48 protein-coding genes and 2 pseudogenes (1 of these 50 running past the window's edge) are annotated in these 57,671 nt (G+C 31.1%); 14 read left to right on the top strand and 36 right to left on the bottom strand.

Annotated elements, in window-relative coordinates:
* From X924_RS00245 to X924_RS00225, 5 genes are all read right to left on the bottom strand, one after another.
* Window positions 1-695, bottom strand: the 5' portion of a protein-coding gene (locus tag X924_RS00245; RefSeq protein ID WP_121956939.1) for a carbohydrate ABC transporter permease. Its footprint begins 181 nt before the window's first position; only the first 695 of its 876 coding nucleotides appear in the window; it begins with the start codon at window positions 693-695; its stop codon lies off the left edge, out of view.
* A gap of 70 nt (window positions 696-765) precedes the next feature.
* Window positions 766-1,965 carry a sugar ABC transporter substrate-binding protein gene (locus X924_RS00240; protein WP_158245260.1) on the bottom strand — a complete coding sequence of 400 codons (1,200 nt, stop codon included), beginning with the start codon at window positions 1,963-1,965 and terminating at the stop codon, window positions 766-768.
* A 117-nt stretch (window positions 1,966-2,082) separates the two neighbouring features.
* Window positions 2,083-5,106, bottom strand: a complete 3,024-nt coding sequence (locus X924_RS00235) for a glucoamylase family protein (RefSeq protein WP_121956937.1) — start codon at window positions 5,104-5,106, stop codon at window positions 2,083-2,085.
* A 307-nt stretch (window positions 5,107-5,413) separates the two neighbouring features.
* A complete protein-coding gene (locus tag X924_RS00230) occupies window positions 5,414-7,774 on the bottom strand; it encodes a GH36-type glycosyl hydrolase domain-containing protein (protein WP_121956936.1) in 2,361 nt (786 codons plus the stop codon).
* A 74-nt stretch (window positions 7,775-7,848) separates the two neighbouring features.
* Window positions 7,849-8,874: a LacI family DNA-binding transcriptional regulator gene (locus X924_RS00225; protein ID WP_121956935.1), complete on the bottom strand. Its 1,026-nt coding sequence runs from the start codon at window positions 8,872-8,874 to the stop codon at window positions 7,849-7,851.
* 327 nt (window positions 8,875-9,201) lie between these two features.
* Here X924_RS00225 and X924_RS00220 point away from each other — a divergent pair, with 327 nt between their 5' ends.
* The 5 genes from X924_RS00220 to X924_RS00200 all read left to right on the top strand — a co-directional run bounded on the left by X924_RS00220 (window position 9,202) and on the right by X924_RS00200 (window position 12,429).
* Window positions 9,202-9,399, top strand: a complete 198-nt coding sequence (locus tag X924_RS00220) for a LacI family DNA-binding transcriptional regulator (RefSeq protein WP_199172594.1) — start codon at window positions 9,202-9,204, stop codon at window positions 9,397-9,399.
* Window positions 9,400-9,563: 164 nt separating this feature from the next.
* Window positions 9,564-9,803 (top strand): hypothetical protein, encoded by a 240-nt coding sequence (locus X924_RS00215; protein WP_121956934.1) that lies wholly within the window; start codon window positions 9,564-9,566, stop codon window positions 9,801-9,803.
* 174 nt (window positions 9,804-9,977) lie between these two features.
* A complete protein-coding gene (locus tag X924_RS00210; protein ID WP_121956933.1) occupies window positions 9,978-10,799 on the top strand; it encodes a fumarate hydratase in 822 nt (273 codons plus the stop codon).
* A complete protein-coding gene (locus tag X924_RS00205; protein ID WP_121957159.1) occupies window positions 10,786-11,283 on the top strand; it encodes a FumA C-terminus/TtdB family hydratase beta subunit in 498 nt (165 codons plus the stop codon). Before X924_RS00210 ends, X924_RS00205 begins: the two co-directional genes overlap by 14 nt.
* Window positions 11,284-11,298: 15 nt before the next feature.
* Window positions 11,299-12,429 (top strand): NADP-dependent malic enzyme, encoded by a 1,131-nt coding sequence (locus X924_RS00200; protein WP_121956932.1) that lies wholly within the window; start codon window positions 11,299-11,301, stop codon window positions 12,427-12,429.
* Between the two features lie 3 nt (window positions 12,430-12,432).
* Here the strand turns inward: X924_RS00200 and X924_RS00195 are convergent, their stop codons facing one another.
* Window positions 12,433-14,058 (bottom strand): DEAD/DEAH box helicase, encoded by a 1,626-nt coding sequence (locus X924_RS00195; RefSeq protein WP_121956931.1) that lies wholly within the window; start codon window positions 14,056-14,058, stop codon window positions 12,433-12,435.
* A 485-nt stretch (window positions 14,059-14,543) separates the two neighbouring features.
* Between X924_RS00195 and X924_RS00190 the strand changes: the two genes are divergently transcribed.
* The 5 genes from X924_RS00190 (at window position 14,544) to X924_RS00170 (ending at window position 21,926) form a co-directional block, all read left to right on the top strand.
* Window positions 14,544-14,990 carry a hypothetical protein gene (locus X924_RS00190; RefSeq protein WP_121956930.1) on the top strand — a complete coding sequence of 149 codons (447 nt, stop codon included), beginning with the start codon at window positions 14,544-14,546 and terminating at the stop codon, window positions 14,988-14,990.
* Between the two features lie 16 nt (window positions 14,991-15,006).
* Window positions 15,007-18,252, top strand: coding sequence for a PD-(D/E)XK nuclease family protein (locus X924_RS00185; protein ID WP_121956929.1), 3,246 nt, complete (start codon window positions 15,007-15,009; stop codon window positions 18,250-18,252).
* Window positions 18,253-18,410: 158 nt separating this feature from the next.
* Entirely contained in the window at window positions 18,411-20,594 is a 2,184-nt protein-coding gene (locus X924_RS00180; protein WP_121956928.1) for a polysaccharide biosynthesis tyrosine autokinase, read from the top strand.
* 94 nt (window positions 20,595-20,688) lie between these two features.
* On the top strand, window positions 20,689-21,330 hold the full coding sequence (locus X924_RS00175) for a CpsB/CapC family capsule biosynthesis tyrosine phosphatase (protein ID WP_121956927.1): 642 nt from the start codon (window positions 20,689-20,691) through the stop codon (window positions 21,328-21,330).
* A gap of 32 nt (window positions 21,331-21,362) precedes the next feature.
* Window positions 21,363-21,926 (top strand): N-acetyltransferase, encoded by a 564-nt coding sequence (locus X924_RS00170; RefSeq protein WP_146255650.1) that lies wholly within the window; start codon window positions 21,363-21,365, stop codon window positions 21,924-21,926.
* A 44-nt stretch (window positions 21,927-21,970) separates the two neighbouring features.
* Here the strand turns inward: X924_RS00170 and X924_RS00165 are convergent, their stop codons facing one another.
* On the bottom strand, window positions 21,971-22,522 hold the full coding sequence (locus X924_RS00165) for a hypothetical protein (protein ID WP_121956925.1): 552 nt from the start codon (window positions 22,520-22,522) through the stop codon (window positions 21,971-21,973).
* A gap of 99 nt (window positions 22,523-22,621) precedes the next feature.
* Window positions 22,622-23,155, bottom strand: coding sequence for a hypothetical protein (locus X924_RS00160; RefSeq protein ID WP_121956924.1), 534 nt, complete (start codon window positions 23,153-23,155; stop codon window positions 22,622-22,624).
* A gap of 156 nt (window positions 23,156-23,311) precedes the next feature.
* On the opposite strand from X924_RS00160, the gene ggt reads away from it, so the two are divergent.
* Together ggt and X924_RS00150 are read left to right on the top strand one after the other, a co-directional pair.
* Window positions 23,312-24,916, top strand: a complete 1,605-nt coding sequence (gene ggt / locus X924_RS00155; protein ID WP_121956923.1) for a gamma-glutamyltransferase — start codon at window positions 23,312-23,314, stop codon at window positions 24,914-24,916.
* A gap of 77 nt (window positions 24,917-24,993) precedes the next feature.
* Window positions 24,994-26,196 (top strand): MFS transporter, encoded by a 1,203-nt coding sequence (locus tag X924_RS00150; RefSeq protein WP_158245259.1) that lies wholly within the window; start codon window positions 24,994-24,996, stop codon window positions 26,194-26,196.
* Window positions 26,197-26,198: 2 nt separating this feature from the next.
* On the opposite strand, the gene rbsK is transcribed toward X924_RS00150, so the two are convergent.
* From rbsK to X924_RS00020, 27 genes are all read right to left on the bottom strand, one after another.
* The gene (gene rbsK, locus X924_RS00145) at window positions 26,199-27,116 is read right to left on the bottom strand and encodes a ribokinase (RefSeq protein WP_121956921.1); all 918 of its coding nucleotides are present in this window, start codon (window positions 27,114-27,116) and stop codon (window positions 26,199-26,201) included.
* Window positions 27,117-27,175: 59 nt separating this feature from the next.
* On the bottom strand, window positions 27,176-28,042 hold the full coding sequence (gene rbsB / locus X924_RS00140; RefSeq protein ID WP_121956920.1) for a ribose ABC transporter substrate-binding protein RbsB: 867 nt from the start codon (window positions 28,040-28,042) through the stop codon (window positions 27,176-27,178).
* A 65-nt stretch (window positions 28,043-28,107) separates the two neighbouring features.
* Complete coding sequence (locus X924_RS00135; RefSeq protein WP_121956919.1) at window positions 28,108-29,031, bottom strand: ABC transporter permease; 924 nt, start codon at window positions 29,029-29,031, stop codon at window positions 28,108-28,110.
* Entirely contained in the window at window positions 29,024-30,514 is a 1,491-nt protein-coding gene (locus X924_RS00130) for a sugar ABC transporter ATP-binding protein (RefSeq protein ID WP_121956918.1), read from the bottom strand. Before X924_RS00130 ends, X924_RS00135 begins: the two co-directional genes overlap by 8 nt.
* On the bottom strand, window positions 30,514-30,909 hold the full coding sequence (gene rbsD, locus X924_RS00125; protein WP_121956917.1) for a D-ribose pyranase: 396 nt from the start codon (window positions 30,907-30,909) through the stop codon (window positions 30,514-30,516). Before rbsD ends, X924_RS00130 begins: the two co-directional genes overlap by 1 nt.
* Window positions 30,887-31,900: a LacI family DNA-binding transcriptional regulator gene (locus X924_RS00120; protein WP_121956916.1), complete on the bottom strand. Its 1,014-nt coding sequence runs from the start codon at window positions 31,898-31,900 to the stop codon at window positions 30,887-30,889. Before X924_RS00120 ends, rbsD begins: the two co-directional genes overlap by 23 nt.
* Before the next feature lie 13 nt (window positions 31,901-31,913).
* Window positions 31,914-32,036, bottom strand: a complete 123-nt coding sequence (locus X924_RS10360; RefSeq protein WP_255397983.1) for a hypothetical protein — start codon at window positions 32,034-32,036, stop codon at window positions 31,914-31,916.
* Window positions 32,037-32,113: 77 nt separating this feature from the next.
* Complete coding sequence (locus X924_RS00115; RefSeq protein ID WP_121956915.1) at window positions 32,114-32,863, bottom strand: ABC transporter ATP-binding protein; 750 nt, start codon at window positions 32,861-32,863, stop codon at window positions 32,114-32,116.
* A 628-nt stretch (window positions 32,864-33,491) separates the two neighbouring features.
* On the bottom strand, window positions 33,492-34,745 hold the full coding sequence (locus tag X924_RS00110) for an ABC transporter permease (RefSeq protein ID WP_121956914.1): 1,254 nt from the start codon (window positions 34,743-34,745) through the stop codon (window positions 33,492-33,494).
* Window positions 34,742-35,461 carry an ABC transporter ATP-binding protein gene (locus tag X924_RS00105; protein ID WP_121956913.1) on the bottom strand — a complete coding sequence of 240 codons (720 nt, stop codon included), beginning with the start codon at window positions 35,459-35,461 and terminating at the stop codon, window positions 34,742-34,744. The genes X924_RS00110 and X924_RS00105 overlap by 4 nt, the downstream gene beginning before the upstream one ends.
* Window positions 35,462-35,593: 132 nt before the next feature.
* Complete coding sequence (gene glyA, locus X924_RS00100; protein WP_121956912.1) at window positions 35,594-36,862, bottom strand: serine hydroxymethyltransferase; 1,269 nt, start codon at window positions 36,860-36,862, stop codon at window positions 35,594-35,596.
* A 444-nt stretch (window positions 36,863-37,306) separates the two neighbouring features.
* Window positions 37,307-38,683 carry an N-acetylmuramoyl-L-alanine amidase gene (locus X924_RS00095; protein ID WP_121956911.1) on the bottom strand — a complete coding sequence of 459 codons (1,377 nt, stop codon included), beginning with the start codon at window positions 38,681-38,683 and terminating at the stop codon, window positions 37,307-37,309.
* Window positions 38,664-39,704 carry a chemotaxis response regulator protein-glutamate methylesterase gene (locus X924_RS00090; RefSeq protein WP_369825997.1) on the bottom strand — a complete coding sequence of 347 codons (1,041 nt, stop codon included), beginning with the start codon at window positions 39,702-39,704 and terminating at the stop codon, window positions 38,664-38,666. Before X924_RS00090 ends, X924_RS00095 begins: the two co-directional genes overlap by 20 nt.
* A 284-nt stretch (window positions 39,705-39,988) precedes the next feature.
* Window positions 39,989-40,471 carry a diacylglycerol kinase family protein gene (locus X924_RS00085; protein WP_121956909.1) on the bottom strand — a complete coding sequence of 161 codons (483 nt, stop codon included), beginning with the start codon at window positions 40,469-40,471 and terminating at the stop codon, window positions 39,989-39,991.
* A complete protein-coding gene (locus tag X924_RS00080) occupies window positions 40,464-41,075 on the bottom strand; it encodes a 2-oxoacid:acceptor oxidoreductase family protein (RefSeq protein ID WP_121956908.1) in 612 nt (203 codons plus the stop codon). Before X924_RS00080 ends, X924_RS00085 begins: the two co-directional genes overlap by 8 nt.
* Entirely contained in the window at window positions 41,072-41,902 is an 831-nt protein-coding gene (locus X924_RS00075; RefSeq protein WP_121956907.1) for a 2-oxoacid:ferredoxin oxidoreductase subunit beta, read from the bottom strand. The genes X924_RS00080 and X924_RS00075 overlap by 4 nt, the downstream gene beginning before the upstream one ends.
* A gap of 27 nt (window positions 41,903-41,929) precedes the next feature.
* The gene (locus tag X924_RS00070; RefSeq protein ID WP_121956906.1) at window positions 41,930-42,439 is read right to left on the bottom strand and encodes a dCMP deaminase family protein; all 510 of its coding nucleotides are present in this window, start codon (window positions 42,437-42,439) and stop codon (window positions 41,930-41,932) included.
* A 238-nt stretch (window positions 42,440-42,677) separates the two neighbouring features.
* On the bottom strand, window positions 42,678-43,817 hold the full coding sequence (gene hemW / locus X924_RS00065; protein ID WP_158245258.1) for a radical SAM family heme chaperone HemW: 1,140 nt from the start codon (window positions 43,815-43,817) through the stop codon (window positions 42,678-42,680).
* A complete protein-coding gene (locus tag X924_RS00060; protein WP_121956904.1) occupies window positions 43,807-44,595 on the bottom strand; it encodes a hypothetical protein in 789 nt (262 codons plus the stop codon). The genes hemW and X924_RS00060 overlap by 11 nt, the downstream gene beginning before the upstream one ends.
* 324 nt (window positions 44,596-44,919) lie before the next feature.
* Window positions 44,920-46,347 (bottom strand): Asp-tRNA(Asn)/Glu-tRNA(Gln) amidotransferase subunit GatB, encoded by a 1,428-nt coding sequence (gene gatB, locus X924_RS00055; RefSeq protein WP_121956903.1) that lies wholly within the window; start codon window positions 46,345-46,347, stop codon window positions 44,920-44,922.
* A complete protein-coding gene (gatA, locus tag X924_RS00050) occupies window positions 46,340-47,716 on the bottom strand; it encodes an Asp-tRNA(Asn)/Glu-tRNA(Gln) amidotransferase subunit GatA (RefSeq protein ID WP_369825991.1) in 1,377 nt (458 codons plus the stop codon). Before gatA ends, gatB begins: the two co-directional genes overlap by 8 nt.
* Before the next feature lie 33 nt (window positions 47,717-47,749).
* A complete protein-coding gene (locus X924_RS00045; protein ID WP_121956902.1) occupies window positions 47,750-48,430 on the bottom strand; it encodes a rhomboid family intramembrane serine protease in 681 nt (226 codons plus the stop codon).
* A 38-nt stretch (window positions 48,431-48,468) separates the two neighbouring features.
* A complete protein-coding gene (pheT, locus tag X924_RS00040) occupies window positions 48,469-50,832 on the bottom strand; it encodes a phenylalanine--tRNA ligase subunit beta (protein WP_121956901.1) in 2,364 nt (787 codons plus the stop codon).
* 248 nt (window positions 50,833-51,080) lie between these two features.
* Window positions 51,081-52,112, bottom strand: coding sequence for a phenylalanine--tRNA ligase subunit alpha (gene pheS, locus X924_RS00035; RefSeq protein WP_121956900.1), 1,032 nt, complete (start codon window positions 52,110-52,112; stop codon window positions 51,081-51,083).
* A gap of 58 nt (window positions 52,113-52,170) precedes the next feature.
* Entirely contained in the window at window positions 52,171-52,941 is a 771-nt protein-coding gene (locus X924_RS00030; protein WP_121956899.1) for a hypothetical protein, read from the bottom strand.
* Between the two features lie 30 nt (window positions 52,942-52,971).
* Complete coding sequence (locus tag X924_RS00025) at window positions 52,972-53,580, bottom strand: hypothetical protein (RefSeq protein WP_121956898.1); 609 nt, start codon at window positions 53,578-53,580, stop codon at window positions 52,972-52,974.
* Complete coding sequence (locus X924_RS00020; RefSeq protein WP_121956897.1) at window positions 53,573-54,142, bottom strand: flavin reductase family protein; 570 nt, start codon at window positions 54,140-54,142, stop codon at window positions 53,573-53,575. Before X924_RS00020 ends, X924_RS00025 begins: the two co-directional genes overlap by 8 nt.
* 537 nt (window positions 54,143-54,679) lie before the next feature.
* Here X924_RS00020 and X924_RS10435 point away from each other — a divergent pair.
* Window positions 54,680-55,036 (top strand): annotated as a pseudogene (locus X924_RS10435) (flagellin); the annotation flags it as partial.
* A 1,965-nt stretch (window positions 55,037-57,001) separates the two neighbouring features.
* Window positions 57,002-57,310, top strand: a pseudogene (locus X924_RS10430) (flagellin); the annotation flags it as partial.
* Window positions 57,311-57,379: 69 nt separating this feature from the next.
* Here the strand turns inward: X924_RS10430 and X924_RS00005 are convergent.
* Window positions 57,380-57,671: Kiwa anti-phage protein KwaB-like domain-containing protein (locus tag X924_RS00005; RefSeq protein WP_121956896.1), on the bottom strand; the 292-nt coding region annotated here is incomplete at its 5' end.

Here is a 57,671-nt window from a genome sequence, read left to right as displayed (position 1 = left end):
TCTTCAAATAATTGTAAATATCCTATAACCGTCATTACTGTTACAAAAAATATTGTAGGTCTTAAAGATGGAATGGTAACGTATAAAAATTGTTGAAATCTTGTAGCCCCATCTAATTCTGCAGCTTCATATAAATAATCTGGGATATTTTGTAAGCCTGCTGTAAAAAGAATTATGTTATATCCCACTGCTTTCCAAACTACCAGCATTATCACAGATGGCATAGCCCATACAGGATCACCTAACCAATTTGGACCTTGTATGCCAAATAAGCCTAAAAACCAATTAATTAATCCGTAATCTGGGTTCAGCATCCATGCCCATACTATAGCAATTGCAACAGTGTTTGTTATTGAGGGAAGATAAAAACTAACTTTAAAAAAGTTTTTTAAATAAGTTCCTTCTCTATTTATTAATGCAGCAAAACTTAATGAAAGAATAACTGTTAAAGGCATGGCTACTACCAACGCATATAATGTATTTAACAAGGCTCTCCAAAAAAGGGGATCTTTCATTAAATTTATATAATTTTCAAAACCGATAAAACTTGCATTACTCCAATCATACATTGCATAAACATCGAAATCAGTAAAACTGATAAAAAGAGAAACAAAAATTGGAATTACCATAAAAATTAATAAAAGGATTATAGGAGGTCCTATAAATGTTATTATAGCTCTTAATGGAGTTTTCATTTTATCACTCCTTCAAGGATTAGTTTATAAAAGCCCCTCCCCCTTGTTAGCAAGAGGGGCATGATAATTATTACTTCAATATCTTTTCAATATCTTTCTTTAAGTCTTTTGCCGCTTGTTCAGCTGTTTTTCTTGCATATATAGCTTCTTCGACTCTTCTATCCATCGATACTGAAATTTCTTGGAATTGAGGTATATTTACTGGAGCTTTAGCATCGTTTAATTGTTCGCCAAAAATCGCTATCATCGGATCTTGCTGTAATATTGGATCATCCCATGCTGCTTGGACGGATGGTAATGCGCTAACAATTTGATACCATTTTACTTGTATATCAGGTCTTGATAAAAACTCTATGAATTTCCAAGCTCCTTCTTTATTTTTTGAATCTCTGAATATTACTAGATCACTTCCACCCATGAAGGACGTTCTTGTTTTCTTTTGAGGCATCAAGGCAACATTCCATTTACCTTCGATCTGGGGAACTTGATCTCTTATCATAGTAACCATCCATGGACCGGAGAAAAACATTGGTGTATTGCCAGAAGCAAAATCTTGGAATAAGTTTCCTCCGCCACCTATTGGAGCAAGTTTTTCTGTAAAGAATCTTGTATAATATTCAAAAGCTTCAACGAATTCAGGTTGATCTACGATTACTTTTCCATTGCTATCAATAATATCTCCACCGTTTTGCCAAACAAAAGGCATTAATACTTGATAATTGTCTTGAGGTTGATAAAGAGTTATGCCATATTTGCCTTTTTCAGCCAATTTTTTTGCAGCATCGTATAATTCATCCCAATTTTGAGGAGCGTGATCGTATCCAACTTCGGCTAATAAGTCAGTTCGATAATAAAGTGCCCGTGTATCCACATACCAGGGAATACCAAGTTGTTTCCCACTTACTGTACCAGTTTGCCAAGCACCTTCAAAGAAGTTTTCGGGTTTTACTATTTCAGATTTTTGAATATACGGGGTTAAATCTTCGAAGGCCCCCATACTCCCAAAAGGCGCCATCCATGTAGTTCCCATTTGAGCTACATCTGGAACTTGCCTACCGGCAATACCTGTTAAAATCTTATCATATGCATTCGCCCAGGGAATAGCTTGAATATTGACTTCATATTCAGGATACTCTTCCATAAACAATTTTGCTAACTGATCAAGACTCTTTGCTTCTTCACCCATTGCCCATACAGTGATTTTCGTTGCACCAAAAGTTGATGCTACTAAAATCAAAAAAATGCTTAAAACACCTACCACTCTTTTCATAATATTACACCTCCTATTTTTCCTCATTTAATCACTTTAGAAATTTCAAGGCCGCCCTTGGACCTGTTATAAATTCAATCATTTATTTTAAAAAAATTTCATTTCTAAAGTTCATATTTACTCAGTTAATTCCAAAGTACCCCAGTTTTGTGGATTTGCCCAAATATCTGGCAATGGATTCCATGAAATTATATTTTGTCTTACATATGCTCCAATTTGTGCATCTTGTTTATTGGAATTATGGACTGTGTGACTGAAACCTATTTGTATACCTTCTCTTGGAGACAGTCCAAGATATTCAAATGGTATTTTTATCTCTATACTGTATCCGTGATCTGTTCTCAAAGAAGCCACTTGAACTTTTGGAGCGGTTTTAGATAAAGGACCTGGATTTGCGTCTTCGTGTCTCACTGCTTGTACATTTCCTTCTGTATCAAATGGAAGTACCGCTAATTTGAACAATCCTGCATTAGATCCAGCTACATTTGGATTAATATAGAATTCTATAGAATCGGTTCTATAATAGCCTCCGACATCTTGGGGAGCGATATTTACAACAACGTATTCATCGTATACATCGGCCGCTAAATACAAATTTTCATTGTCCCAAGCTGCTTGAAAGTAGCTATGTAGAACTTGTGATCTTTTATCCACAGGGACAATTCCTCCGGCTGGTACATTCATATCTTCAGTTACTACATATCTCGGTATATCTTTCCATTCAGATAAATCGCCGTCTATTTTAATAGGCTGTTTTAACCTTGGAGCCTGCGCTAATTTTACTTCAGAACTTGTTAAAAGTCTCTTATATTCTTCAACATACCAAGGAGTTACCGCATAGTCGGAAACCTTTTCAACGAATCCGATTTTATTTAAAGCATTTTGAATATGTTCATTACTCATAAACAAATCCCAAATTAAGCCTGTTTTATAGTTTTCGATCATTAAGATAATATCTCCTTGATCTATTCCTATATATTGATCTGAGAACCAAACTTCGTCAACATTGAAGGCACTATAGAATCCATATTTACCCCATACTAAGGGGCCATATTTGCTTAACATGCCTCTTATTGCGTTTATTGAAAGATCAAAGGTGAATGGTATAGAAGATATAGATGCATATGGGGCAACAGTTCCATCATGATTACCATCGACCGCTCCATAAGCCTTGTATCCAGCTGGGCCATCGCTTGCACTAAGACCCCAAATATCCATATCATATGTTTCATATTTGAATCTATTTTGTACTGCAAACAGCCAATTATATCTGGTAGCAGCTTCTGCATTATTGAAATAATTTGCGTATTTATCTTCTTTATCTCTAAAGTCTATCCAAATATTTGGATATTGGTACACAAATAGTGTTTCTTGAGGTAAATATATGTATGTATCATTTTTAACAGGTCTAAATATCTTATCCCATGATTCTGAAGGGATCGGATATGTTGGAGATCCTATAGCTAATACATAAGCTAATAATCCTTCGTTAAATGAATCCCATCTCGCTCCTAAAAAGCCCGCTTCGGGTTTGAATCCCATTGATAAAGTATCTCCACCATCTAACATCCATTGCCAATTAACGTTTTCGTATAAAATATTAGCGAGTTCTTCGATTTCTGTATCTTTAAAATACGATCCGGCTGTTAATGCCCCAGCTACTAAAATTGCGGTATCAATTGAAGAAATCTCACTATTGCCGGCTCTTTTACCTGTGTTCATATCAACAAAATGATAGAAGAAGCCATTCATTCCTTCAACTTTTCCTTCTACAAAAGTTTTTAAAGTTGTTAAAACTCTTTCGTATCCTTCTTCATAGCTTATCCAACCATTTTCGATCCCTACAGGAATAGCAGAAAGTCCCATACCAACCGCTGCTATACTTGAAGGAGAATCTTTTGTGCTTCTATCTTTAATCAAACCATTCACTGGATTTGCTTCATTCCAGAAATATAAGAAAGCTCTTTTTTGAATTTCTTCGAGTAAAGCTTCGTCATCTAATTCTAAAAGGGTTTGTACTTCTTCTTTGATGTTTGATGGGGCCATAGATAATAGTTCTTCGACCGTAGGCTTGCTTGATTTTTCAACAAATATTCCGTCTACATAGAATGGTTCGTATAGAGGAGTTTTTACGTTGTTTTCATCAAATCCACCAAATGCAAGATAAATCATGTATTTATTGCCTTCCACCAAATTGCTCATGTTACCTGCAATTTCAAATTTAACTTTGTTCCATCCTGAACTTACCTGAGTATCAGAAAATACTCCTCCGACCCATTTCCAACCGTCTGTAACATCTGCCATACCTAAGAAATACATAGTAGGTTTAATTTTATTTTCTTTTGGAATATAAACGTTCATAATTACTTCGTTTCTTCCTGCCCATGCTAAAACTTTTTCTCCAGAAAGTTCTATTGCAATTTTTGCTTCGATTGCTTTACCATCAGGAATTACTTTCATTGCGTATAAACCTTCGGCTGCTAAATCTTTTGCTAATTCAAATTTTGCTCCTGTATTATCATTACCAAAAGTTCCTATCTCTTCTTCACTATCCATAGACCAAATATATATTCTTTCGATTTCAGGTTCTTCTGAGTTTAAAGCTATTAAATTGTCTACGTAAAAAGGGTCTTTCAAAGGAATGTTCGTAACTCCTTGAGTATGCATAAAAGAGAAATAAAGCATGTATTTTCCGTCTATAAGCAAATCTTGCATCTTTTCTGTTAACTTGTACTCTATAATATTCCAACCATCTTTTGGTTCTGTTTCAGAAAATATTCCGTCTACCCATTTCCATCCTTCCGTAACATCTGCCATACCCAAAAAGAATTTATTAGGTTTTAGAGATGCGTCTGGTCTTGTATAAATTGCTAATTTTAGAGTGTCATTTCCCAACCAATTGTTCAATCTTTCTCCAGATAATTCAAAAGCCATCTTTGTTTCGGCAGATTCTCCAGAGGGAACTATAATGGTTGAGTACTTTCCTTCATATACGAATCTTCCGCTTAATTCAAAGCGTGCTCCAGAGTTATCGTTGTTTAAATCGTTGGTATATTCAAAACTATGAATGAAAGACTGTGAAAAAATAGATAAACTAAAAAACAGTACTAAAGCTATCAATAAATAAGTTGCTTTTTTCATGCTTACTTACCTCCTTTTTGATATTTTTTACTTACTTTAGAAATTCCAAAATGCTTATTATATATATGTTTTAGCGTTAATTTTTTTACAAATTACCTCCTCAGTTTTAATCTTCACTAATTCTTAATTTCTTTAACTTTTTCACTACGTGTAGCGAAAGAGGGGGGAGAGCTGTGCCCTGGACCCATTTTAAATTTAAAAACTTATTTTCTGAAAATCACCATTTCTAAAGTTACTATAATATTTATTTTTTACTCACTTTAGAAATTCCAAAATTCGTAAACATATTGATAAAAGATGAGTTTGACTAACAATAAACTTCTACGTTTAAAATATTTTCTTTAAAATCCTCTGGATTTAAAACGTTACCTTCTAACTTTTTTCCATTTACAAGTATCTTTTTTTCGTCGCTTTTTTTGTAACTAATATTTAAAACTTTTCCTCTAAAATACCTTTTTACTTTAACTTCTTGCCATTCTTCTGGAAAAAGTGGATCTATTATTAAACCGTTCCAATCTGCTTTTAATCCTAAGATACCTTCAATTCCTACAATAAAATACCATGCAGCAGATCCTGAATACCAAGTCCAACCACCTCTTCCAAAGTAGGGAGAATCAGGCCCATCTACGTTTCCTGGGGTTACATAAGGTTCAACAAGATACTTATCAGGTTCTAATCCTCTGTAAATCGGCATAAAACTTTTATAGATTTTGTAAGCATCAGGGTCTTTCATCTTTGAGGCAGCTAAGATAGCCCATGTACCTGCATGCGTGTATAATCCGCCATTCTCCCTTATTCCTGGTGCATATCGACTTAAATAACCTATTTCGGAATCAGGGGTTCTGTAAGCTGGTTGGAAAAGAAGTGGGCCATAATCTTTAAAAAGATATTTTTTAGCAGATTGATAAGCAAGCTTTTTTCTTTCTTCTGTAGCTGTTTCGTTTATAATAGCCCAAGTTTGAGCATTTAAGAATATTTTGCCATCTTCACAAATTTTACTTCCAATAGGCTCACTATTGTCTTTAAAAGCTCTTATATACCATTCTCCATCCCATCCATATTTATTTATATTTTCTTTTAAACGTTTTGCTTCAGTCAAAAATTTATTCTTATTTACCTCATCTTTCATTTTTTCACACACTTTTGAAAAATCAATTAAAATACCATATAAAAAGTGTCCAAGCCAAATACTCTCTCCTTTCCCCTGTGTACCAACTGCGTTCATACCATCGTTCCAATCTCCATCACCAATTAGGGGCAATCCTCTTTCGCTTAATTTGTTTAGATTATAGTTAATAGCTTTGACACAATGTTCGTATAAGATACCTTCTCCTCCATCTAAATAGGGTATCTTTTCATTCAAAAATTCATAGTCGTTAGTTTCTTTCAAATACCTTGAGGTTACAAAGGCTAGCCAAAGTCTGTTATCTGATATATTATTTTTGTGCCCTATTTCAGATATTGGATGCCACCAGTGTAACACGCTTCCATCATTAAATTGATGTCGTGCGTGGAGTTTTATTTGATTTTTTGTTTTTTCAGGATCAATGTATAAAAATATTTGGCTGTCTTGTAGTTGGTCTCTGAACCCAAACGCTCCACCAGTTTGATAATAAGCGGTTCTCCCCCACAATCTTCCTGATATTGCTTGGTATTTAAGCCATTTGTTTATTAAAAAATCAAAACCTTTATCGGGAGATTCAACTTGAAAAGTAGAAAGCATTTCTTCCCACATTTGATTAACTCTATTTAATTCTTCGTCAACATTCTTCAAATCTTTATATTTTTCAATGATTTTTTCAAGATGTTTATCTTCACATCCTTTTTTCAAAGCTCCTAATAAATATACCAAAGTTTTTTCTTCCATTGGTTCTAAAGAAATATCGTTTTTTAAGCTAGCAATAGAATCTTCCCATTTTCCAAAGACTCCAGACATATTACCCGTTATTACAGCTTTTGGATTTGTTATATTATTGTACATGCCTAAAAATTTTTCTTTAGATCCTTCTGCACCGCTAATTTTTTCATTGACAGAATGAAAAGCAACGTACTCCCATTCTTTATTCCAGTTTTGACCTTTTTCATTTGGAATTTCCCACATTCTTTTTTCCGCTAAAATACAATTTAACTTTTCATTTAAAGAAGTTTCTATAAAAGTCTTATGAAATTCTCTATGCCAATCGGGTGCGGCTCCTAAACACCATTCTAAATATGTGAATAATGAAAGTTTTCTTTTTCTATTCGAAAGGTTTTTTATTTTTAATTTCCAAATTTCTATAGGTTCATCTTTTGCTACAAACATTGTTAATTCAGTTTTAATATCAAAATTTTTAGTTTCAAATATTGAATACCCTTGTCCATGCCTAACTTTAAATTCTTGAGGTTTTTTACATATTGGTTTCCAGGAAGGCGACCAAAATTCATCATTTTCATTATCTTTTATGTAAATATATTTTCCCCATTCGTCTTTAATTAAATCCTGTTCCCATCTGGTTATTCTGTTTAGGCTTGCATGGGTTCTCCAGCTATAACCAGAGCCACTCTGAGATACCACTATTCCATAGTCTCCGTTGGAAATAACATTTATCCATGGTCTCGGAGTTTCAGGAGTTTTTATTATGTATTCTTTTCCGTCTTGTGAAAAATATCCATACTTTGTCTCAAACATTTTTATGACCTCCCTCTTCTTTGTTTGTTTATCAACCCTTAATCGGTTAAGTTAATTGCCACAAAAACATCTTTTTAAATTTTTTTGCACGAATGTCTTTCGATTAATCGTGTTTTGAGCATTATCTTTTTTTCTTTCACTTCTTCTTTGTTTATCAGTCTTACTAAGATTTCTACCGCCTTTTTCCCCATTTCATAAATGGGTTGACTTATTGTTGTTAAAGGTGGTTCAATTATTGAGCTCGCTTCTATATTATCAAATCCTACTATTGAAACATCATCTGGAACTTTTAAACCTTCTTCTTTTAAAGCTCTTATAGCTCCAATAGCCATTTGATCATTAGCAGCAAATATTGCTGTAAACTTCTCTTTTTTAGAAAGCAACCTCTTTGTTGCTAAATATCCTTCTTCTTTGGTAAAGTTACCATTTTCAACTAAATTTGGATTGAATTCAAAAACATGCTTCTTTAACGCCTTAACATATCCTTCAAATCTTGCTTTTGAATCCCATGCTACTTTTGAACCTTCTAAGAAAGCTATATTTTTATGTCCTAAAGAAATGAGATACTCAGTAGCTTCAAAAGCCCCGGACTCATTATCAACTAATACAGAATAAATTTCTTCATTTTTTGGAGGATAATCTATAAAAACAAAAGGAATTCCACTTTCAGTTAATATATCGATGTATTGATCTTTTAAGTAATATGCCATTACTATTAAACCGTCAACCATACTCTTGTTGAATAGTTTAATAACTTGTTGCTCTCTTTCAGCTTGTGCATGAGTTGTTAATAGATTTAGAAAGAATCCTAACTTATTTGAAGTTTTTTCAACACCTCTAATTATATTCGCATAGAACATGTCTGAAATGTCTGGTATAACCAATCCAATGAAGTGCGTTTTTTCTCCTGCTAATCCTCTTGCTGCAGAATTTGGGACATAGTTATATTCCTCAATAATATTTTTTATCTTTGTTCGTATTTCATCACTTACACCAGGCTTGTCATTTAGCACATATGAAACAGTAGCTTTAGAGACATTTGCAATTTTGGCAATATCGTTTATAGTCATTTTCGAGTTTTTGATTTTTTGCGGGGGCATCAGTTTCCTCCAAAATATCAAGATTAACTTAACCGTTTAACTACTTATATAATAACTCTTTTAATTCAAAAATAAAAGTTCGATTATGAACAATAAGGGGAGATTAAGAAAAATTAAAAGGAATTAAAGATGAATAAAGGCAAAAATCTTGAAAATTGTTTATTTATATTACTACAATAAAAATTAAGATAATAAAATAATAGATAATTTAGAATAATCAACACCAAATTAACTATAGTCTCCTATAAGCTCTTATAATATAAGTTAACATAGAATAAAAAAGTTGTAGTAATATAATGAAACGTTTCAATAAGGAGAAATGATATCATGAAAATGACGATAAAAGAAGTTGCTAAATACGCAAATGTGTCTGTTGGAACTGTTTCAAGAGTCATAAATGGAGAAAAAAATGTTTCTAAAGAAAATTTTCAAAAAGTACTGCGAGCAATTGAAAAATTAGGGTATGTCCGTAATACATTGCCAGAGGTCTTGTTTCTGAGAGAAAAAATTCTATTTCTACTGTAGTTCCAAGGATAAGGACAGATTTTTATGATAGATTAATTAATTCTGTGGATAATCTGCTTATAGATAATAATTATGAAAGTTTCATATTTCTTCTACTTTCGGAATACAGGCTAAAAAAATTTTTGGAGAAATAATCTATACTTTACCATTCTGATGGAATTTTAATGTCTTCGGTACGGATTAATAAATTATTTAAAGATGGTATAGTGCCTACACAAAAACCAGGTGTGTTAATTGATATGAAATCTGATAACTATGATTGTGTTTATATAGATAATAAAAATATAGGAAAGATTGCAGCGGAAATTATAATAGAAAGTAGCAACAAGAAATTTATAATAAAAATAGATCTAAAGAAATATGTTTCTTGTATTAAACAAATTAGTTATTTAAAAGGCGTATGAAAATCCACTTTCATTTTTTATAAGTAATAGAAAATAATTTTTAAATAACCATTTTATTCCTATTTAACTACCTTTTATGTGCATAAGGGAAAGAGGGAGTCTTTTTTGATATTTTGCTTTTATAATGATAAAATAAATAAAATTAATAATTTCCATAAAAGGAGAAGTATTAAGATGGTGACCAAAAACAAAATTATCGAAAAAATATCCACGTTGTTAGAGGAAACTAATTATTTTATTAACACAGAAATAAAACCTTTTATAGATGATTATTCTGGCCCCTTTTCGCAGGCACTCAAAAAGAATTATGTTTATGCACGGAATGATAAACTACCTTTATGTCAAGACACTGGTATGATAGAATTTTTTGTATTTTTGGGAAATAAAGTGGAACTCGAAGAGTCGTTAGAAACAACGTTGAATGAAGCAGTAAAAAGAGTGTATGTGAGTAATCCTTTTAGATTTTCTATTGTAGAAGATCCACTTTTTGAAAGAATAAATACAAAGAACAATACGCCTTGTATAGTACATTTATTTTCAACAAGTGGAAACACTTTAGAAATAAGAGCTTTGGTAAAAGGTGGGGGTAGTGAAAACCTTTCTCGATTATTTATGTTAAAGCCTTCATCTTCTGTTCAAGATTTAAAAGATATAGTCATAACTCATATTAAAGAAAACGGCATGAAAGCTTGTCCACCTTTACATGTAGGAATAGGACTAGGCGGTAGTTCAGATAAAGCCTTAGTTTTATCAAAGTTAGCTTTGACAAAAAGTTTTTATGAAAAAAATCTTAACGAAAAATATTCTAAGTTAGAAGAAGAGTTAAAGGAAGAAATAAATAGATTAAAAATAGGATTTCAAGGATTAAAGGAAGGAATTTCTGCTTATTCTGTGCATATAGAAGCATTTCCTACTCATATAGCAACCCTTCCCGTTGGTATTTCTGTTGATTGTTACTTATGTAGGAAAGGTGTTGTTAAATTTGAAGATCGATGAAATTTTAGAATTTAAAGTAGGTCAATTTGTTAGTTATTCTGGTGAAATGATTGTTATGAGAGATGCTGCACAAAAGCGCTTAAAGGAGATTAACCAGAATATGCAGAAATTACCGTTTAGTTTAGAGAATAAAATAGTATTTTATGCAGGACCTGCTAATCCACCAGAGAATGCTAAGATTGGAGCTATTGGTCCAACAACGAGTGAAAGGATGGATTCTTTCCTTGAAATGTTATATAATTTTGGTGTTGTAGCAACCGTAGGGAAAGGTAAAAGATCTGATTTGGCTATAGAACTTTGTAAAAAATATAGTAGAGTGTATTTTTTAGCCCCAAGTGGAGCTGCTGCATATTTAGCTAAAACAGTTTTAAATATAGAATTAATTGCTTTTTCAAATTTAGGGCCTGAGGCGGTTTATAGAATAAAAGTGAAAGAATTTCCACTAATAATTGCAATAGATAAAAATGGTGATCAAATATTCTAAAAGGAAGTGATTTGAATGGATTCTCAGGAATTACATCGAATACTTAAAGGTAAAATAAGAACTATTTCAAACGTTGATAATCTCGATAAATATTCATTATCGCTACTTTATACTCCCGGTGTTGCAGACGTTGCTCAATTGTGTTCCAAAGATCCAGAAAGTACCTATTCTTATACTCGGCGATGGAATTCTATAGCTATAGTTTCTGATGGAAGCGCAGTTTTGGGGCTTGGAAACATAGGTCCATATGGCGCACTTCCTGTAATGGAGGGGAAAGCATTACTTTTCAATCTTTTTGCGGGTTTAGATGCAATTCCAATTTGTTTAGATACTCAAAACACTGATGAAATTATTAATATAGTTAAAAGTTTAGAGCCATCATTTGGTGGGATAAACTTGGAGGATATCGCTGCTCCCAGATGCTTTAAAATATTAGAAGAACTGAACAAAATAATGGATATTCCAGTTTTTCATGATGATCAACAAGGGACTGCTGTTGTTGTAACAGCTGGTTTTTTGAATGCTTTGAAAGTTTTAGGGAAAGAATCAAAAGATGTAAAGGTAGTTGTAAACGGAATAGGAGCAGCTGGTTACAACATAACAAAGTTTTTAATAGATTTTGGAGTGAGAGATTTAATATTAGTTGATAAAAACGGCATATTAAACGAGAATCTTCCTGGAAGCTGTTTACATGAATATCACAGAGAATTAGCAAAAATCACTAATCTTGAAAATCTATCTGGAGATCTTTCTGATGCACTTGTAAATGCAGATGTATTTATTGGAGTTTCAAAAGGAGATATATTAACTGAAGAAATAATTAGAAAAATGAAAAAGAATCCTATTATTTTCGCACTCGCCAATCCTATACCTGAAATTAACCCAATAATAGCAAAAAGCTTCGGGGCATCTATAGTTGCAACAGGAAGGTCGGATTATCCTAACCAAATTAACAACTTAATAGCCTTTCCTGGAATAATGAAAGGTGCTTTAGAAAAAAGATCTAAAATCACCAAAAATATGCTTCATTCGGCTATCATTGCGATAGCAAATTCCTGCATTCCAACTCCAGAAAGGATTCTACCCGAAGCTTATGATAAAAAGTTACATTTTAACGTATACGAAGCTGTTAAAAACGCACAATAAAAACTAATTTCTGGTAAAATGTCTACTTTTGTTATCTGATCTATCTTTTTCTTTAGCTTGTACAACAAGCGGTTTTTTACCTTTTGATTTTCTTTTGAATGTTTCTAAAATGACCTCTGAGTTTTCGTAAGGTACTGTAATAAAAGAAAACTTATCTAATACTTTTATATCTTGAATATTTTTCTTGTTTATTCCTGTTTCCTTTTCAATAAATTCAGCTAATTTTTTAGGTGCCATATCGTTAGAATTACCTAAAGCTACAAACAATCGTGCTTTTTTATTTTTTGAAACAGTTTCTACGGGTTTTATTTGATCGTATTCTTTGACGTCGAGAACATCTTTGTAAAAATGCTTTAAAATAGAAGAGATAATAACAGACGGTTCTTCGTTAGTCTCTTCTAAAATTTTTTCTGCCAAAATTTCATAGATGGGTTCTATATTCCCTGATAAAGATTCTTTAATTTCTTCTTTTATTTTTTCAACCTTAGCATTTATAACATATTTTACATCAGGGATTTTCGCTTCTTCTATTTCAGCTTTAGCTGCGCTTTTAATGAATAAGAATCTTGTAAATTCGCTTGGGGTTACAAATGTAATGGCAATTCCTTCATTACCTGCTCGGGCAGTTCTACCGATACGATGGACATAACTTTCAGGATTTTGAGGAAGAGAGTAATTTACAACATACTTTAGATTTTCTATGTCTATTCCTCTTGCAGCAACATCAGTTGCTATCAACATTTTGATCCTTTTGTTTTTAAAATTATTTAAAATTCTTTCTCTTTGATATTGAGAAACATCTCCGTTTAGAGCCTCTGCTTTGTAACCTTTTTCAATTAATTTATTTGCAATTTCTTCCGATTGAACCTTTGTCTTTGTAAAAACAAGTCCATAGAAATCTTCATCAAGGTCTATTAATCTACTTAAAAGTTTTATCTTATCAGATTCTTGAACGCGATAATAAATTTGTCGAGCTTCTCTCACAGTCAAATTTTCTTTGTTTTCTTTAACAGTAGATATAATTTCAAATTTACCCATATACTTCTTAGCAAGTTGCACAATTCTTGAAGGCATTGTTGCAGAAAACATCAATACTTGCTTTTCCTTGTTTGTTTTAGAAATTATAAACTCAACGTCATCTATAAAACCCATGTCGAGCATCTCATCTGCTTCGTCTATTATTAGATATTTGATTTTACTAATATCCAAAGTTTCACGATTCAAATGATCTATGATTCTACCTGGCGTTCCTACTACGATGTCGACATTCTTTCGTAAAGCTCTAATCTGATCGTTTATAGAGACTCCTCCGTATATAGGAAAAAGCTTCAATCTTTTGTTCCCTTTTAAAGAGTTTATCTCCTCACATACTTGTAAAGCCAGCTCCCTTGTAGGGGTTAAAATTAGTGCTTGTACGTGATCTAACTTTTCTTCTAACTTTTCTATCAATGGAATACCAAATGCGGCAGTTTTTCCTGTGCCTGTTTGAGCCTGTCCGATTACATTATTTTTACCTTCCAAAAGGTAAGGGATAACCATTTCCTGAATCGGTGTTGGTTCTTTGTAACCTTTAAAAGAAATAGCTTCTAATGTACTCTCAGAAAGGCCCATGTGTTGAAATTTTTCCATACTTCTATAACTCCTTTTTTTAATTTTGAATGGGCCATGTGCCACCTTATATTTCTTAACAAAAAAATTATACCACAAATTATTGCAAATTTATAATTCCATTGTATATACTTACTATCAAGTTCTTTTAAAATTTGGATAATAAATAACTTCTTCAAAAATTTTATGATTAATAAATAAGAGAAATATCGTTCAGACAATAAATTCAATTACTGAACAAACAAATCTATTGATTTTAAATATGGCTATAGAAACCGCTCAAGAGGAAGAGGCAGGATCGACAAACTTCAGGGATGTATAAAAGTATTAATGAATTGAAGAGACTTTCGAAAAAACTTAAAAGTCAATTTGAACAGTTCAAGATTTAATATGCAACTTAAAATAAAAAGCAATTGTCATAGTTGCTTTTTATTAATGTAATAAGATATAATCTTATGATATAATAGTTCGTACAAAAAATTTTTGTAAAAAACGGAGTGAATTTTATGAAAAACTTTTTACAGATTTTTTTGCCTTTTACTTTGATAGTTTTGCTTTTAGGCTTTTCTGCCCAAAAATCAACCTCTCCTACTGTTAAACCTTCTACTCCTACTGCAGGAATTCCTGTAATAATTGATAAAGAGAATTTATACGAAGTTACATTTTTAGTAGTTTCTGTTCCTGATAACACTCCTTCTGATCTATCTCTTTATATGATGGGGAATTTCAATGATTGGTTAGTCGGAGATGAAGAATACAGGTTTGAAAAACTTGAAGATGGTACTTATCGCCTGATTTTAGAAATGCCTCCAAATACTCAAATTGAGTACAAATACAATATGGGAAACTATGATTACATAGAAAAGAATTTTTTAGGAAAAGAGCGAGAAAATAGAAGATATAAATTTGAATATAATTTTGATGTAGTACGAGACGAAATAGAAAGTTGGTAGGAGGACTTATAATAAAATGAAAAAAATTTACTTATTTGACTTGAATGAAGATCATTTTGAGAAAGTTGCAAATTTGATCCTACCTTTTTATCAAGAAAATCCATTAGATTTTTTGTTTATTGGTCCAACTGGTTTCTATGTTAAGCAAGTAGCTGAAACAGTTGCATCAAAATTAAATAGGACAATAAATAGAGATGCATTTAGAGTTATAAATCAATATGTAACTGAAACGCTTAAAGTTTATGAACCTAATGCGGTTATTCTTGACAGGGACTTTTTAAAAGTTTATATAGAGAACGAGATTACTGATCTGATAGAACTTGAAAAGAAAGACGAAGAGTTTTTTGAATACCTGAATGTAATTTCAAATTCTAGTAAAGGCGTGGAATATCTTTTAGATATTTTCGAAAAAAAATGGGAAATATCAAGAGTGCAAGATGAAAAGGTTTTGGAACCCTCCCAAGATTATAGAGTATTAGAAAATTCAATAGATATTGACTCAAATTTATATAAATTGTATAAAAAATTAGAAAATAAACTTGAAGATTTACTTTCTACTCAATTCGATATGTCTATAAAATATGAAAGAAACTATGATCCTGTAAGTGTTTATAAATGGTTTTATGAAATTTTTCCCAAAATATTGAAAGAAGAAGGTAAGACACAGATAGGTAAAAGGATAGTTATTTCTGGCTTTTTTGATATCTCTCCCGCTATTTATAAAACGTTTCAGACTATGTTTAATCTTTTTGAAGAAGTACATTTCATCTCTTGGACTAACATAGAAGACCGGGCGTTCACTTCAATAACAAACATATACAGTTTTCTTTCAAATGAAGGATTTATCTTTGAAAAAAAACATAGTAATTTGGTAAAAGTATTTAAAGGTATCCCCATAACTATTTTACCAATGAGTAATGACATTTTAGAGATTGAAAATGTGGCTAAGGAAATAAAGAAAAAATTGATCTACGAAAATTTTTTGCCAGAAGATTTTGGTATAGTTGTGCCTGATACTTCTTCTGCAAAAATGCTTGCCGATTATTTTGAAGAGATCAACGTACCATTCAGATTCAAAAATGACGTTCCGCTTTCTGAAAGTCAAACTGTCTTGATATTGCTACAACCATTAAAGACATTGGTGAGAGGTTGTGAAGTGGAAGATATTTTGGCTATGTTAGAAAGTGGGTATGGTGGAAAAATAGATCTAACTATGGATCAAATAGAGAATTATTTAAGAAAGTTTGGTTTGTTATATGATATTCAAAAGACTTCTTTAAAAAAAAGAGAAGAAAAATGGATGAACAAAATCGAAGAAGAAATAAATAACAGAAAGATTTATCTAAAAAATAGTGATGAAGCGGAAAGGATAGAGAAAGAATTATACGATCTTAATGTACTAAAAAAGGGTTTTAAGAAAGTTTTTGAAATATTAAATGATGTTCAAATTATTGATAGAAATCAGCAAAACTTCACAGTATCAAGTTATATTTCTTTGATAAAGAAATGGATTAACAATAATTCCATAAATTTTAATAAAATTGAGGATTATAAGGGAATAACTTTGGTAGAAAGTGAATTAAATGCGCTTAAAACTTTTGAAACTCTTATATTTAATGTTAAAAATAGTTTGGAAAAGCTTTTAAAAACTAACAAAAAACTAAATTTAAACAAGTTTTATAAAATTATCTCGTCTTTGATACAAATAGAAACTTATAGAGAAACAGAAAGGTATGCCAATACTGTTGAAATAATGAGTTTAGAAGATTCAAGATTTGTTAAAAAGAAATTTAAATATTTTATAAGTTTTAATGAAGACAACTATCCTAATATAAAAGTTAATCCTTTTATTGCATCGATGACAAATGAAGGTATTTCGATGGCAAAATTATCAGAGGAAATAAGTAGAAGAAATTTGTTTATATCGATGATGTTTTCTGAAAATGTTATATTAACTTATTCAAGAGCCAAAGTTAATGGAGAAAGTATGATTTCTTCTCCTTATGAAAAGGAAATTAGAAAATACTTTAAGAATGTACATTATTCAGAATCATTTCTTTTAAAGAAAGATGTTATTCCCAAAAATCCAAACGATATTTATTCTAAGAGTGAGGCACTGATATATTATCTATTAAATGGCAAAAGAGAGTTTTTATCTGATGATTATTTACTCAATTCAGAAAAGTTTTTAGAAGAGGTTAACAATCATAAATGGGTACTGGAATTAAAAACACACCTTGGAAGGTTAAGCCATACCAAAATATCAAATTATGTAGATTGTCCATTTAAATATTATCTCCAAAATGAAGCATTTTTGAAAGGTGAAAAACAATTTGAAATATTCTTTGAAGGTTTAATAAAACATAGAGTTTTAAAAGAGATTTTTGATAAGTATAAAGAATATAGAATTGTCGATCAAAAGTTATTGGATGAAGAAAGCTTTAAGGAAGAAATTAAAAATATTGTATACTATTTGTGGGACAGGTATATAGATGAATCCTTTTACTCTTACAAGGTTATAAAAGAAATTACAGCAGAAGAAATAGTTGAGGATATATACTATACAATTTCAACTATGCACAAAGATTATATTAAAATAGATAAGAAAAAGATATTAAACTATAGTCAAGTCTTGGAAACAGAGTTAGAAGTTAAAGTAAAAATCAATTTAGAAAAATATAAAGATATTGATTTAGAAACGCGAATAGATAGAATAGATCTTTCTAATGGAAATTATATGTTTTTAATGGATACTTTTGAGGAAGATCTATATGAAGGAACGCTTGTTATAATAGATTATAAGAGTTCAAAAAATGTGCAAAGTGAGCAATTATTGATATATTATTTAGCTTTATTAAATATAGAAGAATGGAAAAATAAATTGAAAAATAAAGATACTTATCTTAAGTTTCAGATTACAAAAAGAGATAAAAATAGAAGTAAATTTATAAAAATACAAAAGGATAAAATTATCTATAATATGCACGGTAAATCTGCTAAATACATATCTTTTGACTTAAAAGAGTTTACCGATTGGATGCAAAAAATATTAACGAATATCGAAAATTCGGACTTTACACCAATCTCGGTAAAAGAAAGGGAAATAAGAAGATTTTTTGAAGAAATGTATGAGAAATATGGAAATGCGAAGAGTGATGAAACTTATCATGATTGTCAAAAATGTGATTTTAAGAGTCTTTGCACATTGTTGGAATACAAAAAAGATTTCAAAATTGAAAGAAAAAATTATTATCCATTTTAATGAAAGATATAGTTTTTTATGATAAAATAATACCGTTATAAATTATTTTTGAAAGTTAATTTGCTTAAAGATAGTGACTTTAGAAATAAATATTTTCTAAAATTAAGTGTTTGAACTTATAACGGGTTCTAAAAGATAAAAAAGTGGGAGGAAGATTGATGGAAGAGGAAAAGCAGGAAAATGAACTAACCTTTGAAGATATACTAAAGATTTTTAAAAACAGGTTTTGGTGGTTTTTTTTGACTGTTATAGTAACAGTATGCATTACTCTTATATATCTTTTCACAGCAACTCCTATTTATGAAGCCACAGCTACTTTAAAGGTTGATTCTTCAAAGCAAGGGTCTGTTGCTGATATATTTGGAAGTCAAATGACAACAGGTTCTTCAAAAATATCAACAGAAATCGAATTGATTAAAAGTAGAAGAAATTTAGAAAAAGTAATTGAAAACTTGAATCTCGTAGATTATTTCAGAGCTAACTCAGAAAATCCTGAAGGTGTTACTATAAATGATATCATTAAAACTTTAAATGATATGATAACAGTTTCCCCCATTGGCGATACGAATATTGTAAAAATATCTGTACAAAGTGAAGACCCTGATTTAGCAAGAAGAGTTGCAGATGAACTCTCATTGGTTTATAATGATTTATTAAAAAGTCTCTCACAAAATGAGTATACTGCTCGAAGAGTTTTTATTCAAGAACAAATCCCAAAGGTTGAAGAAGAACTACAAAATGCTCAAGATAATCTTCGAAAATTTAAAGAAGAGAATAATGTTTTTATTTTAGATGAAGAAGCAAAAGCGATATTACAATTTTTGGTATCATATGATCAACAACTTAATGCTTATCAAGTGCAGTTGAATGGATCAAAAGCAAAAATTGATGCGTTGAATGATGTATTAAAAAGCATGGATCAGGAAATTATTTCTTCTGAAACTATTTCTATAAATCCAGTTGTTAGTAATTTGCGCAACCAAATAGTAAATATACAAGTTCAATTAGCTGGTATTGAAGGAACAAAGTCTCCTAACGATCCTGAAGTGTTGAAATTGAAAGAACAGTTAGCCCAGGCACAAGAGATGTTGAAAAATGAAATAGCTACTATAGTTACATCTCAAGTAAAAACTGCTAATCCACAATATAATAGTTTGTATGCCCAGTTAATTGAAGAGCAAACAAGACAACAAGTTACGCAGAGTACTATTCAATCTATTACAGCTATAAGAGATACATATCAAACTCAATTAAATAAATTACCTGCTTTAGAACAAAAATTAATGGATTATCAAAGAGAAGTTCAAGTAAAAGAAAATTTATATGTATTGCTATTGGAAAAGTTAGAAGAAGCAAGAATTGCTGAAGCAGGTGTTATAGGTACTGCGAATATTATAGATTCAGCGTATATCTCTCCAAATCCTGTAAAACCAAATAAGACTTTAACTGCGGCTATTGGGGGAGTTTTAGGTATATTTCTTGGAATACTTGTTGTTTTCCTAATGGAATACATGGATAAAAGGTTAAAAGAAGAAAGTGATGTAAAAAGAATACTGAAAAATGCCCCAATCTTAGGTCGAATACCTCATGTTAATTATAATTATGATGAAGAAGAATCAAAAAGAGAATTAATAGTTTTAAACGATCCAGTTTCTCCTATTTCCGAAGCATATAAGCTTTTAACAACAAATATAGATTTTTCAAGTTCTAAGGAGCCGAATGTAATCTGTTTTTCAAGTCCTGGGCCATCGGAAGGTAAAACAACAACAGCAGCTAATGTTGCAATTTCTTATGCTCAAATTGGGAAAAAGACGTTATTAATGGATGCCGATATGAGAAGACCTAGGATTGAAAAGATTTTTGAATTGAAATCAAGAAATGTAGGGCTTGTTAACCATTTATTAAGAGGGGTTCCGCTTGAAAGAGCAATCCAATCTCCTATAGAAGGATTGGATACCTTAGATATTTTACCAGTTGGAGTAATACCGCCTAACCCAACAGCCGTTTTAACATCCAATGAATTCAAAATTATGCTCGAAAAATTAAAAGAACAATACGAAAAGATAATAATAGATCTTCCACCTGTGCTTGTTAGTTCTGATAGTGTTATAGCTTCGAGGTATTCTGATGGTATTGTATTAATTACTCGAATAAATGGTACTATAAAAACAGGTTTAAGAAACGCTTATGATAACATAAATGTTTCAGGTGTAAAATTATTGGGAACGGTTATAAACGACTTAAATGTCCAGTCATCCAATTATTATTACTACTATTATTATTATTCCGAAGATGGAGAAAAAAAGAAAAGAAGGAAGAGAAGAACAACTGTGAACGATTAATAATTCAGAAATAAATATTTTTTAAAAAGGCCAAAATACATTTTAAAAATTAAAGGGGTTACAAGTATGGGTCAATAAAAAAGGGGGAATAAAAATGTTTATAGATATTCATAACCATTTACTTCCTGGCATTGATGATGGAGTAGACTCCGTTGAAGAAACAATAAAAGAATTAAAAAAATATAAAGAAAATAATATTTTATATACTATTTTTACTCCTCATATTAATAATCCATCTGTTGAAACAGATATAGAAAAGATCAAAAAAACTTATAACAATTTAAAAGATATAATAGAAAAAGAAGTGGGAATAAAAACTTTTTTAGCATCTGAATTGTATTTAACTCCAAACTATAAAGAATTTATACCTTTTAATGATACCTTTTGTTTAATAGAATTTCCAACCCAAACTTTTCCTTTTTATGCTTTAGATTCTATCTTTAATTTGCAATTAGATGGATATGAAATAATACTCGTTCATGTAGAAAGGTATAAATGGTTATATGAAAATAAAGATTTAGCACATAGGATGAAAGAAATGAACGTATATTTTCAAGTTAATTTGGAAGGCCTAAATTCTGATGAAGCACGATATTATTTGAAAAATAACATGGTTGAGTTTTTGGCTACAGACAATCATGGTAGCTCCAATAGAAGTGAAGTAGATCTGAGCTTATTTGATAAATATTCTAATATTGCAAAAAAAGCTTTAGGTATTTTAGGAATAAAAGATTAGTTATAAAGCTTTTGAGGAGGTTCATCGCTGTAGTGAAACTCCAACTGATGATAGAAGAAGAATTTGAAATATATAAAAATAAGATGTATATAGAATATGCAAAGGTTTTAGCAGAAAATCTACTGCTACCCTATCAAGAAGCATTAGCTCGAGCACAAGAACAAATAGATACGATTTGCGATGAAGATGAGAAAAAAGGGAAGAATTATGCTTTTAATATAATAAACGAAACCGGGGAATATGTTGGTCGTTTATGGATTTTTATAAATAAGAATAAAAAGCACACATTTATATATGATATAAGAATATTTCCAAAATATCAAGCACAAGGTTACGCAAAAAGGACATTATCTGAGTTAGAAAACTTAATAAAAGAGAAGAATATGAAATCAATTATTTTAAATGTATTTGGTAATAATAAAGTGGCACTTGAATTGTATAAGAAATTAGGGTTCAAAGAAAAATATGTCAGTTTGATCAAAAGTTACCAAAAACCAAGGATAATCACTTTACCAAGATATTTAATATTTTTACAAAAATTATTTATAAATTCAGGTTATAAAATAGTAGCCATAGAAATGAAAAAGAAAATATAAAATAAAAACCTCCTATGAAAAGGAGGTTTTACTTTTTCGATATGTTAAAATGGTAACGTCACACCAGCATAAATTTTGAATTTTGGACCAAAACCATCTTCATACAAGCCTTCATATTCTTCAGCTAAAGTTGGTTTTGCGAATAATATATCCGCTCCTAAACTTACATTGAGGTTTTGTACTACAAAAGTTGTTCCTACTCCTCCACCAAATGCTAAAGCGTTTTTAATTGTGCTGTCACCTAAGCCGAAAGAATAGTTAAATAATCCTTCCACAAATACAGGAACACCCGGGAAGAATACTTCTAAGTCTTGTCTATAACCAACATTCAAAGTAAGGTCCATTTGGGAAAGGCCTTCTTGCTCAAAATAATAATCAAAAGAACCACCTAAAACTAAAGCTCCACCTTCTACAAATCCCAAATCTTCGTAAATGTAGTTAGCCCCAACACTTATACCATGAAATGTGACATCAGTCGCACCAGGAGTCTCACTTGCATTAAGTGAAGTGTTAACATAGCCTACTGTTGCATCAAAAGCAGCAAAACTAAAAACTGCTAAAACAGCTACTAACAATGTTGCAAATACCTTTTTCATGTTTTGATTCCCTCCTCTCTGAGATTTAATAATATTTAATTAACATTATCACTTTCAACCAATACACATCTTTTATTATATCATAGTTCTTTTTTTTTATCAAGCAAAAATGAAAATATTATCTTCAATTTCAATAAATTTTGGTGAACTTTCGTAAAAGAGGCTGTTATAATTTAAAAATGATAATCTATCCACTTTTTTAACACTCAAAGAGTTGTATCTATCTGATGAATAATCGTTTTTATACTTTTTCATACTAATCTCTTGATTTTTCTGCCGAAAATTTTTTTCTACTGTTGAAAAGACATTAAAATCTTCATTTCCTGTTTTTTGATACATCCAATATAAATTTTCTTGATTTACAAAGTTAATTAAATCTTTTATTATTAAAGAAGTATAATCATAACTGTTGGCTAAATTGTAGTCTTCTAAAAAAAATTTATAGTTCCTATGATTTTCTTGACCTAATATATCCATAAATTCAATTAGTTCATGAGAGTTCCAGTGAAAAGAGTTTGAGAGAACAAATTTAGTAATATAAGTATCTGAATAGTTATTATTGCTTGCAAAAGCCGAAACCATAAATAATGCAACGATTAACAAAGAAATAATAAATTTGCTTTTCTTTATCATGATAAACACCTCCTGAAATAAACTCCATTGCGGTTATTTTTAAAATCCCGAAACTTAATTGTCATAAACTTTTTTACTATCTTTTTATGTACTATCTTTTAATGATATAATAAACAAAGATTCTTAAAATTTAATTAAAAGAAAGAGGTGCAATATATGTTTGATAGTTTGAATTTTCCATATCCTTCTAAAAGAGTGCCAATTTATGCTAAAAAGGGAATGATTGCTACTTCTAATCCTTTGGCTTCTCAAATAGGTGTAGATATTTTAAAAAAAGGTGGAAATGCTGTTGATGCAGCTGTTGCAGTTGCTGCTTCTTTAACAGTTTTAGAACCAACTTCAAATGGAATAGGTGGAGATGCTTTTGCTATAGTATATAAAGATGGCAAAATATATGGTTTAAATGCAAGTGGCTACGCTCCAAGGAATTTGACTGTGGAAAAATTAAAATCTAAAGGTTATGAAAAGATACCAGCTCATAGTTGGGAATCAGTTACTGTACCTGGTGCTCCTGCTGCGTGGGCGACTTTATCTAAAGAGTTTGGAGAATTACCTTTAGAAGCATTATTAGAACCAGCTATAGATTATGCAAATGAGGGATTCCCTGTTTCTCCAGTAACTGCAAAGTCGTGGAAAAATGCCTTTAACCTTTATAAAAAAGAATTAAAAGAAGAAATTTCTAAAGCATGGTTTGATGTTTTTGCTCCTGAGGGTAGAGCACCAGGAGTTGGAGAAATTTGGTCGTCTAAATTACATGCTCAAACTTTGGAATCTATAGCAGAATCATCCGCGAATTCCTTTTATAATGGGAAATTGGCAGAAAAGATAGTTGAATTTTCTAACAAAACAGGAGGATATATTTCAAAAGAAGATTTAGAAGATTATGAACCTATTTGGGTTGAACCATTAAGTGTTAATTATAGAGGATACGATGTATGGGAATTACCTCCTAATGGTCAAGGAATAATAGTTTTGATGGCACTAAACATTTTAAAAGAATTTCATTTCCAATGTAAAGAATATTCAGAGAGTTATCATAAGCAGATAGAAGCATTAAAGTTAGCATTCGCCGATGGTTTAAAATACATAACAGATATAAACAATATGAAGGTTAAAATAGAGGATTTGTTATCAGAAGAATACGGTAACAAAAGAAGAAAACTTATAGGAAAAGAAGCCTTGTTACCTGAAGCGGGGGATCCATATTCTGGTGGAACGGTATACTTTGCTACAGCCGATGAATACGGTAATATGGTTTCATACATACAGAGTAATTACATGGGATTTGGTTCTGGAATAGTCATTCCTGATACCGGAATAAGTTTGCAAAACAGAGGTGTGAGTTTCTCGCTAAATGAAGAAGACAATAATTGTCTGAAGCCTTTAAAAAGACCTTATCATACTATTATTCCTGGTTTTCTAACAAAAGATGGAAATGCAATAGGGCCTTTTGGAGTGATGGGAGGGTACATGCAACCACAAGGTCACTTACAATTCCTTATGAATTTTATCGATTTTAATTTAAATCCACAAGCGGCTTTAGATGCACCAAGATGGCAATGGATAAAAGAAAAAGAGATTATAGTAGAGAAGGCATTTCCTACATATATTCTTGAAACGTTAGAAAATAAAGGTCATAAAATAAAAGTATCATTAAATTCTTCCGAATTTGGAAGAGGACAATTTATTTATAGAAACGATGAAGGAGTTCTTATAGGTGGAACTGAGCCACGAGCAGATAGTAATATCGCATGCTTTTAAAATAAATTTAATCTGATTTCTAAAAATATTATAATTATTAGTGGTAGAATATAGTTAGATAAGCTAACTATATTGAGGTGATAAAACTGCCGTCTAAAGTAATTAGTCTATTAATCTTTTCTTCTATTAGTAGTTCTTTCTGGGCAATTTATAAAGTAGTATTTAATTTATTCTTAGGGGATATAGGTTATACTAACCAATTTATAGGACAAGTAACATCTGTAGAGATGTTAGGTTCTGCAATACTGGGAATTATAATTGGCATATTGGGAGACAAAATAGGGAAGAAAAAAATGCTTTTGATTTCTTCCATGGGTTTTGGAATTTTAATTTTAATAAGAAGTATCTTTCCATATAAATTCATATTGTTATTTTTAGGTTTTATCAGCGGGGGGGTTATGAGTTCAAGAACTTTACTTTTAAACTCTTATATAATTGATATCACAGATCATTCAATCAGAGGAACCGCTTTCGGATATAACTTTGCCATTTTTATGGGTAGTGGTGTATTAGGTAACTTTGTCGGTGGTTACATGGGTGAGTATTTCGGATTAAAAGCAACTCTTTATATTACTGGAATTTGTTATGCTGTATCCCCAATATTTTTAAGAAAAATTTCAGAAAGCACAGGCGATAAGAATATTTCATTTAAAAAAGTTTTCGACTTCTCCGAATATAATAAAGATGAAAGATATATAATAAAATTTTATCTTTTGAGAACAATTGCTGTAGCTTTTGGAGCAGGATTATTTGTTAATTTTGGAAGCGTAATATATAGAGATCTTTTTGATATGTCTCCTTCTCTTATTGGAATATCTTTATCTATAGCTCAATTTGGGGCAGCGGTTGGATCCGCCTTATCTCCAATTCTTTCTAAAAGATTTGGACCTTTTAAATATACTTTCATTTTAAACAGTTTGGTTATACCTTTAATTATAGGACTGGGTTTCATACGAATCCCTTTACTTTTCATTGTGCTCTATGCTTTAAGATTTACTTTTATGAATATGACAACACCAGTCGAAACTTCTTCTGTCCTGAGTTCGCTTCCAAAAAGTCGAATAACCTCCATTAACAGTTTAAAAAATGCTGCTAATTTTTTAACAAGATCATTAGCAGCCACGATATTTGGAGTTGTAAGCATGTTACCTCAAGGTTACACTTATTTGTTTTTGATAAGTTCGGTTTTTTATGCAATAGCCCTATTTTTTATGCACAAACTTTTCATTCCATTAAAAAAGAGTGGGATTTTAAATAAATTGTACAAAAACAATTCTTAACTTTAAAACGAAAAATTAAAAACCTCTTCTCTACCTGGAATAGAGGATTGAGCTCCTTTTCTTGTGACAGAAATAGCTGCTGCTTTGTTTGCAAAGTTAAGACTTTTTATTAAATCATTTGTTTCTTCATAAGCTACGGAAAATGCTCCATTAAAAATGTCTCCAGCTGCTGTTGTATCTATTGCTTTTACTTTTATACCTGAAACTTTTTCTGTTTTTCCATTTTCATCAAGGTAAACACAACCTTTATCCCCAAGTTTTACTATTAAGTTTTTTACTTTAGTTATTTCTTTGAATTTTATGACAGCTTTGTCCATTTTTGATTCATCAAAGGTTATGCTGATTTTTTCACACAAGAATCTGAACTCTGTTTCATTAGGTGTTAAAAAATCTACTTTTTCTAAAATACCTACGTTGGTATTACCGACAGGTGCCGGATCATATACAATTTTTATTCCTTTTTCATGCAACCTTGAAATCGCGTATTCTACACTTTCTATTGGGATTTCATTCTGTAATAAGCATACGTCAATTTTATTTTGATATTTATTCAAAAACATATCTATTTTTTCTTTATCTATTTTATCGTTTGCACCAGTAAAAAGTATTATTCTATTTTCACCTTTTTTATCAACCTCTATATAAGCTCGACCAGTTAATTCTTTTTTTTCTATAGTATAGCCTTCTATGTTAAAATTTTCGAAGTTTTTAGATATTTCTTTTCCATATTCATCATCCCCCAAACAGCTACAAAAAAACACAGGTTTTTTTGATAGCTTTGCGACAGCTATTGTTTGGTTAGCTCCTTTACCTCCAAAATAAAAATCCAAGGATATCGCTTTTTGTGTTTCACCAGGTAGAGTGAAATGATCTACATTAAACACTATGTCCATATTGCTACTACCAATTACAGCAATCATTGTAATATCTCTCCTTTTTTCTGTTTAGAAAGGTGGGGAATTTCCCCACCCGAGAAAATTTATTGATTTACTAATTGTAATTCTACTGGGAAATAAATAGTTCCGGTTTGCAAATATTCTACAGCTTTTTCCACAGCCAATGAACCCATTAAATAAGGTTGTTGTGCAATAGTTGCTGCTAATTCTCCTCTTTTTACGGACTCTAATGCATCGGGAGTAGCGTCGAATCCCACTACTATTATATCATCTATTTTCCCAGCCGCTTTTATTGCTTCTAAAGCACCTAAAGCCATTTCGTCGTTATGTGCAAAAACAGCATTAACATCAGGATGAGCTTGAAGAAGATTTTCCATAACTACTAATCCTTCAGCCCTGTTATAATTTGCTGTTTGTCTTGCTACTACCTTAATATTAGGATATTTAGCTATTTCATCGTTAAATCCTTTTCCTCTATCTCTTGCAGAAGATGTACCAGGAATGCCGACTAATTCAATAACTTTTCCTTTAGCGCCAATTTGTTCTGCAATAAAAGCACCTGCCATTCTTCCGCCTGCTACGTTATCAGACGCAATATGTAATAATACTTTTCCTCCACTAGCACCTCTATCCACTGTAATAACTGGTATGTTTGCATTGTTAGCTTCTTCTATAGCAGCTACGACTGCATCACTGTCTGTAGGATTTATTAAAATTATATTAACTTTTTGCGAGATCAGATCTTCAACGTCGTTTAGTTGCTTTGCCGAATCATCTCTGGCATCGACTATAATTAGTTCGACTCCCAATTCTTTAGCTTTATCTCGTGCACCATTTGCTAAATCAACGAAGAAAGGATTGTTCAATGTGGAAATAGATAGGCCAACCTTCAATGCAAAACTAAAAGTTGAAAAAATGACTAAAGCAAATAATAAAAGTAACTTTTTCATACTACTCAGCCTCCCTTAAAGTATTTTTTTTACTATGTTCCAGTGAGTATCTTTTTCCTAATCCTTTAATCTTGGTGTTCTAAAAAAACAGCCAAAAGAATTATTATTCCTTTCACTAAATCTTGATAAAATGGAGAGATATTCATTAAATTCATTCCATTATTTATTGTGCCTAAAAGCAAGGCTCCGAACAAAGTTCCCAATACTCCACCTTTACCACCTGCTAAACTTGCCCCTCCCAATACAACAGTTGCAATAGCGTCTAATTCGTATCCTTGACCAAAAGTAGGTTGTGCGCTATTTAATCTTGCTGTCAAAATAATTGCGCTTACAGCCGAAAATAAACCGCTAAGCATGTAAATAACTACTTTGTAACGATTTACATTTACACCGCTTAGCCTCGTTGCCTCTTCGTTGCCACCTATCGAATAAATATAAAGGCCAAGCTTTGTCTTTTTTAATATATAAAGGCTTAGAAAAAACATCCCCAACATTATTAGAACAGGAACAGGAATTCCTAATACGTCCCCTCTTCCGAGAAATCTAAAGTTATTTGGGAATAGAGAAATCGGTATACCTTTTGTATATGCCAAAGTTAAACTTCTTCCAATTGCCATTGTTGCTAAAGTAACAATAAATGGTTGTATTTTCCCTTTTGAAATGACAATACCATTGAAAGTTCCCATAACTGCACCAATCAAAAGGCCAACACAGATTCCCAAGAGAACATTTCCACCTTTTACTATAGAAGCCATTACCACAGCACTAAGTGCAAATGTAGAACCGACGGATAAATCTATACCTCCACTGATAATAACTAATGTCATGCCAAAACCTAAAATAGCAATAGTTGAGGCTTGTCTAAAAACATTGATTATATTATTCATGTTAAAAAAACTATCAGTAAAAATAGACAAAATAATGAACAATCCTATGAATCCAACCAAAGCAGGATTTTTTCTCATGAAATCTAAAATTTTTTTAAGCATTTGCTATCAATCCCATGCTACCTTTTAATATTTTTTCTGGGGAGAATTCTTGCCTTTCCATAATATCTACCATCCTTCCTCTATGCATAATCATTACTCTATCACAGAGACCCATAATCTCCGGTATTTCAGAGGAAACTAATATCACACCCATTCCTTTATTTGCTAACTCGTTGATAAGTTTATAAACTTCTATTTTGGATCCAACGTCTATACCTCTGGTCGGTTCTACTAAAATAGCAATCTTAGGATTTTTTAAAAGAAATTTTGCGAGTACGACTTTTTGTTGATTACCTCCTGATAGATTTTTAACTAATTGTTTCTCAGAAGAAGCTTTTATATTGTAATTTTTTATTTGTTTTTTTGTTTCATTTTCTGCTTTTTTCCAGTCAACATTCAATAAAGAAGCAAACTTATCAGAATTAGCAAGTGCTAAATTTTGTGTAACGTTTAATAAAAGTACAAGGCCTTGAGATTTTCTGTCTTCTGGAACTAAAACGATCCCTTTTTTCAAAGCCTGTTCTGGACTTTTAATCTCTTTTAGTGTTTCTCCATTAATCATAAGATTTTTAAACTTGGATTTGTAAACACCATATAATCCTAAAGCTAATTCAGATTTACCACAACCTACAAGTCCTGTTATTCCAAATATCTCCCCTTCTTTTACTTCAAAAGATACGGGAGTTACTTTACTAAGTACTTCAAAATCCTCAACCTTAAAAATAATTTTGTCTTTTATTTCATTGAATTTTGGAAACATTTCTTTTATTTCTCTTCCTACCATCATTTTTATCAAATCATCTTGCGTAAACTCTTCTAAATTCCCGCTTTCTACTAACTTTCCATCTCTTAATACAGTGACTCTATCCGCAATTTGATATACTTCTTCTAGCTTATGAGTTATAAAAATAATAGAAATTCCTTTTTCTTTAAGTTCTCTCATAACTTTAAATAATATTTCTGTTTCATGTTCAGAGATGGTGGCTGTTGGTTCATCCATGACTAATATTTTTGCATTTGAAGAAAGTGCCTTTGCTATCTCTACAAGCTGTCTTTCTGAAACATTCAATTGGGAAACTTGAATTTTAGGATCTTTTTCAAAACCAAGCATTTTTAAGTATTTTTCAGATTCTTTAAACATTTCTTTGAAATTTATGTTGAAAGAAGATCCTATCTCTTTACCTAAAAATACATTTTCAGCTATAGTTAAATTTTCTGCTAACATTAACTCTTGATGAATTATTGAAATCCCTTTTTTCTTTGCATCTATAGGAGAATTAAACTCTACTTTTTCTCCATTCAAAATAATTTCTCCGCTATCGGGCTTATAAATCCCACCTAAAATTTTTATCAATGTACTTTTTCCAGCACCATTCTCTCCTAAAAGAGCATGTATTTCATTTTTTTGCAAATCAAAATTCACTTTATCAAGAGCAAGAACTCCAGGAAAAATTTTGGTAATTTCCTTCATTTCAAGTAACATTAGAATATCACTCCTGAGACTAAGATGATGTTAGAATAAGGCGTACATTCTCCTGTACGAATAAAAAATTTAGAAAATTTTGCAAATTTTTTAAAATCTTCGTAGGGTAATCTTTCTATCTCTACCTTTAAAAATGTATTCATAATTTTTTCATAATTAACAATATTTTGCTTTTCCATTTCTTCTGCAATAATTACTTTTTCTACTTCTAATTCTTTTAAAACAGCATTTATTGTTTCTATAAAACTTGGTTTACCCTTATCGACCACTAAATCTGCATAATCAATACCTTTAGGGATGGGATATCCCATATCAACAATTGTGATCATATCTTTATGACCTACAGATGCAATAAAAGATGCTATTTTAGAATTAAATATTCCCTGCTTTTTCATATGCTTCGCTCCTTCTTGTACTATTTCTTACAATTACTTTGTTTGGAAATAGTTTTACTGGTAAAGCAAAAGAATCTTCTTTCTTCAATATAATCTTATAAATAATTTCTGCAGCAGTTTTTCCCATTTCGTAAATGGGTTGACTCACAGTTGTTAAAGCTGGAGAAAACATTTTGCTGAAAGTTATATCATCATAGCCAGTAACACCGACATCCTTCGGAACATTAATATTTTTTGACTTTAGGTATTCAATAACGCCATATGCTATTAAATCGTTTGAACAAACAATTACATCTGGTAAAACTTTTATTTTCTTTGCAACAGAAAGGCCTGATTCATAGGTATACTCTGCTTCATATATTTGGTAATCTAAATTGTACTTTTCAACAAAATCTAAAAATGCTCTCAACCTTTCTGTTGCACTGAATATTTCTTTTTTACCACTAATAAATGTGTATTTTTTATGGTTCGTTTTGTATAAATATTCGAGTAAATTTTGCATGCCTTGATAGTTATTGGAGCATACATAAGAGAAATTGTTTTCTTTTATAACCCTATCAATAAAAACTATATGTACATTTCTGTTAATGAGTTCTTCTGCATGGTCTCCTATACCGGAGTACAAAATACCATCAACTTTTTTCTCGGTAAGTAATTTTAGTAATCTTTCTTCTTCTTTAACATCGTTATCTGAATTACATATAATTGCAGAAAAACCTTTGGATCTCAAATAATCTTCCGCTCCTCTTACTATAGTTGCGAAAAAAGGGTTAGCAATATTAGGAATTATAATGCCTATAGTTTTTGTATATCCTATTCTCAAACTTCTGGCAAGTGAATCGGGATAATAATTAAGTTTTTTAACTGCTTTTAATACTTTTTCTTTTGTCTCTTTTTTGACAGGTAAAGAGCCATTCATTACACGAGAAACAGTTGATATAGACACTCCAGCTTCTTTTGCTATTTCTTTTATCGTAACTTTGTCAGGCATAAAAACCACCTTGTTAAATTTTTCTTGCAAACGTTATCATAGCTAAAAGCCAAAAACCTTCTAATGTAACATTTTTCTTGCAAACGTTTTCAAACATATCTACACAAAGTATACCAATAAAATAAAAAAATTGCAAATCTGACCTCAGTCATTTATTTGCAATTAAGAGTGAATAAAAGTGTTTATATAAAATTTTCTTTAGTTCTCTTTAAATTATAGTTCTTTTATAATATCCTGAACTTCGTTTCCACCAGTTAGTTCCAAGAATATATCTTCCAAACTTTTGTTTCCAGCTTTGGAAAAACTCCTTAATTCTTCCATTGTTCCTTCCACAAGAAGCTTGCCATGATTAATTATGCCTATTCTATCACACATTTTTTCTGCTATTTCAAGAATATGTGTTGTAAAAAATATACATGAACCTTCATTTTTATACTTTTGTAGAAGTTCTTTCAATATTCTTGCGGATCTAGCGTCTAATCCAACCGTAGGTTCATCTAAAAATATTACCTTTGGTTTTCTCATTAGAACGGATGCTACCATCAATTTTTGTTTCATACCATGAGAATAATCACCGATATAATCAGACAAATAATCTAGTTCAAAAGCTTCACAAATTTCATTGAATCTTTTGTTAACTTCATTTGTATCGACTTTATATACGTTCATAATAAATTCGATATATTCTTGCCCTTTCAAATTTTCGTACATTTTAGGCTCGTCCGGAACAACACCTATTTCTCTTTTTATTTCTATTTCATAGTTCTTATAATCTTTGTCTAAAATAAATACTTGGCCAGATGTGGGTCTTAGGGTACCTGTAAGCATTCTGATAGTTGTAGTTTTCCCTGCACCATTTGGTCCCAAAAATCCATATATTTCTCCAGGTTTTATATCTAAATTGATTTCATCGACGGCTGTAAAATCTTTAAATTTTTTAGTTAAATTTATTGTTTTTATCAATAGAATGTTAGCCTCCTTTTTTATTTTATTTTACGGTCTTTAGAAATTCTAAAATTCACATTTTATAAATAGTGTAACGTTTAACTCTTTATAAAATATTTTCATAACTATAATTCTTACTAACTATGAATTTTTTTAACTTTTCGGTACTTGTACCAAAGGATAGGTGAGAAAGCTCCGCCTTGAACCCATTGTTAGATCAAAAGCTTGTTTTCAAAAATCTCTATTTCTAAAATGTCTATCTAATTCTTACTAACCATGAATTTTTTAACTTTTTGGTACTTGTATCTAAGGAAAGGGGAGAGGGCTCCGCCCTGGACCCACTCTAAATTCAAAAGATTATTATTAAAAAACTCTCATTTCTAAAGTTTCAATTTAATTCTTTGACCTTTTTCAGTACTTGTAGCCAAGGAAAAGGGAGAGGGCTCCGCCTTGAACCCATTGTTAGATCAACAGCTTGTTTTCAAAAAACTCTATTTCTAAAGTCCCTGTATTTAATTACTTTAGAAATTCTAAAATCTAAGCTTTATAAATATTTCAAGTTTAATTTTATAAAAATAGCTTCTAAATTTTACTTTGAAGACTCGAATAAGACATCTCTGTAGAAAATCAGTACTTGTAATCAATTCTAATTTGTCGTTTTATTTGCTTTAGCTTTTGTTTTTCCAACTAACAATCTATCAGTATTGAAAATCCATACACCAATTGCTATCATAATACCAGCAAAAACAGCTGAATATATGATGCCAGAAATAACGAAGGTATATTCATTTAACATCAAAGATTTCATTGCCATCATTGGATGTGAAAATGGAATTATATAAATAATTATTTGAAGTATCTTGGGCATAGTTGAAAAATCCACAAACATTGTCATCAACATTGGAAATAATGCTAACATAGTAATTGGAAATACCCAAGTCTGAGCACTTTTATAATCTTTTGCAAAAGTTCCCAAAACTATACACAGCGAAAGCCCTGCTAAAAGTGCCATAAATAAAGAAAGCCCGATAAAGACATAATCTTGGATGCTCAAACCCAAGCCATATGTGCTTAAATCTATTCCAGAGAAAGTGAATGCTTGCATGTAATAAATCATACCAACCATGTATATTGCAGATAGGATTAAACCGCTTACAGCGCTTGCTGTTATCTTTCCCAAAATTATATAGTTTCTTTTAACAGGGAGAGTTAACAATGTTTCAAGAGTTTTATTCTCTTTTTCTAATCCCATAGAGGAGATTATAGAAGAACCAGCTGTTGTTATTATCATCATAATAAGAATGGGCATGAGGTAAGATTGTCCACTGAAAGTGTTTATTATTTGGTTTGGAGTCGCTCCTTCAAATTCTATTTCTCTTAAAAATGTGCTTTGACTAGTAGTTATAGGGTTTAGTATTAAACTGGGTTCTAAATTGACGTTATTAGTTATTAAAATTTTTGTGATCTCTTTTTCTACAGCTGATAAAATTGAATCCAGAACACTTGAAGAAATACCATCAAAAGCTCCGGTACCTTGAAGAACCCAATTAATATTTAACTGACCAGGCTTATTGTTATAGATAGTTTGTGTAAAATTTGAAGGTATCTCTATTAACGCAACACCTTTATTATTCACAACTTCTTGAAGACCTGCTTCTAAATCAGTACCATTGTAAACAACTTGGGAAGCTTGATTTAGTATACGAGAAGTTAACACACCAAAAGTTCCATCATCGTGATTTATTATTCCAATTACAGGTTTACTTTCAACTCTTTCTTCTACGCTACCAATACTTTGACCTATCATCGCAAAAACAAATGCCATCGCTGCAACAGAAATTATAGATCCTATTGTTAGAACTTCTTTAAGTTCTTTTTTAAACATATTAAAAAACATCATTTTACCACTTCCATGAAAACATCCTCAATGTTTTGTGCGTGGTATTTCGTCTTTAACTCATCTGGAGTTCCTATTTCGATGATGGTTCCTTTGTTTATCAATGCGACTCTGTCACACATGTATTCAACTTCCAGCATATTATGAGATGATAGCAAAACAGCACCACCGATTTTCACACTTTCTTTAATCATGTTTCTAATTTCTCTTGCATTTATAACATCGAGACCCGAAGAAGGTTCATCTAATATAGCTAACTTTGGCTCAGTCATCATGGTTCTTCCTATAAGTAACTTTCTAATCATACCTTTACTGTATGTTTCAATTTTATCGTTTATTTTATCCCCGAGTTTGGCAATTTGTATTCCTTTTTCAACCATTTTTTTAAAGTCAGCATTTTTCTTTGTAAAAAATTTAGCTATGAACTCTAAATATTCTTTTCCTCTTAAATTTCTGTATGCCCCGGCATCTTCAGGAAGATAGCTAATAATTCTTCGTACATTTTCGCTATCTTTTTTCACATCGTAATTATATACTTTTATACTTCCAAAAGTGATTTGAATGAGAGTAGCAATTGTTCTTAAAGTCGTTGTTTTCCCTGCACCGTTTGGGCCTATTAATCCAAAAATTTCTCTCTCTTTAACTTCAAAAGAGATATTTTTCACAGCTTCAAAACTCCCATAATTTTTTACAAGGTTTTTGACTTCTAATGCTGTCAAAAGATTTACCCCCTTAAAAATTAGTATATTACAATTTGAAATACTCAAATGAACATAAAGAAAAACTGAAATTAGATGTACCCCAACATTAATATTACTAAATAATCAAAATATAATATTTTCAAAAGAATTTTATAAAAGATCAAAGTACATTGGAAAACGTTGACAGAGATTTATAACGTCTTTTTTTATTTCTTGAGCTAAATCTTTATCTATAGTTCCCTCTTCGTCTTGAACGTTATTAGCAACTTTTGCTATCAACTCAGCTATTTCAATCATTTCCTCTTCTTTCATTCCACGCGTAGTAACTGCAGGAGTTCCTATTCTTATTCCGCTTGTCACAAAAGGGGATAATTTTTCTTTGGGAACGGTATTTTTGTTGACAGTTATATTACATTCTTCAAGAGCTTTTTCAAGAGCCTTTCCCGTTACATTCAATTGAGTCAAATCTACTAAAAACAAATGAGTATCAGTTCCACCAGACACTATTCTAAAATTTTTCTTTGAAAGTTCTAAAGAGAATTTTTGAGCATTTTTGACAACTTGTTTTTGATATTCTTTGAACTCTTTTTTCATAGCTTCTTTGAAAGCAACTGCTTTTGCAGCGATTATATGTTCTAAAGGTCCTCCTTGAATACCTGGGAAAATAATCTTATTGATTTCTTTGTACAATTCTTTATCGTTGGTTAATATTATTCCCCCTCTGGGGCCTCTTAATGTTTTGTGAGTGGTTGAAGTGACTACATGAGCATATTCTAAAGGATTTGGATGAATACCTGCGGCAACTAATCCCGCAAAATGAGCCATATCAACTACTAAATATGCACCAACTTTATCAGCAATTTCTCTAAACCTTTTAAAATCTATAATTCTTGAATAAGCGCTACCCCCTGCAACAATCACCTTTGGTTTTGTTTCGACTGCTAATTTCTCAACTTGGTCATAATCTATGACTTCAGTTTCTTCATTAACTCCATAAGAAACTACGTTATATAGCATTCCAGAAAAATTTACAGGAGCACCATGTGTAAGATGTCCACCATGACTTAATGACATTCCCATTAAAGTATCTCCTGGTTTCATTAAAGCAAAATATACTCCCATATTGGCTTGTGAACCTGAATGCGGCTGGACATTGGCAAATTCAGCATTAAAAAGAGCCTTCACTCTTTCTCTTGCTAAAGTTTCAACTTCGTCTATAAATTCACAGCCTCCATAATATCTCCTTTTTGGATACCCTTCAGCGTATTTGTTAGTAAATATGCTACCTGCAGCTTGCATAACGGATTTTGAAGCATAATTCTCAGAGGCTATTAATTCTAAACCAAATTCTTGCCTTTTTAATTCTTTTTGAAGTATATCATAGACTTCTGTATCACTTGCTTTTAGATCTTCCCACACGAATGGAAGCCTCCCTTTTATGTATATTTACTCACTTTAGAAATTATGAAATTCATATTTTATCAATATTTTAGCGTTTAACTTTTTATAAAAATATCTCCACAATTCTAATTTTGATCTGTTCTCTATTTCTTTAACTTATTCTGTACTTGTACCGAAGGAGAGGGGAGAGGGCTCCGCCCTGAACCCACTTTAAGTTCAAAAGCTTATTTTTCAAAAATCTCTATTTCTAAAATGTCTATTTAATTCTTACTAACTATGAATTTTTTTAACTTTTCGGTACTTATACCGAAGGAGAGGGGAGAGGGCTCCCCCCTGAACTCACTTTAATTCAAAAACTTATTTTCAGAAAATCTTCATTTTTAAAGGCTCCAATCTATATTTTATAAGCATCTGTAATACATTATAAATTAGAAATTTTATTTTTAGTTTCTGAGCTTTTTCTCATTTTAAATCAAAGTAATCAATCACGGCATTTTTAATCATTTCCGCAAACTTATCAACGTACTCACCTGTTTTAAATTTCGCTTCGACTTCAGGATTACTTATAAATTCCATTTCAAATAATATAGCGGGGCTTTTAGTGTATGCTAAAACCGCAAACTCACCTTTATGTATTCCCCTGAATTTGATTCCATTACCTCCAATATAATTTCCCAGCATCTTTGCAAAGTTTTCACTTTCATCTAATGTGTTTTCTTTATCTTTTACCCAAGTTTCTATAAGACTTTTATCCTTACTCATGTCTAAGTTTTCTCGATAAGCTATTCTTCTTGCATAAGCATTCTCAGAAAAATCAAAATAATAAACTTCTGAACCCGATACTGTTTTATCACTTGGGAAGTCGTTCATATGTATACTTATAAATAGATCAGCTCCTTTTTCGTTTGAAAACATTGCCCTATCGTATAGATCTACATAGATATCTGTTGTTCGTGTAAGGTAAACATTAATGCTATAGGGTTGTAACAATTCTTGAACCTTTTTAGCTACAGCTAAGGTTATATCTTTTTCAAATACTTTATTGGGTCCTACAGCTCCAGAATCTATACCTCCATGGCCAGGATCTAAAACTAAAACAGGTAAGGCGACATTTTCTTCAAATGAAAGGTCTAATATTATTCTGTCTTCTTCTATTATTTCATTCACATCGGCAGAGTTATTTAACTTTATTTGAACCCATACCTCCGTCGGAGAATAATGATAAGCTTTTATATGGTTAATTTTATTGTTGTATTCTTCATAATAATAAGTATCTGGTACTTCAGCGCCTTTAATCTTTATTAAGTAGCCAGATCTATTTACAAGAGGATATACTCCAACTTCTTCAGCAGAAGATGAAAGTTCTATAATAATTCTTGCATCAGTTTTTTGTATTATCGTTTTTATAGATAAAACTTTAGCTAAAGGTATGTTTAAATATACGGATGTTGGGTTAGAAATCAATTCAAGGTTCATAACCTTTGCTAATAATTCTGGAGTTAAATATACCTTTCCGTCTACAATTTTTAAGTCTGTTGGATCAAAATGTAAAGATTCACTACTGTTTATGATTGCCAAACTGCTTTGTGGAAAAATAAAAACATTCCATTTGCTATCTTTTATGTATATAAGGGTAGAATTATAAACCTCTAAACTTTTGCCACTTTTTTGAGCGATAATATCAAGATTAATGTAAGTGTTATCCCCTTCTGTTATTACATATTTTGAATCAATTTCCCGCCATTGAAAATAGACACTTTTTGAAAAACTTAAAATAGAAAACATTACAAAAAAGAAACATAAAAAAATTTTTAGAAAATCACTTACTTTTATATTCACTGCTTTCTCCTCCTGAGTTTTTAGATAAAAGTTCGACTATTTTGGAAGGTATTTGATAATTAGGAAGAACAAAGTCTGCATATCCTTCTTCCACTACAATTTTAGGCATCCCATAAACAACACATGTTTCTTTTGATTCAGCTATTACCTTTCCTCCATAATGTTTGACTTTAAATGCCCCTTTTGCTCCATCTCTACCCATTCCTGTTAAAATAGCAGCTAAAGTATTTTCTTTAAATATTTCTGAGGCTAAATCAAAAGTAAAATCTGCTGAAGGTCTAACATTATTGATCTTTTCACTTTTGTCTAAAAAAAGTTTTATTTTATGAGCATCTTGTTTTAATCCCAAATGATAATCTCCAGGCGCAACATATACAACATTTCTTTGAAGTAATTCTCCATCTTCTGCTTCTTTAACCTTTAAATTAGATATCTTATCGAGTCTATCAGCCAAGGATTTTGTGAAACCTGGTGGCATGTGTTGAACTATTATAACAGGTACATTCAAATTTTCCGGAAGTTGTGTGATGATGGTATCTAATGATCTTGGACCTCCTGTAGAACTAGCAATCAAAACAATTTTTTGGCCTATTATGTTAAAATTAGTTCTTTTTTTAATTTTTTGACGTTCCAAAAAATGTAAAGCTTTAAGTTTTTCAATTGGAACATTTATACTTTCTCTAATTTTTTTTAACAATTCATCTTGAACATCTCTAAAAGTCCACGATGTACTTCCTGCAGGTTTCTGTATAAAATCAAAAGCACCTTTCTCCAAGCATTCTATTGTTATATCTGCATCTTTGGAGGTCAAACTACTTACCATAATAACTCTTGTCGGGAATTTTTGCATGATTTCTGTTAATGCTTCAAGCCCATTTTTTCTGGGCATCTCTATGTCTAATGTTATAACATCTGGTTTTAAAGATAAAACCTTTTCAACAGCTTCTTCGCCATCTTTAGCTATTGCGATAACCTTCATATCTGGTTGCTGATCAATTATATCTTTTAAAACCATTCTCATAAATGGCGAGTCATCTACTATTAAAACCTTTATTGGATCCACTAATAGCTCCTCCTGTGTTTACAAATTTATTTACTCAATTTAGAAATTCTAAAAATCACATTTTATAAGTATTTTAGTGTTTAACTCTTTATGAAATATATTTACAATTATAATTTTGACAAATTCTGTATTTTTTTAACTTCTTTGGTACGTATACCAAGGGAAAAGGAGAGAGTTCCACCCTGGATCCGTTATAAATTCAAAAACGTATTTTTAGAAAATTCACATTTTTAAAGTCCTTATTATAAATTTTTATCAGAGGGTTTTTTAATAGCTCCGACAATATTGAGAACCAACAAAAATATACCTGCTATTATTATACCGTATTTTGGAGGCAAATTGAAAAAAGCTCTACCAAATATTGTTATTCCTATAGCAACTGCAAATATCGAAGTTATAAGCACAGCAGCTGCTGAAATATCTTTTATTAACTTTACTGAGGAACTATAAAAAGGATGAAGGAAATCTAAAAGTTTTTCAAAGACTGTGTTTATACTTTCCATAATTAGAACAAGAAATACGGATAAAATTATAAAGATAAATTCAATTTCTGTTAGATTTGCAAAAAAAGCAACAATCATAACTATTAAACCAACTAAACTTTGAATTCTAAAGTTTCTTTGAGTTTTATAAATCTCAAAAATTCCTTTAAAAGCATAATTAAAGCTATTCTTTAAACTTTTAAGATTGTTTTCTGATTTGTAATTAGTCCTATTATTATTCATAACCCTTCCCTAATTTTTGAGTCCTTTCATTTAATTTCAACAAATATTTTTTTTCAATCAACGTGTAACCTTTTTTCACTGCTTTTTCATCGATTTCTACGTAATTTTTTGAAACATTTTCTTTAACTATTTTTAAAAGTGTTTCTAAAGGGACTATTTGAGTGACAGCACAAAGCACTCCCAGTCCAACCATATTAGCGACGTTCATATTCAGCAATTCTTCTGCAGCAACTTCAGAAGCTGGAACTCTGATGATTTTTTTAGTTATTCTTTCAATATATGAAGGGATATTATCAACAAATTTCCCATCATAAAACAATATGCCGTTTCTTTTTAAAGTAGAAATATGTGGTATACCAAGATTATGCATTAAGTACAATATATTAAAATTTTTTGATTCTGGGTAGTCTATCGGTTCATTGTTAAAAAGAACATCACAATAGGATAATCCGCCTCTTACTTGTGCTCCATAATGTTGAGTCTGAACAACCCAATATCCTTCTTCTATCAAAGCTTTTGATAAGATAATACCCATCAAAATGTTTCCTTGACCTGCTTCTCCACTAATTCTTATTGAAATTGGATTTAAGGGTGAGAAGTTCATCTTGATGCCTCCCCTGTTGAAAACTGCTTTTTCATTTTGTTATATTTATCCACGTATCCTTCTTTTTCGACGTTTAAAAATTCACCTATGACGATTTTGCCTTTCAACTCTTCCTCATTCATATTTTTTGCTTTATGAACCATAATGGAGTTGTCTTTAAAATATTGCAACATTTCCGAAGGCTGAGGCATTCTGTTATATCTTCCAAAATATGTGTGACAATTAGTTACTACTTCCACAACCGCCATACCTGTATGTTTTATAGCATTTTCTATAAACTTGGTAGTTAACATATAATGATAAACAGTGGATCTTGCTACATAAGTTGCTCCTGAAGTTATTGCCAACTCTACCGGATTAAAATTTTCTTCTAAGTTTCCATAAGGAGAAGTTGATGCGTAACTATCTTCTGGAGTAGTAGGTGAATATTGGCCGCCTGTCATTCCATATATTGAGTTGTTGAAGATTATTACAGTTAAATCCATATTTCTCCTACATGCATGGATAAAATGATTCCCGCCTATTGCGAGTATATCTCCGTCTCCTCCCATAACTACTACTTCAAACTCGGGTTTTGCAAGTTTTACTCCTGTTGCAAAGGCAACGGCTCTACCATGTAACGTATGCATGGTATTAAAATCAAGGTAGCCTGTAACTCTTGAAGAACAACCTATTCCGGATATCACTGCGACTTTATTCTTGTCTAATTGTAAATTGTGAGCAGCTTCTATAAAATTTTTCATAATTATTCCATTGCCGCATCCTGGGCACCATACAGTTGTCATCCTATCTTTTCTCAAATAGTTAAAATACTTTTCAGAAGGCATTTCAACCACCTTTCTAATTTTTAGTTATTATTTAATAACTTTTATTTCTATGCCGCATGTTTCAAAAAAAAGTTTTGTTAAAGCATCTGGATATTCTTTTTTAAAGAGCACCTTTTTTATTCCAGCATTGATTATTAATCTTGCACATACAGAACACGGTTGATGGGTAACATATATAATTGAGTCGCTTGTATTTATACCAAATTTTGCAGCTTGCATTAATGCGTTTTGTTCTGCATGAAGTCCATAACAAATTTCTTGATGTTCTCCACTTTTAATATTTAAATCGTCTCTTATGCATCCTATTACATTACAATGTGGAAAACCAGATGGAGGTTGATTGTAACCTGTAGCCAAAATTCTTTTTTCTTTAACGATTATTGCACCTACTTTCCTATGGACACAAGTTGACCTTTGACTTACAAGTTCAGCAACTTCCATAAAATATTGATCCCAGTCTTCACGTGTTTTATTAGGAATATTTTTTAAACTACCTTTATTATTTAGGTAAATTTCAACTTCCTCTCTTTTATCCAAAAAGGCACCTCCTACTGTTTATTTTATATTCGCTTAAAAAATTCTAAAGCTTAATTTTAACAGTATTTTAGATTCGAATTTTTCCAAAAATACTTCTCCAACTCTAATACTTATAAAACATGAATTTCTTTAACTTTTTTGATGCGTGTAACTAAAGAGAGGGAAGAGGGCTCCGTTCTGAATCCGTTTAAAAATCAAACTTTGTTTTTAGAAAATTTCTCATTTCTAAAGGTTCTATTTATTCTAATGCAATCAATTCCTCAAAAACATATCGTGAAAAATCTAAACCTTTCTTTGTAAGCTTTATAGCTCCATCTTCATATGTTATATACCCTGGAAGATTTTTTAATATCTTGTTTATAAATTCATCTAAAATTGGTTTTTCAAATCTATCTAATAAGGACTCATAACTCAAGCCTTCAAGTAATCTCAAACCCATAAATAAAGTTTCTGTTAGTTCTTGGTATTCGTTATTGTTATAGGTAAACTCATATGCAAAATTATCTGAAGTTAGAGCTTGTACATAAACCTCAATATCACAGGTATTTACGTACCTGAATCTATTTAGATGGCCTCCAGCTGAAAGCCCAAAGCCAATATAATTTAGGTTTTTCCAATAAAATTCGTTATGAAGAGATTCTTTGTTATCTTGAGACCAACTTGATATCTCATATCTATTGTAACCTATTTTTTCTAATTTTTGATAGATAAAATCCAATAAATCTGAAAGAAGGTCACAATCAGGAAGATGCATTTTTCCATTCTCACATAAATTTTTTAAAGGGGTTTCATGTGAGGGATCAAATAAATAATAAGAAATGTGAGGAGGCTTCAATTTTCCAATGTATTCAAGAGTTTTTTCTACTGTGTTTTTATTTTCACCTGGTAAGCCGAGTATAAAATCTATATTGACGTTCTCGAAAAAAGAGCTAATAAGATTATAAGCTTTTACCCCTTCTTCAAAAGTATGTAACCTACCAACGTTTTTCAATATGTTGTCAGAAGCACTTTGAAATCCCACAGAAATTCTGTTTATTCCCATGGATTTATATGTTCTTAGCTTAAATTCATTTATGCTTTCGGGATTTACCTCTATCGTAAATTCTTCTAATTCCGATAGATTGTAATTATCTTTCAAAATATGAAATATATCTTCTATATAATATGATTCAACATATGAAGGAGTACCTCCACCCAAATATACTGTTTTAACCTTTTTGTCTTTTAATTCATTACTTCGTAAGGTGAGCTCTTTTTTTAAAGCGTCAAAATAGATATCTTTAAGTTTTGTGTTTGTTGTTGAAACATAATCGCAGTAGAGGCATCTTCGTTTACAAAAGGGTATGTGTATGTATATTGCTATTTCATTAGAATTCAATAAATATTCCACCTCCCTTGTTATTAAAAGTAACTAACAAAGGAAATTGTAAATTTTTGTTAAACACATAGAATTCATAAAAGATATCTTGACCAACAGCAAATCTTGCACCAATGTGTAAATTTTGTTTAAAAATATTTACAGGAAAAGAAAAAGTTATGTTAGGATAAAAGTTTTCTTCTATATACGATATTCCAATATCTAAAGAATCCAAATAATAATTGTCAAAATTAACTAAAGGGATATCTATGTGAAAACCGGTGGAATAACCAATAGAAATAGGAATTTGTAAAGGTCTGTAAAGTAAAGAAGTTAGTTTAAAATAATTAAAATCATTTAATTTCAAAAATATCAGGTTACCTAACGCATATGTTGGAATATTGAACTCTGCTAAACTTAAATTGTGAATACTATAGTTTTTTTGTTGAGCTTCAATTCTTTGCAAGCTTTTTATATTTACAATACCAAAGAGCTGATTTTCAATTTTATACTCATATCCTAAGGAAATTTTTTCGTTATATATTGGGATATTTATAAAAGCTTTAAAAAGAGATTCGCCAGTTTTAAGTCGAATTGTTCTGTTAAAAATCGTATTTTCTATAAAAAGTGAATTGTAATCATAATAGCTTAATCCAATACCTACACCGTCAAAATTAGATGTGAATGCTGAGATACTTATACCTTTACTATCAATGTCTGGTTTAATTGGTTCATAGCTTATATATGAAAAAGAAACTATGGAAAATAAAACAAAGAAAAAGATAATTAACTTTTTCAAAGTAAATCCTCCTAAATTTCATTAATTTACTGTCTTTAGAAATACTAAAATTCACATTTTATAAATATTTCAACGTTTAACTCTTTATAAAATGCCTCCACAATTCTAATCTTGACCAATTCTCTATTTTTTTAACTTCTTCGGTACTTGTACCGAGAGAGGGGAGAGAGGGCTCCGCCCTGGACCCGTTATAAATTCAAAAGCTTATTTTTTAGAAAATTATCATTTCTAAAGTCCACATTTAATTCCTTTAGCCTTTCGGTACTTGTACCGAGGGGGAGAGGGCTCCGCCCTGAACCCGTTATAAATTCAAAAGCTTATTTTCTAATCTAAAAACTCCTTCAAAATTTGATTGGTTTTTTGAGGATTTGCTTTTCCTTTAGTTCTTTTCATAACTTCTCCAACAAAAAAACCTAAAAGTTTGGTTTTTCCACTTTTATACTTTTCAACGCTATCTGGGTTTTCCCTTATAACTTGTTCTACGATATTTCTCAATTCAGCTTCATCATCAATTTGTTCTAACCCTTTTTCTTTTATAATTTCTTTTGGACTTTTACCTGTTTTATACACTTCTGGAAATATTTCTTTCATGATTTTTGTCGATATCTTACCTGAATCTAAAAGCTCTTTAAAATCACTGAAAAATTCTGGTTTAATCTTAACATTTTCTATGTTATCTTCGTTTTCTTTCATTGCTCTTAACAAATCTGTCATTATCAAATTACTTACAAACTTAGCGTCTTTAACCTTTTCTACACATTTTTCAAAATAGTCTGCTAATTCTTTACTCGAGGAAAGAATTCCTGCATCGTATTCAGGGATATTGTACTGAGTGACAAATCTTTTCATTTTTTCATCGGGCATTTCAGGAATAGTCTTTTTTACAGTATCTATAAACTCATCTGTTAAAATTAAAGGAAGTAAATCAGGTTCTGGAAAATAACGATAATCCATTTCCTCTTCTTTTGTTCTCATAGAAAAGGTCTCTTTTTTTACGGAATCCCATCCTCTTGTTTCTTGAATTAATTCTTCTTCCGTTTCTAAACTTTTTATTAATCTTTCTTTTTCGTATTCTAAAGCTTTTTCTACAAATTTAAAAGAATTGATATTTTTTATTTCCACTCTTTTACTTATTTTTCCAGTATTTTCATCGAGAATAGAAATATTAGCATCACATCTTAAAGCACCCTTTTCCATATCTCCTGTGGATATTTCCGCATATCTTAAAAGGTCTCTCAGTTTTTCCATGAACTGTCTTGTCTGAAATGGAGTCTCAATATCAGGTTCTGTAACTATCTCTAACAAAGGGATTCCTGAGCGATTAAAATCTATGAGACTTTCTTGAGCCGTTGAAATTTGATCACCTTCATGGAGCATTTTAGCGGTGTCTTCTTCCAAATGAGCCCTTCTTATCCTGACTTTTTTATCTCCAATTTTGATGTATCCATTTGTAACTATGGGATGAAAGTATTGAGTGATCTGATAATTTTTTGGTAAATCAGGATAAAAATAATTCTTTCTATCAAAGCGAGAATATTTATTAACTGATCCATTGAGAATTAAACCGGCTTTTATTGCAAGCTTCACAACTTCTTCATTTAATACAGGCAAAGTCCCTGGTTGACCTGTACAAATGGGACATATGTTTGTATTTGGTTCAAATTCAAAATTTTCAGCACTACATGAACAAAAGGCTTTGGTTTTTGTCAAAAGTTGGGCGTGTATTTCAAGCCCTATTATTGTTTTATACATTAATGTTCAACTCCTTGGAAGCTTTTTCAAAGAAGGTATTTGAAAAACTTAAAAGTGCTTCGTCTTTCATTTTTTGTCCCATAAAATGAACTCCAAAAGGTAAATTATTTATATTTCCAAAAGGTATGCTTATTCCTGGTAGACCTGAAAGATTTGCGGGGATTGTAAATATGTCCATAAGATAATATTCAAGAGGGCTTAATCTTTCACCCAATTTTGGAGGTAGTACAGGAGATGTTGGAGTAACTATAACATCGTAATCGTTTAATACTTTATATAATTTTTCACTCATTAATTTTCTGACTTTAGCTGCCTTTGCAAAATATTGATCATAATAAGCTGATGAAAGATTGAAAGTACCCATCATTATTCTTCTCTTCACTTCGATGCCAAATCCGGATTCGCGAGTTGATCTGTACATTTCGCTTAAGCCAGGGGCCTCTTTTCTTAAACCATACCTAATGCCATCAAATCTTGCAAGATTGGATGAAGCTTCAGATGGAGCAACTATGTAATAAACAGCAACCGAATATTCTAATTCAGGAAGATCTATTACATCAACTTTGGCTCTTTTGTCTTTTAGAAACTTTATAGATAGTTCGAACTTTTCTTTTATATCTTCACCAATATGCTCATTGTAAACAATTTTTGGAATGCATACTTTTGCCTTGGAAAGATCAAATTCCAAATTTTCAGTCAAATTTACGTTATGCTTAATAGTAGTAGAATCTTTAATATCTTTGCCTTTCATGATTTCCGTTACCAAAGCAACATCTTTTACATTATTTGCAAATACACCAATTTGGTCTAAAGACGAAGAAAATGCGGTTAAACCGTACCTTGAAATCATACCGTATGAGGGTTTAAATCCAACAACTCCACAAAAAGAAGCTGGCTGTCTAACTGAGCCTCCAGTATCCGAACCTAAGGAAAAAGGTACGTATCCTGCGGCTACTGCTGCAGCAGATCCTCCACTGCTTCCACCGGGTACTCTGGAAATATCTCTTGGATTTTTTACAGGCCCAAAAGCTGATTTTTCATTAGTGTTTCCCATAGCAAACTCGTCCATATTTGTTTTTCCAATAACGCTAAAACCAGCTTTCAATAACTTTTCAACAGCGGTTGCTGTGTATGGAGAATCGTAATTTTCAAGCATTTTTGAAGCGTTTGTTGTTTTAGTACCTTTGATTAAAATATTATCTTTAACAAGGAAAGGAACACCGTAATATTTTCCATCTCTATTCCCCTCAACTTTTTCAATCCTTAAAACAGAATTTATTTCTTTGTCACTTTTTAATATTTTATTTAGGCTACTCTCTATAGTGTTTTTACCAAATAGTTCTTCAATAGTCAAAGACAAAAGTATCACCTCTATATTGTAATTCCTTATGCTTATTTCACTTTAAAACAAATAAAAACTAAAATCAAATACTAAAAGCAGAATAAAGCTTGCTACTAATATCCCTAAGGTTATATAATAAAGTATTCTCCAAATATTATAACTTCTTTTTGTATATCTTATAGGTGTCAACCAACCAAATGTAAATCCCATAGCTAATCCACCTAAATGTGCAAAGTTGTTTATGTTCGCTCCTGGTAAAAACCCCCAGATAACATTTATCAAAATAATTGGTAGAAGGGCTGTACCTGTAACTGGTCTTAAAATCGTAGGTGTATCGTGTCTAAAGCCAGCTCCAAACAAAAGGCCGATTAAACCAAAAATAGCTCCTGATGCTCCAACAGAAATAGCGGTGGGCATAAACATATGAGTTAATATGTTTCCAAAAATTCCTGAAAACATATATATAGTAATAAATCTTTCAGGGCCATATGCTCTCTCAACCAAATTACCGACATAGAACAGAGCGATCATATTAAAAAATATATGGAAAAGTCCTCCATGAACAAACATTGATGTTACAAGTCTAAACCATTCTCCCATTTTTATCAAATTGCCTATCTGTGCACCAAATAGTATATACAATCTTGGATCTGAGAACGCTCTAAGTCCACCTATTAAAAACATAAGCAGAAAAATGATCACGTTTATAATTATCAAAATACTTGTTAGATTTCTTCGCAAGTTTTTTCATCCTTTCGTTTTAATTTTTATAGTTTTAATTATCTTTCTCTAAGTTTTACATTTAGTTTTTGCAATTTGTTGAGAATATTTTTTTCAACTTCGTTAACTTCCTCATCTTTTAACGTTTTATGCTCAGATCTGTACACGATACTTACAGTTATACTTATTTTGTCTTTTGGTAAATTTTTACCTTTATAAACATCGAATATTTGAAATTCTTCGATTATATTGCTACCATCTTCTATAACTTTTTGAATTTCTTTGAATTCCACTGATATAGGTACAACAAAAGCATACTCCCTCTTTATTGCGGGGAAATCAAAATTTCTAATCTTTTTGCTAACATCTTTTCGATTTGCAAACAAGGTATCGAGGTTTATCTCACATATATAAACTGGGGACTTTATTTCATAAAAACTATCAGCAGTCTGAGGATCCAACAATCCTAAAAAACCAATTTTTAGATCATTTAAAAACAACTCAGCACTTTGAGACTTCATCAAACCTATTTGAGAAGATCTAAGAAAATCTACATTCAAACTCCATTCCTTAAAAACATTCTCTAAGTTACCTTTTAAAGTGTAGAACGAAATTTCACGCTTGTCGGTAAAGTCATATTCGTTTTCCCTGCCTGTTGCAATAAATGCTAAATTTGTGAACTCTTTTGCTCCTGTTTCACTACTGTCGTCTTTTAAAAAAACCTTGTCTATTTCAAATAATTTTATATCTCTGTTTTGATTTCTGTAGTTAAAAGAAGTTGCTTCCAACAGCCCATATACTAACTTAGGAGTAATGTATTCATATTCGGATGATAATGGGTTCACTACTTTTAATTCTACATCATCTTCCATCCACATACGTTTTATATTGTTCAAAGGAAAAGTTTTAGCTTCATGAAAACCATTTGCTAACATTATATCTGTAACTCTATCTTTAAAAGCAACAAATTCTCCTTTAGTTCCTGTTAAACCTGATATAGAAGGAAAATATGAAGGAATCTTTGAATATCCATAAACTCTTCCAACTTCCTCAACAATATCTATTTCGTCGATGATATCCGGCCTTTTCGTAGGAATTGATACTAACCAATTTTCATTTTGGTTTACAAAAGTAAAGTCTAATTTGTTAAAAATTTTTTCCACATCAGATTTTTCAATTACTTTGCCTAATCTGCTATTCAAATAATTCTTTCTCAATAAAATACGCTTTTTTTCAATAGTATTTGGATATACATCCGTTGTAAAACCATCTACTTTTCCCGTTGCTAATTCAGTTATGAGTTTTATTAACCTTCCCATGACGATTTCAGAATCGTTTGGGTCAACACCACGTTCAAATCTATAAGAAGAATCAGAGCTTATTTTATGGTAACTTGAAGATTTTCTAATGTTTACAGGATCAAAATAAGCTACTTCTAACAAAACTGACGTTGTATGTTCATTTATTCCACTTAATTCTCCGCCCATTATTCCTCCAAGGGCTATTATGTTTCTACCATCTGTGATGAGAGTCTCATCTCCGCGCAAAGTATATTCTTTTTCATCCAAAAGTAAGACTTTTTCACCATTATTTGCTTTTCTAACAACTATTTGGTTGCCTATGAGGTCTAAATCGAATGCGTGAATTGGATGCCCTGTTTCAAGCATAACATAATTTGTTATATCAACGATATTGTTAATACTCCTTATTCCAGCTCTGCCTAACCTTTTTACAAGCCACAATGGAGAAGGGCCAACTTTTATATTTTTCATAACAGTTGCCATATATCTTTTACATTTATCATATTCAATCGTAACTGGAAACCCTTCACCTTTTTGTATTTGAGTATAATCAAAGAGTGTAAAATTTTCTCCACATCCTATAGCTTCTAGTTCCTTAGCTATGCCTAAATAAGAAAGCAAATCAGGCCTATTGGGGAGTATATCGATTTCTAAAATTTCATCTGCTAAGTTAAAGTATTTTAAAAAGTCCACTCCTGCTTCAACATCATCGATTATTCTGTAAATCTTATCAGCGTCTTCAGATATTCCTAGTTCTTTCAAAGAACACATCATACCTTCAGAAACAATTCCTTTAAAATCTCTAGTTTCTATTTTAACGTTGTTCACTAAAATTGCACCAGGTAAAGCAACAGGAACTTTTTCTTCTGCTTTAACTGTAAGATCACCTGTAACAATCTTTTTTATTGAATTACCTACGTCAATTTCGCAAACAACTAAATTATCAGAATTTTTATGAGGTTTTACATCTTTTATTTTACCAACAACAACATTTGAAAGATTTTTTCCTACTTTAGAGTAGCTTTCAACATCGGTAGTATGAAGTTTTAACTCATTAATTAATTCCTCTGTATTTTTTGTGATATTTATGTAATCTGTTAACCATTCAATGGATACCTTCATTCTTACCTCCTGTGATTTATTAGCCTATATTTACTTTAAAAATTAGTTTTTATCAATATTTTAGTTTTATTTTTTTCAAAAGTATCTTCACTGTGTTAATTTTTATCAACTATCTATTTGTTTAACTTAGTTGATAATTCTCCTGAAAGAACGGGATTAACTTCTTTCTGAGTCCACTTTAAATTCAAAAACTTATTTTAACAAAACCTTTCTTTTCTAAAAAGTTTATCTGTATATTATTCCTCTTATTACCAACTTTCTATAAACCTTACATCATTTTTATAGAACTCCCTCATTTCTGGAACATTGTATTTTAACAACGCAACCCTTTCAACTCCCATTCCAAAGGCAAAACCTTGCCATATTTCAGGATCATAGTTTACACTTTTTAATACATTGGGATGAACTAATCCTGCCCCTAATATCTCTATCCATCCAGAATTTTTACATATGTTACAGCCTTTACCTCCACAAAAGATACAACTTATGTCAACTTCAAAACTTGGTTCTGTAAAAGGAAAATAACTCGGCCTTAAAAGTATTGATACTTTGTTACCAAAAAGTTTTTTTGCCATTGTTTCAAGATACATCTTTAAATGTGAAACAGAAACGGTTTTATCTACATACAAACCTTCCACTTGATGAAAAACAGGAGAATGAGTGGCATCTAATTCATCTTTTCTATATACCCTTCCCGGTGAAATTATTGCTAAAGGGGGTGTGCTTTTTAGCATGGTTCTTATTTGGACGGGAGAAGTATGGGTACGTAGAAGCTTTTGTTGGTCAGTTGTTATATAAAAAGTATCCTGCATTTCTCTTGCAGGATGCCATTTAGGAGTATTGAGAGCGTCAAAGTTATACCATGCATCTTCTATTTCAGGTCCTTCCGCTATCGAAAAGCCCATACCTATGAAAATTTCTTCTATCTCCCTAATTGTTTTTGTGATAAAACTTTCTTTTCCAATTTTTCTAATTGCTCCTGGAATTGTAACATCGACCCAATTTTCTTTCTCTTTTTCTTCTAATTCAGCTTTTTTCAATTCTGCTAATTTATTCTCAAAGATATCTTCAATTTCGTTTTTTAACTCGTTAATGACCTTACCATACTCTCTTTTAGCTTGATCATCAAGATTTTTCAAGTTTTTCATCAAACTTTTAGTTAATCCATTTTTGCCGAGGTACTTAGATTTTAGATTTTGAAGGTTTTGAATATCGTTAATATCACTTAGTTCTTCTCTTAGAGCTAAAAGTATTTCCTCTTTATTCAAATTATAGTTCACAAAAAATACCTCCTAAGACTGATTGAGAGTTCTGATCTGAACCCAGTATAAGTATATTTTATTTTTGGATGAATGGATTAATCCAATTCTTCCAACCGAAAAGTCCCCATATAATAATAGAAATTAATAATATTATAGCTGAATAACTTAAAATAATATTGGAAAAAAAGCTAATACCTAATAAAACTATAATTAAAAGCTTTAGAAATTTATTCCTAAAGGTGTTTGTTAAAATTATTCCACTAAAAGTTAGTATCCCGAAACTAAAAAAACTTTCAAAATTATATGTGTGAAAATAAAAAATAAGAAAAATTGAAAAGAAAAATAAGAAAAATATTGCCATATTTACAACTACTTCTTTGTTATATCCAAACTTTAATAAAAGTAATTTATTAAAAGAAAATGGTTTATATATTAAACCTAATAGAATAAACCATATAAAATATATTACATAAAAAATATTTCTTACGAAATAATATGATTTAGGCATTCTTAAATAATCTGTAATAAAAAAACTCAGTGGAACATAATTTCCCATCATCTTTGATAATTCATAACCTACTGCATAAAGATCGTTTTGTATAATATCTAAATCTTCTAATTCTTTTGATAAGTAAACTTCAATTTTATCTTTCTGAGGCTTTATAACCGCAAGAGCATTTTCTGGAAATATATCAGTTTGCTTTAATCTTTTGTTTTCAATGTGTATATTGCTTAAAAAATAAAAAGGTTCTATTTTTAAAAGATAAAAACTCATTCTTTGCATACCCCAAAGAATTAAAATAAAGACTATTGAAGAAAACAAAAATCTTTTTGTATTTTTAGTCACCCTTAGCCCCGCCTTAAAAATCTCTCGAAATTATTTTTGAGAATTATCTGCAAGTTTCCATTTTTTATACCTCAAGTCTTCTATATTTGAAATAATGTTGCTTAATTCCGAAACTTCTGTTTTATCGGATAACCTTTCAAAAAAGTCCCCTTGTTTCATAGTTAATTCAAGCCCTTTTTCATCTATGACCTTTTCAACAGTAGCTTCCAACAATTCTTTAGAATCAGTAATTACAAAAATGCTTCCATCCTTTTTGTAATCAGTTACGAATCTTGAAATGTTTGCAAGTTCTTCGTATCTGATTTCGTTACTATTTGCACCTATAAATATTAAATGCCTACGTTTGGGTTTATTCTTCAGTATATTACAAATGCTATCTTCCCAAATTCCAGGTACTACAATATGCGTAAAAACCCTTCCTACCCAATTTGTTCCATTGGCTATTATTCCATTAACCATAACCTTTTTCGCATATTTTTCTGGTTCTGATATCAACCTAAAAAAGTTAGAAGTTAAAACTATCGGATTTTCTGTGTAAATTCCTAATGTTTGACCTTTTTCTAATCTTATTTGAGGGAAAGCGATAGAAGGTTCTATTATATCCAAAATGACAGAATCCGAACTTTGTTTTTTAATCATCTTTTCCACCTCTATTCAAAGCTTGTCTAACCGCCTCAACGATACTTTTAGTATCAAACGGTTGAATTTTCGTCAAATCAATCGAACTAAAAGTATCCTTGCCCAAATAAACAATAGGATCTGCATCTTTCAAATTCGCTTTTTTGTGAGTGTTTATCACCTTCCCCACAATGAAATCATGATCTCCCACTTCAAAATAGCTTTCTAAAACGCATTCCATAGAAAAATATCCTTCATCTATGTAAGGAGATTTTATGAATTCGGATTCTTTTAAATTAACTCCTGAAATAGAAACTTTATCTCCTTCTCTTCCTGATATTCTTCCAAATTTTACAGCCAATTCTGCCTTTTCATATGATAAAAAAGAAACACTAAACTCCTTTTCTTTCATGATCATGTCGTATGTAAAACGACTTTTGCGTATAGCAAAACCAAATAAAGGAGGATTAGAAGATAAAGGAGTAGACCATGCTACTGTCATAGAATTGACAAAGCCGTTACTTTTAACTGTGACCAAACACACAGGCATAACAATATTTTCACTAAAACGGTTGTTTGACATATCGACGCCTCCCAACCTAAAATTATATCATAATTAACATAAAAAGTAGAAATTTTACGACAGCAGGCACTTTTTTTACATTTTTCAAACTCTGAGATATATTATTAATTATACTAAAAAATTATCCAAAATTTTCTCACATAGCAGAAATTTTCATATTATTTTCAGAGTAAGCTTATGAAATTTTAGAATTTTCAACAAAAATTTTAGGAATCGGGTAAGTAACCCAAGAATAATATATTGAAAACGATTTTCCATACTTTGAAAGTTGAGTCAATTATTGAAGCTTTTTTTTGGTTTTGATTTAATATTTTACTTAAAAACAAACAGTTTTTGACTTTTAAACAGCTTTAGGGCGGAGCCCTCCCCCCTCTCTTTCGCTACATGTAGCGAAAAAGTTAAAAAAATTAGAAATTAGTAAGGATTAGAAGTGGGGAGGTATTTTGTAAAAAGTTAAACGTTGAAATAAATATTTATAAAATGTGAAGTTTAGAATTTCTAAAGTGAGTATACAAAAATTTTCAAGGAGGTAAAAGTATGAGAATTAACCAAAATATTAATGCATTAAAAGCCTGGCGTTCACTTGATAATGTGAACACTTCTATGGGGAAAACACTCGAAAAGCTTTCAACTGGGTTACGCATCAATAGAGCAGGTGATGATGCAGCAGGACTTTCTATGTCTGAAAAAATGCGAGCTCAAATAAGTGGTTTAAACATGGCAGTTAAAAATGCACAAGATGCAATATCTTTGATACAAACTGCAGAGGGTGCACTAACAGAGACACATTCGATACTTCAAAGGATGAGAGAGCTTGCAGTACAATCTGCAAACGACACGAACGTAGATGTGGATAGAGATGCCATTCAAAAAGAAATAGATCAATTAGCTGCAGAAATTACAAGAATAGCTGAAACGACTCAATTTAACGCTATTGATTTACTAAAAGGAAGTTTTTCAGCAAAGTTTCATATTGGAGCTAACGAAGGTCAAAATGTTGAGTTAAATATTGCTAATATGAAAGCAAGTGCATTACAAATAGGGACAGAATACACCGCTACTACTATTAATGGACATTCTGTATTAAGGGATAAAAACGGAAATGTAAAAGCGGTTTGGTATGAAGGCGGTTATTTTGACAAAAATGGCAATTTAATTTTTGGGGCAAACGGGCAATATACTATTAATGGAAACACATTAGTTTATCAAGGTGAAGAAGTTGCAGTGTGGAAGGATGCACAGCAAGTAATTCAAGAAGGATATTTTGACAGTGAAGGCAATCTAATTACAAGTATAAATGGTCCTTTAACAGCTTCAACTGTTGGCAATAACTATGTACTTAAAGATTCTAATAGTAATGTAATTGCTACTTGGTATGATAAGGGTTACGTGACCACGGATGGAACGTTAATAACTAGAATTAATCAAACACTAAGTATTGGTAGTGAGATAAATATAGGAGGATCTACATATGTTGCTAAAACATATAATTCTGATGTTTATAAGGCAGTTTCTTATGAAGTTAATACATTTAGTGGGGTAACTTTAGTAGCAGATCAATATACAGTTGTTACTTACTCTGTAGTAAATAATGCTACCGGTAGTTTTTTTGTTAAGGGATCAACAACTATAGCTCAATACAATAGCACTGCTAAAGCTTACCTTAGCCTTAGTGGAAATACTGTAATATACAATTCTGCTTTAGCTTTGTCTACGGGGGAAGTTTATGCTTTAGAAGATACTGATAATGGTTCATCTAAAACTGTAGCAATTTCAGAAAATGGTGGATATTATGGATATTATGATAATAAAAACAATTTAGTATATAAAGGTAGTTTAAGTTTAGGAAGTCAAGTTTATGCTTTAGAAGACGGCGGAAAACTTGTAGGTGTTTTTCAAAACGTTTCAAATAGGAATGGATATTACTATGATGGAAATCTTGTTTTTCGCACAGAATCAATGTATCCTTCTTCTACTACTGTGTGGGCATTAAAAAATGAAAGTGATGAGGTATCAGCTATTTGGGTTGGTAACCAATATATATCTTTAGATGGTTTAACAACTTTGCCAAGCGTACAAATACGTGAAGGTGGTTCGTTTTCTTTCTTAGAAAAGAACGGAGATTCCTTTGCAATTTGGCAAAATGTAAATGGTGCAAACACTGGATATTATGATACGAATGGGAATCTTGTATATAAGAGTGATGAATCTTTAAATAATTCAATTATATTTGCCTTAGAAGATACTGATAAAGGGATAACAAAGACAGTTGCTGTTTGGGATAATGATAATAATGCATATTATGATACAAGTCTTTCTACTTCTGTATATTCGCCGGGAAGTCCAATTACAAATGGGGAAAAGATTTACGTTTTAGAATTAGAAGGAGATACCAAAATACCTGTTTGGAAAGAAGCAAATGGAGAAAATCCCAGTGGATATTACTTAGAAGATGCATTGATTTTTCCTTCTGATATCGAAATTCCAGAAGGTCAAGAACTCAATATTTTATTAGAAAAAGGTAGTAATAACTACTATGCAAGTTTTAAAGAATTATCGGACGATATTGGATATTATGATAATAATGGTGAAATATTGTTAAAATCAACTAATCCACTTGATTTAGATGAGATTGCAGTTAATTTAGAAATAGGAAGTTGGCAAGTTATAGAAGCTACTCAAGACGCCGGATATTATTACGACGACGCACTATTATGGAAAACAGACTCACCCTTTGACGTAGATGATCTTAATAATTGGAAATCTTTTGAAGAAGCAGGTTATGAGGTAGGATACTATGATTCAGAAGGAAACTTGATGTTTGCTACAAAAACAGTGTTCGAAAATGATACACGAATAACAAAAGGTATAGATGTATCAACTCAAGAAGCAGCTGATGCAGCTATATCTAAGATTGATAGTGCAATAAACTTTGTTTCTAATGAGAGATCGAATCTTGGAGCGATGCAAAATAGATTAGAACATACTATAAGAAACCTTCAAGTCTCATCAGAAAATTTAGCGGCTGCTGAATCAAGAATTAGAGATGCAGATATGGCAAAGGAAATGATGGAATTTACAAAGCAACAGATCTTAATGCAAACTTCAAACGCAATGCTTGCACAATCTAACACCATTCCACAAAACGTACTAAGGCTTCTTCAATAATCTTTTCTATTCAAATTCAAAAAAGAGACGTATAAAACGTCTCTTTTTTTACGTAGGGTGTTTCACATGTTAACTTCCCTTAACTACATTCGCTTCGTTTACACGCATTCTTATATTTGAAAGTTCTGAAACATAGTAAAGTTCATTAAAAATATTTAAAAGATCTTTTATGTTTGTTTGGTTATCTAAGATAATTGCTTTGTTTTTTTCATCAATATTCACTTTGAGATCAAATGCTTTTATCATACTGTTTACTCGCGCAAATTCAAAATCTCTGTAATTTCCAACCTTAAAAATGTTGTACAGTTTCTTCATAAACGTTTTTCTTTCAGATATATATCGGCCTGACCCCCTGTTATTG

Source organism: Petrotoga sp. 9PWA.NaAc.5.4 (assembly GCF_002895485.1).
Taxonomy (GTDB): Bacteria; Thermotogota; Thermotogae; order Petrotogales; family Petrotogaceae; genus AZRK01.
Note: the sequence above shows the minus strand (reverse complement) of the source record. Positions and strands in the feature narration are given on the sequence as shown.

Excerpts from the sequence above, each read along its gene's own strand:
- X924_RS00240 (WP_158245260.1), bottom strand. The coding sequence starts at position 1,965 with ATGAAAAGAGTGGTAGGTGTTTTAAGCATTTTTTTGATTTTAGTAGCA.
- X924_RS00235 (WP_121956937.1), bottom strand. The coding sequence starts at position 5,106 with ATGAAAAAAGCAACTTATTTATTGATAGCTTTAGTACTGTTTTTTAGT.
- X924_RS00230 (WP_121956936.1), bottom strand. The coding sequence starts at position 7,774 with ATGTTTGAGACAAAGTATGGATATTTTTCACAAGACGGAAAAGAATAC.
- X924_RS00225 (WP_121956935.1), bottom strand. The coding sequence starts at position 8,874 with ATGCCCCCGCAAAAAATCAAAAACTCGAAAATGACTATAAACGATATT.
- X924_RS00220 (WP_199172594.1), top strand. The coding sequence starts at position 9,202 with ATGAAAATGACGATAAAAGAAGTTGCTAAATACGCAAATGTGTCTGTT.
- X924_RS00215 (WP_121956934.1), top strand. The coding sequence starts at position 9,564 with ATGTCTTCGGTACGGATTAATAAATTATTTAAAGATGGTATAGTGCCT.
- X924_RS00210 (WP_121956933.1), top strand. The coding sequence starts at position 9,978 with ATGGTGACCAAAAACAAAATTATCGAAAAAATATCCACGTTGTTAGAG.
- X924_RS00200 (WP_121956932.1), top strand. The coding sequence starts at position 11,299 with ATGGATTCTCAGGAATTACATCGAATACTTAAAGGTAAAATAAGAACT.
- X924_RS00195 (WP_121956931.1), bottom strand. The coding sequence starts at position 14,058 with ATGGAAAAATTTCAACACATGGGCCTTTCTGAGAGTACATTAGAAGCT.
- X924_RS00190 (WP_121956930.1), top strand. The coding sequence starts at position 14,544 with ATGAAAAACTTTTTACAGATTTTTTTGCCTTTTACTTTGATAGTTTTG.
- X924_RS00185 (WP_121956929.1), top strand. The coding sequence starts at position 15,007 with ATGAAAAAAATTTACTTATTTGACTTGAATGAAGATCATTTTGAGAAA.
- X924_RS00180 (WP_121956928.1), top strand. The coding sequence starts at position 18,411 with ATGGAAGAGGAAAAGCAGGAAAATGAACTAACCTTTGAAGATATACTA.
- X924_RS00175 (WP_121956927.1), top strand. The coding sequence starts at position 20,689 with ATGTTTATAGATATTCATAACCATTTACTTCCTGGCATTGATGATGGA.
- X924_RS00165 (WP_121956925.1), bottom strand. The coding sequence starts at position 22,522 with ATGAAAAAGGTATTTGCAACATTGTTAGTAGCTGTTTTAGCAGTTTTT.
- X924_RS00160 (WP_121956924.1), bottom strand. The coding sequence starts at position 23,155 with ATGATAAAGAAAAGCAAATTTATTATTTCTTTGTTAATCGTTGCATTA.
- ggt (WP_121956923.1), top strand. The coding sequence starts at position 23,312 with ATGTTTGATAGTTTGAATTTTCCATATCCTTCTAAAAGAGTGCCAATT.
- rbsK (WP_121956921.1), bottom strand. The coding sequence starts at position 27,116 with ATGATTGCTGTAATTGGTAGTAGCAATATGGACATAGTGTTTAATGTA.
- rbsB (WP_121956920.1), bottom strand. The coding sequence starts at position 28,042 with ATGAAAAAGTTACTTTTATTATTTGCTTTAGTCATTTTTTCAACTTTT.
- X924_RS00135 (WP_121956919.1), bottom strand. The coding sequence starts at position 29,031 with ATGCTTAAAAAAATTTTAGATTTCATGAGAAAAAATCCTGCTTTGGTT.
- X924_RS00130 (WP_121956918.1), bottom strand. The coding sequence starts at position 30,514 with ATGTTACTTGAAATGAAGGAAATTACCAAAATTTTTCCTGGAGTTCTT.
- rbsD (WP_121956917.1), bottom strand. The coding sequence starts at position 30,909 with ATGAAAAAGCAGGGAATATTTAATTCTAAAATAGCATCTTTTATTGCA.
- X924_RS00120 (WP_121956916.1), bottom strand. The coding sequence starts at position 31,900 with ATGCCTGACAAAGTTACGATAAAAGAAATAGCAAAAGAAGCTGGAGTG.
- X924_RS00110 (WP_121956914.1), bottom strand. The coding sequence starts at position 34,745 with ATGATGTTTTTTAATATGTTTAAAAAAGAACTTAAAGAAGTTCTAACA.
- X924_RS00090 (WP_369825997.1), bottom strand. The coding sequence starts at position 39,704 with ATGAGAATGGTTTTAAAAGATATAATTGATCAGCAACCAGATATGAAG.
- X924_RS00085 (WP_121956909.1), bottom strand. The coding sequence starts at position 40,471 with ATGAATAATAATAGGACTAATTACAAATCAGAAAACAATCTTAAAAGT.
- X924_RS00080 (WP_121956908.1), bottom strand. The coding sequence starts at position 41,075 with ATGAACTTCTCACCCTTAAATCCAATTTCAATAAGAATTAGTGGAGAA.
- X924_RS00075 (WP_121956907.1), bottom strand. The coding sequence starts at position 41,902 with ATGCCTTCTGAAAAGTATTTTAACTATTTGAGAAAAGATAGGATGACA.
- gatB (WP_121956903.1), bottom strand. The coding sequence starts at position 46,347 with ATGTATAAAACAATAATAGGGCTTGAAATACACGCCCAACTTTTGACA.
- pheT (WP_121956901.1), bottom strand. The coding sequence starts at position 50,832 with ATGAAGGTATCCATTGAATGGTTAACAGATTACATAAATATCACAAAA.
- X924_RS00025 (WP_121956898.1), bottom strand. The coding sequence starts at position 53,580 with ATGATTAAAAAACAAAGTTCGGATTCTGTCATTTTGGATATAATAGAA.
- X924_RS00020 (WP_121956897.1), bottom strand. The coding sequence starts at position 54,142 with ATGTCAAACAACCGTTTTAGTGAAAATATTGTTATGCCTGTGTGTTTG.